54 protein-coding genes (2 of these 54 running past the window's edge) are annotated in these 56,217 nt (G+C 72.0%); 26 read left to right on the forward strand and 28 right to left on the reverse strand.

All coding sequences use genetic code 11. From position 1 onward, the window contains the following. Both IEY98_RS00990 and IEY98_RS00995 read left to right on the forward strand, forming a co-directional pair. Positions 1-929: the 3' portion of a S8 family serine peptidase gene (locus IEY98_RS00990; RefSeq protein ID WP_229786424.1), read on the forward strand. It extends 2,203 nt beyond the left edge of the window; the window shows 929 of its 3,132 coding nt (coding positions 2,204-3,132); its start codon lies off the left edge, out of view; it ends in the stop codon at positions 927-929. 95 nt (positions 930-1,024) lie between these two features. Beyond that, positions 1,025-2,497 (forward strand): AlkA N-terminal domain-containing protein, encoded by a 1,473-nt coding sequence (locus IEY98_RS00995; RefSeq protein ID WP_308425810.1) that lies wholly within the window; start codon positions 1,025-1,027, stop codon positions 2,495-2,497. Here IEY98_RS00995 and IEY98_RS01000 read toward each other — a convergent pair. After that, on the reverse strand, positions 2,480-3,985 hold the full coding sequence (locus tag IEY98_RS01000) for an ATP-dependent DNA ligase (RefSeq protein WP_189208380.1): 1,506 nt from the start codon (positions 3,983-3,985) through the stop codon (positions 2,480-2,482). The two genes, IEY98_RS00995 and IEY98_RS01000, sit on opposite strands and share 18 nt — an antisense overlap. Before the next feature lie 96 nt (positions 3,986-4,081). On the opposite strand from IEY98_RS01000, the gene IEY98_RS01005 reads away from it, so the two are divergent. Beyond that, entirely contained in the window at positions 4,082-4,774 is a 693-nt protein-coding gene (locus IEY98_RS01005) for a hypothetical protein (protein WP_189208381.1), read from the forward strand. On the opposite strand, the gene pdxR is transcribed toward IEY98_RS01005, so the two are convergent. Beyond that, the gene (pdxR, locus tag IEY98_RS01010) at positions 4,771-6,132 is read right to left on the reverse strand and encodes a MocR-like pyridoxine biosynthesis transcription factor PdxR (protein WP_189208382.1); all 1,362 of its coding nucleotides are present in this window, start codon (positions 6,130-6,132) and stop codon (positions 4,771-4,773) included. The two genes, IEY98_RS01005 and pdxR, sit on opposite strands and share 4 nt — an antisense overlap. Before the next feature lie 47 nt (positions 6,133-6,179). On the opposite strand from pdxR, the gene IEY98_RS01015 reads away from it, so the two are divergent. After that, positions 6,180-7,091, forward strand: a complete 912-nt coding sequence (locus tag IEY98_RS01015; RefSeq protein WP_229786428.1) for an EamA family transporter — start codon at positions 6,180-6,182, stop codon at positions 7,089-7,091. Here the strand turns inward: IEY98_RS01015 and IEY98_RS01020 are convergent. Further along, entirely contained in the window at positions 7,030-8,421 is a 1,392-nt protein-coding gene (locus IEY98_RS01020) for a class II fumarate hydratase (RefSeq protein ID WP_189208384.1), read from the reverse strand. The genes IEY98_RS01015 and IEY98_RS01020 overlap by 62 nt on opposite strands. Before the next feature lie 96 nt (positions 8,422-8,517). Here IEY98_RS01020 and IEY98_RS01025 point away from each other — a divergent pair, with 96 nt between their 5' ends. After that, entirely contained in the window at positions 8,518-9,495 is a 978-nt protein-coding gene (locus tag IEY98_RS01025; RefSeq protein WP_189208385.1) for an NAD(P)/FAD-dependent oxidoreductase, read from the forward strand. On the opposite strand, the gene IEY98_RS33010 is transcribed toward IEY98_RS01025, so the two are convergent. The 3 genes from IEY98_RS33010 to glpX all read right to left on the reverse strand — a co-directional run bounded on the left by IEY98_RS33010 (position 9,492) and on the right by glpX (position 11,735). Further along, a complete protein-coding gene (locus IEY98_RS33010; RefSeq protein ID WP_189208386.1) occupies positions 9,492-10,127 on the reverse strand; it encodes a L,D-transpeptidase in 636 nt (211 codons plus the stop codon). The genes IEY98_RS01025 and IEY98_RS33010 overlap by 4 nt on opposite strands. A gap of 93 nt (positions 10,128-10,220) precedes the next feature. Continuing rightward, on the reverse strand, positions 10,221-10,583 hold the full coding sequence (locus IEY98_RS01035; protein ID WP_189208387.1) for a hypothetical protein: 363 nt from the start codon (positions 10,581-10,583) through the stop codon (positions 10,221-10,223). Between the two features lie 102 nt (positions 10,584-10,685). Next, on the reverse strand, positions 10,686-11,735 hold the full coding sequence (gene glpX / locus IEY98_RS01040) for a class II fructose-bisphosphatase (protein ID WP_189208388.1): 1,050 nt from the start codon (positions 11,733-11,735) through the stop codon (positions 10,686-10,688). A gap of 527 nt (positions 11,736-12,262) precedes the next feature. Here glpX and IEY98_RS01045 point away from each other — a divergent pair. Beyond that, on the forward strand, positions 12,263-12,880 hold the full coding sequence (locus IEY98_RS01045; RefSeq protein WP_189208389.1) for a DUF4245 domain-containing protein: 618 nt from the start codon (positions 12,263-12,265) through the stop codon (positions 12,878-12,880). A gap of 57 nt (positions 12,881-12,937) precedes the next feature. On the opposite strand, the gene IEY98_RS01050 is transcribed toward IEY98_RS01045, so the two are convergent. Genes IEY98_RS01050 through IEY98_RS01065 form a run of 4 tightly spaced genes read right to left on the reverse strand, consistent with a single transcriptional unit; the run spans position 12,938 to position 15,313 of the window. Continuing rightward, positions 12,938-13,144 carry an exodeoxyribonuclease VII small subunit gene (locus IEY98_RS01050; protein ID WP_189208390.1) on the reverse strand — a complete coding sequence of 69 codons (207 nt, stop codon included), beginning with the start codon at positions 13,142-13,144 and terminating at the stop codon, positions 12,938-12,940. Then, positions 13,141-13,545 carry a sugar ABC transporter substrate-binding protein gene (locus IEY98_RS01055; RefSeq protein WP_189208391.1) on the reverse strand — a complete coding sequence of 135 codons (405 nt, stop codon included), beginning with the start codon at positions 13,543-13,545 and terminating at the stop codon, positions 13,141-13,143. The genes IEY98_RS01050 and IEY98_RS01055 overlap by 4 nt, the downstream gene beginning before the upstream one ends. Positions 13,546-13,550: 5 nt before the next feature. After that, a complete protein-coding gene (xseA, locus tag IEY98_RS01060) occupies positions 13,551-14,792 on the reverse strand; it encodes an exodeoxyribonuclease VII large subunit (protein WP_189208392.1) in 1,242 nt (413 codons plus the stop codon). Next, entirely contained in the window at positions 14,789-15,313 is a 525-nt protein-coding gene (locus tag IEY98_RS01065; RefSeq protein ID WP_189208393.1) for a lipid droplet-associated protein, read from the reverse strand. Before IEY98_RS01065 ends, xseA begins: the two co-directional genes overlap by 4 nt. A 64-nt stretch (positions 15,314-15,377) precedes the next feature. On the opposite strand from IEY98_RS01065, the gene IEY98_RS01070 reads away from it, so the two are divergent. Next, on the forward strand, positions 15,378-16,346 hold the full coding sequence (locus IEY98_RS01070; RefSeq protein ID WP_229786429.1) for a 4-hydroxy-3-methylbut-2-enyl diphosphate reductase: 969 nt from the start codon (positions 15,378-15,380) through the stop codon (positions 16,344-16,346). On the opposite strand, the gene IEY98_RS01075 is transcribed toward IEY98_RS01070, so the two are convergent. Next, positions 16,347-16,958 (reverse strand): DUF6542 domain-containing protein, encoded by a 612-nt coding sequence (locus IEY98_RS01075; protein WP_189208395.1) that lies wholly within the window; start codon positions 16,956-16,958, stop codon positions 16,347-16,349. Positions 16,959-17,044: 86 nt separating this feature from the next. Beyond that, entirely contained in the window at positions 17,045-18,010 is a 966-nt protein-coding gene (gene rmuC, locus IEY98_RS01080; RefSeq protein ID WP_189208396.1) for a DNA recombination protein RmuC, read from the reverse strand. A gap of 90 nt (positions 18,011-18,100) precedes the next feature. Between rmuC and IEY98_RS01085 the strand changes: the two genes are divergently transcribed. From IEY98_RS01085 to guaB1, 4 genes are all read left to right on the forward strand, one after another. Continuing rightward, positions 18,101-19,249: an exonuclease SbcCD subunit D gene (locus IEY98_RS01085; RefSeq protein WP_189208397.1), complete on the forward strand. Its 1,149-nt coding sequence runs from the start codon at positions 18,101-18,103 to the stop codon at positions 19,247-19,249. Further along, positions 19,246-22,161 carry an AAA family ATPase gene (locus IEY98_RS01090; protein ID WP_189208398.1) on the forward strand — a complete coding sequence of 972 codons (2,916 nt, stop codon included), beginning with the start codon at positions 19,246-19,248 and terminating at the stop codon, positions 22,159-22,161. The genes IEY98_RS01085 and IEY98_RS01090 overlap by 4 nt, the downstream gene beginning before the upstream one ends. A gap of 318 nt (positions 22,162-22,479) precedes the next feature. Next, positions 22,480-23,388, forward strand: a complete 909-nt coding sequence (locus tag IEY98_RS01095) for a hypothetical protein (RefSeq protein ID WP_189208399.1) — start codon at positions 22,480-22,482, stop codon at positions 23,386-23,388. Positions 23,389-23,404: 16 nt separating this feature from the next. Next, the gene (gene guaB1, locus IEY98_RS01100) at positions 23,405-24,838 is read left to right on the forward strand and encodes a GMP reductase (protein ID WP_189208400.1); all 1,434 of its coding nucleotides are present in this window, start codon (positions 23,405-23,407) and stop codon (positions 24,836-24,838) included. A 21-nt stretch (positions 24,839-24,859) separates the two neighbouring features. Here the strand turns inward: guaB1 and phoH2 are convergent, their stop codons facing one another. After that, a complete protein-coding gene (gene phoH2 / locus IEY98_RS01105) occupies positions 24,860-26,140 on the reverse strand; it encodes an RNA 5'-3' helicase PhoH2 (RefSeq protein ID WP_229786726.1) in 1,281 nt (426 codons plus the stop codon). Between the two features lie 397 nt (positions 26,141-26,537). Beyond that, complete coding sequence (locus IEY98_RS01110) at positions 26,538-27,320, reverse strand: isoprenyl transferase (protein ID WP_189208402.1); 783 nt, start codon at positions 27,318-27,320, stop codon at positions 26,538-26,540. A gap of 40 nt (positions 27,321-27,360) precedes the next feature. Between IEY98_RS01110 and IEY98_RS01115 the strand changes: the two genes are divergently transcribed. Next, positions 27,361-27,774 (forward strand): CoA-binding protein, encoded by a 414-nt coding sequence (locus IEY98_RS01115; RefSeq protein ID WP_229786431.1) that lies wholly within the window; start codon positions 27,361-27,363, stop codon positions 27,772-27,774. A gap of 46 nt (positions 27,775-27,820) precedes the next feature. Beyond that, positions 27,821-28,489 (forward strand): PAQR family membrane homeostasis protein TrhA, encoded by a 669-nt coding sequence (gene trhA / locus IEY98_RS01120; RefSeq protein WP_189208403.1) that lies wholly within the window; start codon positions 27,821-27,823, stop codon positions 28,487-28,489. A gap of 59 nt (positions 28,490-28,548) precedes the next feature. Here trhA and IEY98_RS01125 read toward each other — a convergent pair whose 3' ends face one another. From IEY98_RS01125 to IEY98_RS01140, 4 genes are all read right to left on the reverse strand, one after another. Next, a complete protein-coding gene (locus tag IEY98_RS01125) occupies positions 28,549-29,283 on the reverse strand; it encodes a class I SAM-dependent methyltransferase (protein ID WP_189208404.1) in 735 nt (244 codons plus the stop codon). Continuing rightward, positions 29,280-29,810, reverse strand: a complete 531-nt coding sequence (locus IEY98_RS01130) for a GNAT family N-acetyltransferase (protein ID WP_229786432.1) — start codon at positions 29,808-29,810, stop codon at positions 29,280-29,282. Before IEY98_RS01130 ends, IEY98_RS01125 begins: the two co-directional genes overlap by 4 nt. Positions 29,811-29,821: 11 nt before the next feature. Continuing rightward, entirely contained in the window at positions 29,822-30,358 is a 537-nt protein-coding gene (gene abmR, locus IEY98_RS01135; protein WP_189208405.1) for an ATP-binding transcription factor AbmR, read from the reverse strand. A 75-nt stretch (positions 30,359-30,433) separates the two neighbouring features. Next, the gene (locus tag IEY98_RS01140; RefSeq protein WP_189208406.1) at positions 30,434-32,410 is read right to left on the reverse strand and encodes a thioredoxin domain-containing protein; all 1,977 of its coding nucleotides are present in this window, start codon (positions 32,408-32,410) and stop codon (positions 30,434-30,436) included. Positions 32,411-32,787: 377 nt separating this feature from the next. Between IEY98_RS01140 and IEY98_RS01145 the strand changes: the two genes are divergently transcribed. Genes IEY98_RS01145 through IEY98_RS01155 form a run of 3 tightly spaced genes read left to right on the forward strand, consistent with a single transcriptional unit; the run spans position 32,788 to position 35,887 of the window. Beyond that, on the forward strand, positions 32,788-33,507 hold the full coding sequence (locus IEY98_RS01145; protein ID WP_189208407.1) for a hypothetical protein: 720 nt from the start codon (positions 32,788-32,790) through the stop codon (positions 33,505-33,507). After that, the gene (locus tag IEY98_RS01150; protein WP_189208408.1) at positions 33,495-34,475 is read left to right on the forward strand and encodes an McrB family protein; all 981 of its coding nucleotides are present in this window, start codon (positions 33,495-33,497) and stop codon (positions 34,473-34,475) included. Before IEY98_RS01145 ends, IEY98_RS01150 begins: the two co-directional genes overlap by 13 nt. After that, on the forward strand, positions 34,472-35,887 hold the full coding sequence (locus IEY98_RS01155; protein ID WP_189208409.1) for a 5-methylcytosine restriction system specificity protein McrC: 1,416 nt from the start codon (positions 34,472-34,474) through the stop codon (positions 35,885-35,887). Before IEY98_RS01150 ends, IEY98_RS01155 begins: the two co-directional genes overlap by 4 nt. Here IEY98_RS01155 and IEY98_RS01160 read toward each other — a convergent pair. Continuing rightward, positions 35,817-36,983: a DNA-methyltransferase gene (locus IEY98_RS01160; RefSeq protein ID WP_189208410.1), complete on the reverse strand. Its 1,167-nt coding sequence runs from the start codon at positions 36,981-36,983 to the stop codon at positions 35,817-35,819. The two genes, IEY98_RS01155 and IEY98_RS01160, sit on opposite strands and share 71 nt — an antisense overlap. Before the next feature lie 324 nt (positions 36,984-37,307). Here IEY98_RS01160 and IEY98_RS01165 point away from each other — a divergent pair, with 324 nt between their 5' ends. Genes IEY98_RS01165 through IEY98_RS01180 form a run of 4 tightly spaced genes read left to right on the forward strand, consistent with a single transcriptional unit; the run spans position 37,308 to position 42,283 of the window. After that, positions 37,308-38,663, forward strand: a complete 1,356-nt coding sequence (locus IEY98_RS01165) for a 3' terminal RNA ribose 2'-O-methyltransferase Hen1 (RefSeq protein WP_189208411.1) — start codon at positions 37,308-37,310, stop codon at positions 38,661-38,663. Beyond that, positions 38,663-40,897 carry a polynucleotide kinase-phosphatase gene (locus IEY98_RS01170; RefSeq protein WP_189208412.1) on the forward strand — a complete coding sequence of 745 codons (2,235 nt, stop codon included), beginning with the start codon at positions 38,663-38,665 and terminating at the stop codon, positions 40,895-40,897. Before IEY98_RS01165 ends, IEY98_RS01170 begins: the two co-directional genes overlap by 1 nt. Then, positions 40,894-41,550: a nucleotidyltransferase domain-containing protein gene (locus IEY98_RS01175; protein WP_189208413.1), complete on the forward strand. Its 657-nt coding sequence runs from the start codon at positions 40,894-40,896 to the stop codon at positions 41,548-41,550. The genes IEY98_RS01170 and IEY98_RS01175 overlap by 4 nt, the downstream gene beginning before the upstream one ends. Beyond that, on the forward strand, positions 41,531-42,283 hold the full coding sequence (locus tag IEY98_RS01180) for a nucleotidyltransferase domain-containing protein (protein WP_189208414.1): 753 nt from the start codon (positions 41,531-41,533) through the stop codon (positions 42,281-42,283). The genes IEY98_RS01175 and IEY98_RS01180 overlap by 20 nt, the downstream gene beginning before the upstream one ends. On the opposite strand, the gene IEY98_RS01185 is transcribed toward IEY98_RS01180, so the two are convergent. Further along, positions 42,273-42,500, reverse strand: a complete 228-nt coding sequence (locus tag IEY98_RS01185) for a hypothetical protein (protein WP_189209965.1) — start codon at positions 42,498-42,500, stop codon at positions 42,273-42,275. The two genes, IEY98_RS01180 and IEY98_RS01185, sit on opposite strands and share 11 nt — an antisense overlap. A 70-nt stretch (positions 42,501-42,570) precedes the next feature. Then, positions 42,571-43,452 (reverse strand): mycothiol conjugate amidase Mca, encoded by an 882-nt coding sequence (gene mca, locus IEY98_RS01190; protein WP_189208415.1) that lies wholly within the window; start codon positions 43,450-43,452, stop codon positions 42,571-42,573. Positions 43,453-43,633: 181 nt separating this feature from the next. Between mca and IEY98_RS01195 the strand changes: the two genes are divergently transcribed. Both IEY98_RS01195 and greA read left to right on the forward strand, forming a co-directional pair. Further along, positions 43,634-44,008 carry a DUF4307 domain-containing protein gene (locus IEY98_RS01195; RefSeq protein WP_229786434.1) on the forward strand — a complete coding sequence of 125 codons (375 nt, stop codon included), beginning with the start codon at positions 43,634-43,636 and terminating at the stop codon, positions 44,006-44,008. Between the two features lie 174 nt (positions 44,009-44,182). Next, on the forward strand, positions 44,183-44,683 hold the full coding sequence (gene greA / locus IEY98_RS01200) for a transcription elongation factor GreA (RefSeq protein WP_189208417.1): 501 nt from the start codon (positions 44,183-44,185) through the stop codon (positions 44,681-44,683). A 78-nt stretch (positions 44,684-44,761) separates the two neighbouring features. Here greA and IEY98_RS01205 read toward each other — a convergent pair whose 3' ends face one another. Then, positions 44,762-45,232: an Lrp/AsnC family transcriptional regulator gene (locus tag IEY98_RS01205; protein WP_189208418.1), complete on the reverse strand. Its 471-nt coding sequence runs from the start codon at positions 45,230-45,232 to the stop codon at positions 44,762-44,764. Between the two features lie 154 nt (positions 45,233-45,386). On the opposite strand from IEY98_RS01205, the gene hppD reads away from it, so the two are divergent. Together hppD and IEY98_RS01215 are read left to right on the forward strand one after the other, a co-directional pair. Continuing rightward, positions 45,387-46,580: a 4-hydroxyphenylpyruvate dioxygenase gene (gene hppD, locus IEY98_RS01210; RefSeq protein ID WP_189208419.1), complete on the forward strand. Its 1,194-nt coding sequence runs from the start codon at positions 45,387-45,389 to the stop codon at positions 46,578-46,580. Positions 46,581-46,669: 89 nt separating this feature from the next. Beyond that, on the forward strand, positions 46,670-46,930 hold the full coding sequence (locus IEY98_RS01215; RefSeq protein WP_189208420.1) for a hypothetical protein: 261 nt from the start codon (positions 46,670-46,672) through the stop codon (positions 46,928-46,930). 153 nt (positions 46,931-47,083) lie between these two features. Here the strand turns inward: IEY98_RS01215 and IEY98_RS01220 are convergent, their stop codons facing one another. From IEY98_RS01220 to IEY98_RS01245, 6 genes are all read right to left on the reverse strand, one after another. Then, entirely contained in the window at positions 47,084-48,397 is a 1,314-nt protein-coding gene (locus tag IEY98_RS01220) for a hypothetical protein (RefSeq protein WP_189208421.1), read from the reverse strand. An 11-nt stretch (positions 48,398-48,408) separates the two neighbouring features. Continuing rightward, a complete protein-coding gene (locus IEY98_RS01225) occupies positions 48,409-50,382 on the reverse strand; it encodes an SDR family oxidoreductase (RefSeq protein ID WP_189208422.1) in 1,974 nt (657 codons plus the stop codon). A 15-nt stretch (positions 50,383-50,397) separates the two neighbouring features. Continuing rightward, positions 50,398-51,354, reverse strand: coding sequence for an ATP-binding protein (locus IEY98_RS01230; RefSeq protein ID WP_189208423.1), 957 nt, complete (start codon positions 51,352-51,354; stop codon positions 50,398-50,400). Between the two features lie 81 nt (positions 51,355-51,435). Then, positions 51,436-52,569: a polysaccharide deacetylase family protein gene (locus IEY98_RS01235; RefSeq protein WP_189208424.1), complete on the reverse strand. Its 1,134-nt coding sequence runs from the start codon at positions 52,567-52,569 to the stop codon at positions 51,436-51,438. Between the two features lie 166 nt (positions 52,570-52,735). Next, positions 52,736-53,428, reverse strand: coding sequence for a class F sortase (locus tag IEY98_RS01240; protein WP_229786436.1), 693 nt, complete (start codon positions 53,426-53,428; stop codon positions 52,736-52,738). Between the two features lie 5 nt (positions 53,429-53,433). Further along, the gene (locus tag IEY98_RS01245) at positions 53,434-54,894 is read right to left on the reverse strand and encodes an MSCRAMM family protein (RefSeq protein WP_189208425.1); all 1,461 of its coding nucleotides are present in this window, start codon (positions 54,892-54,894) and stop codon (positions 53,434-53,436) included. A 252-nt stretch (positions 54,895-55,146) separates the two neighbouring features. On the opposite strand from IEY98_RS01245, the gene IEY98_RS01250 reads away from it, so the two are divergent. Together IEY98_RS01250 and IEY98_RS01255 are read left to right on the forward strand one after the other, a co-directional pair. Next, entirely contained in the window at positions 55,147-55,956 is an 810-nt protein-coding gene (locus IEY98_RS01250; RefSeq protein ID WP_189208426.1) for a Bax inhibitor-1/YccA family protein, read from the forward strand. Between the two features lie 79 nt (positions 55,957-56,035). Further along, positions 56,036-56,217, forward strand: partial view of a cystathionine gamma-synthase gene (locus IEY98_RS01255; protein ID WP_189208427.1) — the beginning only. It continues 973 nt past the right edge of the window; 182 of the gene's 1,155 nt are visible here — the first part of the coding sequence; the start codon lies at positions 56,036-56,038; its stop codon lies beyond the right edge, outside the window.

Here is a 56,217-nt window from a genome sequence, read left to right on the forward strand (position 1 = left end):
ACTTCTTCCGGGTCCCCGCGGGCGCTCCGGCGTTCAAGGTGGACATGGTGGGCGGCGGCACGGCGCCGGGCGCGGGCCAGATCCGCTTCCTGCGCTTCCACCCCTACGGCGTGGGCGTGGACAGCAACAGCTCGCTGAACTGCTACAACCCGCCGGTCGCTGGTGGGTCCTGTGGCGGCAGCCCGACCAGCCGCACGGTGAGCAACCCGCAGCCGGGCGTCTGGGAGGTCGTGGTCGAGGCCCGGCGGACCTCCGACGCGCAGCGCGCGCCGTACACGGTCACCGCGTCGGTGCTGGGCGCGTCCGTCTCCCCGAACCCCGACGTGATCGAGTCGGCGCAGACGGGTGTCGCGGTCGAGCGCTCCTACACGCTGAAGAACCTGTTCGGCCCGTTCACCGGCCGCGCGACCGGCACCCCGCTGGGCAGCGCGCTGCGTGAGCAGAAGACCATCGCCGACCAGGAGAACCAGCAGTTCCTCGTCAACGTCGGCGCGGGCTCCACCGTGCTGCGCGCGAAGATCGGCAACACCGCGGACGCGGCGGCCGACCTCGACCTCGCGGTGTTCGACTGCACCTCGGGCAGCTGCGTGCTGGCCGGTCAGACCGCGGACGGCGACTCCGAGGAAGAGGTCATCATCGCCAACCCGGGCGCGGGCGCGTGGGTCGTGCTGGTGCAGGGCTACGCGGTCCCCGCGGGCACCACCACCTACGACTACCTCGACGTCTACACCAACCCGGCCCTCGGCTCGGTGACGGTGGACGACGCCGACGCCCCGCGCGCCGCTGGCGCGGAGTGGACCGTCTCGGCCCAGGTCGTGGCGAACGCCGGTCCGGGCGCCGGTCGCGTGCTCCTCGGCGGTGTCCAGGTCCGCACGGACGAGAACGTCCTGGTCGGCTCGGGCGACGTGGTCGTGAAGGCCGTGTCGTAACCGACTGATCGCACGAGAGGGGCCGGTCCCGGTGGGACCGGCCCCTCTTGTCTGTGTCCGATTCCCGCCAGCCGGGGGTGGCGGGGTTTGCGAGCATGGACAGCGTGCTGACCGACCCCGACCAGCGCTACCGCGCTGTCACCGCCCGAGACGCCCGCTTCGACGGGCAGTTCATCACGGCCGTGCGCACGACCGGCATCTACTGCAGGCCCTCCTGCCCGGCCACGACCCCCAAGCGGCACAACGTCGAGTTCTTCCCGACGGCCGCGGCCGCGCAGCAGGCGGGCTACCGGGCGTGCAAGCGCTGCCTGCCGGACGCGGTGCCCGGCTCGCCGGAGTGGAACCTGCGCGCGGACCTCGCGGGCCGGGCGATGCGGCTGATCGCCGACGGCGCCGTGGAGCGCGAGGGCGTGCCCGGGCTGGCCGCCCGGCTGGGCTACTCCGTGCGGCACCTGACCCGGGTGCTCACCGCCGAGCTGGGCGCTGGCCCGCTGGCGCTGGCCCGCGCGCACCGGGCGCACCAGGCGCGCGTGCTCATCGAGACGACGGCGCTGTCGGTCTCCGACGTGGCCTTCGCCGCGGGCTTCTCCAGCGTCCGGCAGTTCAACGACACCATCCGCGAGGTCTTCGCCACCACGCCGACCGCCCTGCGCGCCGCGCGGCGCGGCGACCGCCCCACCTCCCCCGGCAGGGTCGTCCTGCGGCTGCCCGTGCGGGAGCCGTTCGACGCCGAGGGCGTGCTGGCGTTCCTGGCCGCGCGGGCCGTCCCCGGGGTCGAGGAGGCCACGGCCGAGGGGTACGCCCGCACGCTGCGCCTCCCGCACGGCACCGCCACCGCCCGGCTGCGGCCGATGGACGGCCACGTCGAGTGCGCCCTGGCGTTGACCGACATGCGCGACATGGGCACCGCGGTCGCCCGGCTGCGGCGGCTGTTCGACCTCGACGCCGACCCGGTCGCGGTGGACGAGGTGCTGGCCGCCGACCCGGTGCTGGCCCCGTCGGTGGCGGCCACGCCCGGCATCCGCGTCCCCGGCTCGGTCGACGGCGCGGAGACGCTGGTCCGCGCGCTGCTGGGGCAGCAGGTGACCGTCGCCGCGGCGCGCACGGCCGCCCGCCGCCTCACCACGGCGCTGGGCGAGCGCCTGCCCACCGCGGACGGCAACCTGACGACGCTGTTCCCGACGGCGGCGGCGATCGCCGAGCACGGGGCGTCGGTGCTGACCGGGCCCGCGCGCCGCATCGAGACCATCGTGACGGTGTGCGCCGCGGTCGCGTCGGGCGAACTCGACCTGCACGTGGGCGCGGAGAGCATGGACCTGTGCGTGCGGCTGCGGTCGTTCCCCGGCATCGGGCCGTGGACGGCAGGGTACGTCGTGATGCGCCTGCTGGGCGTGTCGGACACCCTGCTGCTGCAGGACGTCGCGCTGCGCAAGGGCGCGGCCGTGCTCGGCCTCCCGTCCACTCCGGACGGACTCGACCAGTACAGCCAGCGGTGGCAGCCGTGGCGCTCCTACGCCGGGATGCACCTGTGGCAGGCGAGCGCGCGGCCGCTAGAGAAGGCCTCGTAGCGTGTCGATGGTGTCGGCCTCCTCGGGCGTCTTGTCGGGCCGGTAGCGCACCACGCGGGCGAACCGCAGCGCGATGCCGCCGGGATACCGGGTGCTGACCTGCACGCCGTCGAGCGCGATCTCCACGACCAGGTGCGGTCGCAAGTAGACGGTCCAGTCGTCGCGGTGGGACTCGAACTCCGGGAAGGTCCTGGTCTGCCAGGCCAGCAGCTCGTCGGTGAGGCCCTTGAACGTCTTGCCGACCATGACCGGCGGCCCGCCGTCCGGGTCGCGCGCGCCGAGGTGCAGGTTCGACAGGGTGCCCGTGCGCCTGCCGTGGCCCCACTCGGCGGCCAGGACGACGAGGTCGAAGGTGTGCACCGGCTTGACCTTCTGCCACGCCTTGCCGCGCCTGCCCGCCTGGTAGGTGGAGTCGAGGTCCTTGACCATGACGCCCTCGTGGCCCGCGTCGAGGGCCGCCGAGGTCAGCTCCTCGGCCTGCTCCAGGGTGGGCTCGGCGACCCCGGGGATGACGTGGTCGCCGACCGCGCGGCGCAGCGCCGCCGTGCGCACGCGCAGCGGCTCGTCGATGAGGTCCTCGCCGTCGAGGTGCAGGCAGTCGAAGAAGTACGGCCGCAGCAGCAGGGCGCGGACCTGCTCCTCCACCGTGCTGCCGAAGCGGCTCATGGTCTCCTGGAACGGGCGCGGGCGGCCGTCGTCGGTGAGCGCCAGCGTCTCGCCGTCGAGCACGGCGGCCGCGCAGGGCAGGCCGCGCACCAGCTCGACCAGCTCGGGCACGCTGCCGGTGATCTCGCGCAGCGTGCGGGTCCAGACGCGCACGTCCGCGCCGCGCTTGTGCACCTGGATGCGCGCACCGTCCATCTTGTACTCGACCAGGCAGGGCGACAGGTCGGCGACGGCGTCGGCGAGGGTGGCGCCGGGCGAGGCGAGCATGGGCCGCACCGGGCGGCCGAGTTCGAGCCGGACGTCGTCGAGGGTGCCCGCGAGCGCGGCGGCGGCGGTCTCCGGGAGCCTGCCGGAGAGCATGAACGCGCGGCGGACGGCGGGCCCCGGCTGCCCGGACGCCCTGGCGATCGCGTCGAGCATGACGCCCTCCAGCGCGCCCTGCCGCAGCTCGCCGGTCAGCAGGGCGCGGAGGAACCGCTGCTCGTCGGCGGTGGCGGCGGTCAGCAGCCCGCCGAGCAGGTCGGCGCGGCGGGCCGTCGAGCCGGAGCCGGAGACCGCGGCGACCTCGCCGAGCGCCGCGTCGACCGCGCGCACGGTCAGCGTCGGGCTGTCGGCGGGCTGGCCAGCGACGGCGGCCAGCGTGCGCCACCCCGCGCCGATGCGGCCCTGGCGCGGCGCGCCCGCCAGGAACGCGACGACGGCGGGCACCTCGTCGGGATCGGCCGCCGTCAGCACCCCGGCGAGCGCGTCGACCTTCGCCAGCCGGGAGCGGGTCGCGCTCACCGTCGACGACACCGCGACCACGTCGGCGAACCTGAGCATGCGTCCATCATGCACGCGGACACCGACAGCGCGACCGGAACCACGGGCGGGGAAGGCCGTCTATGACTGCGAGACCCGTACACAGTGGAGCAGCCCATGTCGCGCGTGCGCACCGCCATCGTCCTTGCCGCCGGTCTGATCGCCGTCACCGCCTGCGGGGCCAAGCCATCGGGAAGCGCTGTCGCGGTCCCGTCCAGCGTCCCGTCGCCGACGCCCGCGGAGTCGACGACCACGGGGTCGACAGCCACGGGGTCGACGACCACGGCGCCGGTGCAGAAGGTCACCAAGAGGTCGACCGCGAGACCGACGACCAAGAAGCCCGCGCCCACCACGACGAAGACGCGCAAGCCCAGTGGCGGCGGGGACTCCAACGCGGTCATCGGCCCGTTCGGCTGGCAGACGCTCACGCTCGACATGACCCCGGACGAGGCGGAGGCGCTCGGCATGGCCACGCCGACCCCGGAGGGCGACGACCTCTGCCAGGTCTGGCCTGCCCTGGACATCACCGCGCTGGAGCGGATCGTCGTGCACCCGGTGCACGGCGTGTTCGCGGTGCACCCCAAGGAGGAGAGCTGGATCCACACGCCGGAGGGCATGCGCGTGGGCTGGACGGCGGCCCAGGTCGCCGCGGTCTACCCCGACTTCGACCCGGCCCACTTCGACTACCCGCACGGTCCCACCGTGGCCGTGCCCGGGAACGCCGACGCGGTCTACCGCATGCAGTTCAGCGAGTCCGGCGTCCTGGTCCGCTTCCTGCTGGAGCGCGACAGCGACATCTGCTCGGTCTAGCAGTCCGCGATCTCGTGGACCGCGGCCCGCAGCCGGTCCGGGCTCGTCGCGGCGTAGCCGACGACCAGGCCGGGGAACGGCGCGGCCCGCAGGGCGTAGCCGGACAGCGCGGGCGCGTGGATGCCCCGCTCGGCGAGCGCCCGCTCCAGCCCCGCGTCGTCGGACCCGGCGGGCATCCTGAGGACGACGTGCAGACCGGCGGCGACGCCGTGCGGGCGCCATCCCGGCAGGCGGGCGGCGACGGCGTCGAGCAGCGCGTCCCGCCGGTGCCGGTAGAGCTGGCGGGTGCGGCGCAGGTGGCGGTCGTACCCGCCGGTGCGGAGCAGGTGCGCGAGCGCGGCCTGCGGTAGCGGCGAGCACCCGAGGTCCGACAGGCGTTTGCGCTCCACGACCCGCTCGCGCAGCGACGGCGGCGTCACCAGCCAGCCCAGCCGCAGCGCGGGCGCGAGCACCTTGCTGACGCTGCCCAGGTAGACGACCCGGTCGCGGTCGAGCGTGTGCACCGGGCCGACGGCGGGCCGGTCGTACCGGTGCTCGGCGTCGTAGTCGTCCTCCAGGATCAGCCCGTCGCGCTCGCGCGCCCACGCCACGAGCGCCCGGCGCCGGGCGGGGCCGAGCACCACGCCGAGCGGGAACTGGTGGGCCGCGGTGACCAGCACGACCCGGCAGTCCGTGCGGGCCAGGTGGTCGACGCGGATGCCGTCGGCGTCCACCGGGATCGGCACCGGGCGCAGGCCGTGCGCGGCGAACAGCTCGGCCGAGCCCGGGTGGGTCGGGTCCTCGACGGCGATGGCGCGGTGCCCGTCGGCGCGCAGCAGGTAGGCCAGCAGGGCCTGGCTCTCGGCCACCCCGTGGGTGATCACCACGTCGGCGGCGGGCAGGGACCGCACCCGGCCCAGGTAGGCGGCGAGTTCGGCGCGCAGGGCGGGCAGGCCCTGCGGGTCGGGGTAGCCGAGCTGGTCGTCGGACAGCTCCGCCAGCCCGGCCCGCGTCGCCGCCTGCCACTCCGCGCGCGGGAAGGCGCTCAGCGCGGGCAGGCCGGGCCGCAGGTCGTAGCGCCACCGCCGCTCGTCCTGGGTGGACAGCGCGGCGGGCTCGCCCGAGGGGACCTGCGCCACCGTCGTCCCCGACCCGCGCCTCGCCGTCAGGTACCCCTCGGCGACGAGCTGGGCGTACGCCGCGGTGACCGTGCCCCGGGCGACGCCGAGCTGGCCCGCGAGGTCCCGACTGGACGGCAGGCGGGTGTGCGCGGGCAGCGTGCCGTCCCGGATGGCCGCGCGCAGCGCCGCCTCCACCGCGCGGCCCCGCGTGCCGTGCGGGAGGAGCAAGGTGCGAAAAGTGGACCAGTTCGCAGACATCGAAGTGGAGCTTATCCATGGTCCACTCCACCCTGGATGCTGATCGCGTGAAATATCCTCAACTGGCGGGGCTGACCGCCGCCGCCCTCGTCGGCGGGACCGTCCCGGTGTCCGGGCTGCTTGTGGACTATCCGCTGCTGACCGGTCAGGCGGGCCGCTTCCTGCTCGGCGCAGGCGTCCTCGCCGCCTACATGCGCGTGCGCCGGATCCCGCTCGGCCGTCTTCGATTAACCGACCTGCCCGCGCTCGCCGCCGTGGTCGGGATCGGCATGCTGGGCTTCAACGCGACGCTGATCGCCGCCCAGGAGCACGCCGATCCCGGCCTGGTCGCCGCCGTCCTCGGCGGCAGCCCGCTGCTGCTGGCGCTGGCCGGACCGCTGCTCGCCCGCCAGCGCCCCGCCGTGGCCGCGGTCGCGGGCGCCGCGGTCGTCGTGGCCGGGGTGGCCGTCCTCTCCGGCGGCGGCTCGTGGTCGGGCCCCGGTCTCCTGCTCGCCGTCCTGACGATGCTGGGCGAGGTGGGCTTCACCCTGTTCGCCGTCGGCCTGATCCGCCGCCACGGCGGCTACGCTGCCTCGTTCTGGACCCACCTCGGCGCGGGCGTCGGCGGCGCGGCGATCGCGGCCGTCGTGGACACCCCGAGGCTGCCGACCGCCACCGAGGCCGCCGCCCTGGCCACCGTCGCCGTCCTCGCGGTGTTCGCCGCGTGCCTGTGGTTCAGCTGCGTCAGCACCCTCGGCGCGGGCCGCGCGGGCGTGCTGATCGGCGCGATGCCGGTGGCGGGCCTGCTGGTGTCCGTCCTGATCGGCGCCGAGCCGCTGCGCCCCGCGGGCGTCGTCGGCACCCTCCTGGTCGCCACCGGCTGCGTGATCGGCCTGCGCCCGCCGAGAGCCGAGGGCGCTAGTGGCCGCCGCGGGCCATTCGGAGGACGTCCAAGGCTTCGTCCAGTTGGGACTCGCTGAGCGCGCCGGAGGCGAGGTGGCCGCGGGCGACGACGACCTCCCGGATGGTGCGGCGCTCGGCCAGCGCCTGCTTGGCGATGGCGGCGGCCTCCTCGTACCCCAGGTAGCGGTTGAGCGGCGTCACGATCGACGGCGAGGACTCGGCGTACTCGCGCATCCGGTCGACGTCGGCGGTCACGCCCACGATCACCTTGGTGGCCAGCAGCCGGGAGACGGCGGCGAGGAGCCGGGTGGACTCCAGCACGTTGCGGGCGATCACCGGCAGCATGACGTTGAGCTGGAAGTTGCCCTGCGTGCCCGCGAAGGCGACCGCGGCGTCGTTGCCGATCACCTGGGCGACGACCATCATCGTCGCCTCGGGGATCACCGGGTTGACCTTGCCCGGCATGATCGACGACCCGGGCTGCAGGTCGGGCAGGGCCAGCTCGGCCAGCCCGGCGCGCGGGCCGGAGCCCAGCCAGCGCAGGTCGTTGGCGATCTTGTAGAGGGCCACGGCCGCGGCCCGCAGCTGGCCGGACAGCTCGACCACCGAGTCCTGGCTGGCCTGCGCCTCGAAGTGGTCGGGCGCCTCGGTCAGCGGGAGCCTGGTCACCGCGGCCAGCTCGGCGGCGACCGCGGCGCCGAAGCCGGGCGGGGCGTTGAGCCCGCTGCCGACGGCGGTGCCGCCGATCGGCAGCTCGCCCACCCTGGGCAGCGTCGTGGTCAGCCGGGTGCTCGCCGCGCGGACCTGGGTCGCCCACGCGCCCGCCTCCTGGCCGAGGGTCACCGGCACGGCGTCCATGAGGTGGGTGCGGCCGGACTTGACCACGTCCGCCCACTCCTGCGCCCGCGTCTCGATCGCCAGGGCCAGCTGGTCGAGTGCGGGCAGCAGGTCGGTGACGACGGCGTCCACCGCGGCGACGCGCAGCGTGGTGGGGAAGGTGTCGTTGGACGACTGCGAGGCGTTGACGTGGTCGTTCGGGTGCACGTCGCGCCCGAGGGCGCGGGTGGCGAGGGTCGCGATCACCTCGTTGGCGTTCATGTTCGACGACGTGCCCGAGCCGGTCTGGAACACGTCGATCGGGAAGTGCGCGTCGTGCTCGCCAGCGGCGACCGCGTCGGCGGCGGCGGCGATGGCCCCGGCGAGGTCGTCGGGGAGGACGCCGAGGCGCGCGTTCACCCGCGCGGCGGCGGCCTTCAGCAGGCCGAGGGCGCGGATCTGGGCGCGTTCGAGGCCCCGGCCGGAGATGGGGAAGTTGTCGACGGCGCGCTGGGTCTGCGCCCGCCACAGGGCGTCGGCGGGGACCTGGACCTCGCCCATGGTGTCGTGTTCGGTGCGGAACTCGGGCATACCCCCAGTCTCGCCGCATCCGGGGCGGTGGGCAGTGTCAGCAACCGCACATAGGGTGGTGTGAGGACGCCCACCACGCGCGAGAGCAGGGAGCACATGACCGCTCCGATCGAAGCCGACCTCCTGATCGTCGGCGCAGGTCCCACCGGACTGTTCGCCGCCTACTACGCCGGATTCCGCGAGCTGAGCACCGTCGTGGTCGACTCGCTGCCGGAGCCGGGCGGGCAGGTCACCGCGATGTACCCGGAGAAGATGATCTACGACGTCGCCGGGTTCCCCGCCGTGCGCGGCCGGGACCTGGTCGCCGCGCTGGTCGAGCAGGCCGACCAGTGGAAGCCGACCTACCTGCTGGGCAGGCGGGCGGCGGCGCTGACCGAGGTGGACGGCGGCTTCTCGGTCGACCTCGACGGCGGCGTCACCGTGCGGGCCAAGGCCGTGCTGGTGACGGCGGGCATCGGCGAGTTCACCCCTCGGCCGCTGCCCGCGGGCGCGGACTGGCTGGGCCGGGGCATGGTGCACTTCGTGCCGTCGTTCGAGGCCCACCGCGGCCACCACGTGATCATCGTCGGCGGCGGCGACTCGGCGTTCGACTGGGCGCTGGCGCTGCACCCGGTGGCCGCGAGCGTGACCATGGTGCACCGCCGCGCCAAGTTCCGGGCCATGCCCGCGACCGTGCGCCAGGTCGAGGAACTGGGCGTGCCGATCATCACCGACGCCGAGGTGGTCGCCCTGCGCGGCGACGGCTCCGGGCTGGCCGAGGTGGAGCTGGCGGTCAAGGGCGTGGACGTCAACCCGGTGCTGCCCGCGAACACCGTCGTCGCGGCCCTGGGCTTCACCGCGGACCTCGGCCCGATCGAGTCCTGGGGCCTGGAGATCCACCAGCGCTCGATCAAGGTCGACTCGACCATGCGCACCGCCCGCGACCGGGTCTACGCGGCCGGGGACGTGGCGGCGTACCCGGGGAAGGTGAAGCTCATCGCGACCGGCTTCGGCGAGGCGGCCACGGCGGTGAACAACATCGCCGTGGCCATCGACCCGGACGCGCACCTGTTCCCCGGGCACTCCAGCGGCTAGCGGACCACCTGGACGACGTCGCCGACCTGCAGGGCGGCGAAGTACTTGGCGGCCGCGGTCCGCGAGAGGTGGATGCAGCCGTGCGACTGCTCCTGCAGGCTGCCCTCGTGGAAGGCGATGCCGCCGTTGAAGAACACCGAGTACGGCATCGGGGCGTTGTTGAAGATGCTGCTGCGGTGGTGCCGGTTCTTCCAGCCGACCTGGAAGGTGCCCGGCGGCGTCTCCCACCCGGGACGGCCGTGCGTGATCGGCACCGGCCCGTAGACGGCGACGCCGTCCTCGATCAGCCACGACTTGTTGGCCGACAGGTCGATGCACGCGTCGGCGGTCGCCTTGCACGGCGTGCCCTTGGCCAGTCCGACCGGCTTCGGCTTGGTGGTCGTCGGCTTGGTGGTCGTGGCGGGCGGGCGCTTCGTGGTGGTGGTCGGCCTAGTGGTGGTTGACTTGGTGGTGGTCGGCCGGGCCGTGGTGGTCGTGGTCGTCGGCTTGGTGGTCGTGGTGGGGACGACCGTGGTGGTGGTCGTCGGCGGGGCTGTGGTGGGGGCGGCGTCCTGCGGGGATGCCGTGCTCGTGCCGCAGGCGGCGAGCACGGCGACCGTCGCCGCCCCCAGCAAAGCGTGTCGGATGCGCATGTCCGCTCCTCGGCTGCCCGGCGAAATGGTCTCGTCCACTAAGACGGCGCCGTGGCAGGCCGAGTTGTCGGCCGCGATCAATCCGTTATGGGACTACCGGTTCGCGGGCCTGCTCGCGGTGGGCGAGACGGCCGGGGTCCACGCCGGGGGCGACGTCGTCAGCGGGGTGACCGACGGGGCCTCGGTCCGCATGGGCGTCGGCAGCACCGTCGTGGGCGGCGCCGTGACCGTGGAGCGGGGGGACGGCGACAGCGACGTGCTCGGCGGCGGGGTGGGCGCGACGGTGGTGCCGGGCGGGCTGGAGGAGGGCGGGGTGGGGAGGGGCTGGGTGGTGGCGGGCGGAGTGGAGGGCGGGGTCGTGCCGGGGACGGCGTCCTGGCTCTCGGAGCCGCTCGTGCCGCAGGCGGTCAGTGCCGCGACCACCGCCGTCCCCAGCACAACGTGTCGGACGCGCATTGGGCAACTCCCTTGGCTCGGTGACAGGGTCTCGCCCACCTGGTACGAGACCCGGCGCCCGCCGGGTTGCCGATCATGCGCGTTCTGTTGCCCCCGTTACAGCTACGGCAGGGGCGGCAACTCGTCGTGATCGCGGTCGAAGTCCACCGACGCGTACTCGCGCAGCTTCGTGAGCCGGTGGAAACCGTCGATCATGCGCACGGTCCCCGACTTCGAGCGCATGACGATGGACTGCGTGGTGCAGCCGCCGGAGCGGTAGTGCACGCCGCGCAGCAGATCGCCGTCGGTGACGCCGGTCGCGCAGAAGAACACGTTGTCGCCGCGCACGAGGTCGTCGGTCATCAGGACGCGGTCGAGGTCGTGCCCGGCGTCGCGCGCCTTGCCCCGCTCGGCCTCGTCCTGCGGCCACAGCCTGCCCTGGATGGCCCCGCCCATGCACTTGAGCGCGCACGCGGCGATGATCCCCTCGGGGGTGCCGCCGATGCCGATGAGCATGTCGACGCCGGTGTTCGGCCGCGCTGCCGAGATCGCGCCCGCGACGTCGCCGTCGGAGATGAAGTGGATGCGCGCGCCCGCCGCCCGCACCTCCTCCACCAGGTGCTCGTGCCGCGGCCGGTCCAGGATGCAGACCGTCACGTCGGAGACCTCGGTGTGCTTGGCCTTGGCCACCCGCCGGATGTTCTCCGCCACCGGCGCGGTGATGTCGATGACGTCGGCCGCCTCCGGCCCCACGGCGAGCTTCTCCATGTAGAAGACGGCGGAGGGGTCGAACATGGCCCCGCGCTCGGCCACCGCCAACACGGCGATCGCGTTCGGCATGCCCTTGGACATCAGCGTCGTGCCGTCGATCGGGTCGACCGCGACATCGCAGTCCGGGCCGTCCCCGTTCCCCACCTCCTCACCGTTGTAGAGCATGGGCGCCTCGTCCTTCTCGCCCTCGCCGATCACCACGACCCCGCGCATCGACACGGTGCCCACCAGCTTCCGCATGGCGTCCACCGCCGCGCCGTCGCCGCCGTTCTTGTCGCCGCGGCCGACCCACCGGCCCGCCGCCATCGCCGCCGCCTCGGTCACCCGAACCAGTTCCAGTGCCAGGTTCCGATCGGGCGCCTCCCGACGGCGGGGCGTGCTGGACGTGGTCGAGGTGCTCATGCTGCCTCCCGGATCGACGCGTGACCCGCGAATCCTCCCAGACCCAATCGGTCCAGTGCCCAACGACGACCCGGTGCCCCTCGTCACCCCCGAACGGCCCAAACCCACCGTGACCTGCACCAACACGATCCCCGCCCGCCTCACGAATCCCCGCCTGCGACGATGACGCCGTGCCCGACAACACCGACCCCGCCCAGCCCCAGGACACCCCCGCGCCTCCCGGCGACCCGTCGCCCCTTGACCGCCCCCACGGCGAGACGACCGAGGCGGCGGGGTCAGGTGGCGGCCGGGCCGGTGACGCGACCGGACCGGGCGCCAGCCCTGCGGGCAAGGCAACCGGACCGAGTGGCGGCCGTGCAGGCAACGCAACCGGGCCCCGTCATGGCCAGGAGGGCGACGCGGGCGGACCCAATGGTCAGCCAGGCGGCGCGGCCGGACCAGGTGGTGGACAGGCAGGCGGCGAGACCGGGCCGGGTCGTGATCAGGTGGACGAGGCGGGTGGTGGCGCTGCTGCCGAAGGTGGCGGCGTGGGTGAGCCTAGAGGTGCTTCCCCCGTGGGTCGCGGCGGGCAGCCGGGGCCTACGGAGAAGCGGCTGGGGCAGTCCCTGCGGGACATGGTGTGGTCGCTGGTCGCCCTGTTGCTGATCATCGCCGCGCTGTTGGTGTTCAATCGGGGGTGCTCGTTCAGTCCTGGTGGGCCCACTATCGAGCCGGACAGCGCGCAGACTGTGGATCTCGGGGTCGCGTTGCCCGCCAGTGCGCGGACGGCGGGGTTCCCGGTGCGGTTGCCGGTGGTTCCCGAGGGGTGGCGGGCCAACTCGTCCAGCACCGGGGCCGTTCCGCCGGTCTCCGTGGTGGTGCGGGCCGGGTGGTTGACGCCGGGGCGGTTCGTCCAGTTGAGCCAGTCGGGAGCGGCTGTGGTGGACCTGGTTCGCGTCGAGACCGAAAGGGACGATCCGGCGCCCACCGGGACCGTCCTGGTCGGGAGTACGGAGTGGACGGTCTACCCGGGACGCCGGGACGAGGTCGCGTGGGTGGCCGATCTCGGGGACGTCCGGCTGCTCATCACCGGCACGGGGACGGCGGAGGAGTTCCGCGCGCTGGCGGAGGCGACGCAGCAGGCAGCGCCACTGCCCAAGGAATGAGGTCATGACCCCAGGGTGCCCAGTCGAACTCCCGTTCGACAGGACACGATCGGGTGATCACTCCGTCGCGGACTCCGCGGCGGCCAGGGCGTTCTCGACCCGCTCGCGCGCGCCCGCCAGGTGTTTGTCGCAGATCCTCGCCAGGACCTCGCCGCGCTCCCAGAGCGCGAGGGAGTCCTCCAGGGACAGCCCGCCCGCCTCCAGGGTGGCCACGACCGTGGCCAGCTCGTCGCGGGCCTGCTCGTAGCCCAGTTCCTCCGTCACCGCGTGGCTCTCCTCGACTGGCTGTAGACGCGGACCAGGGCGGTCGCCACCGCCTGGTCGTAGCCGACGAACGCCTCGGCGAACTCCGCGCCGTCGCGGTCGGCCACGGCCTCGACGATACGGCCAGCGGCGCGCTCGACGCGGCCCCGGTCGCCGGGGGCGAGGCCGCCCGCGTAGGCCGACGTCGACAGCGCCAGCTCCCGCAGCCGGGTGGGCAGCAGCCGCCGTCCCGGCGCGTCGCACCCGGCCAGCAGGGCCGCCCAGCACTCGGCTGCGGCGGCGTCGGCGCGGCAGGCGCAGCCGTGCACGGCGCGCACCGCCGGATCGGCGGACGGGTCGCGGGCGAGGGTGGCCGCGGTGGAGATGGTCAGGGGCAGGAATGTCGAGTCGGCCCTGGCCACCGCTGTCACCGTCCTTCGCCTGCCGGTTCCCGGTCGCCGGTGACGACCGCGTGGAGGGCCCCGTCGGCGACCCGTACGCGCAGAAGCGTGCCTTCCGGAGCGTCCTCGAGTGAGCGGAGAACCCGGGCGGTGCCGTCGGCATCGGTGAACTGGACCACCGCATACCCCCGGTCAAGAGTGGCGGCTGGCCCCAAGGTCGTCAAGCGCGCCCGGGTCGCGCACAGCGCGGTCGTCTCCGCGCTCACCCGACCGAGGACGGCGCGGCGGGCCCGTCCGACCAGTGCCTGGACGGCGTCGGCGTGCCGGTCGAGCGGGGTCAGCGGGTCGGCCAGCACCGGCCTGCTGCGCAGCGAGTCCAGCAGCCGCCGTTCGCGGTCGACCCAGCCGTGCAGCGCGCGTCGAGCACGATCGCGTAACTGGCGGACCCGGGCGGTCTCCTCGGCGACGTCGGGGACGACCCGCTTGCCCGCGTCCGTGGGCGTCGAGCAGCGGACGTCGGCGACGTGGTCGAGCAGCGGGGTGTCCGGCTCGTGCCCGATCGCGCTCAGCACCGGCGTGCGGCAGGCGGAGACGGCCCGGCACAGCGCCTCGTCGGAGAACGGCAGCAGGTCCTCGACGCTGCCCCCGCCGCGCGCGATCACGATCACGTCGACGGCCGGGTCGCGGTCGAGCGCCGACAGCGCGTCGACGATCTGCGGCACCGCCAGCGCCCCCTGCACGGCGACGTTCTCGATCCGGAACCGCACCGCGGGCCACCGCGCCCGCGCGTTCGCCAGCACGTCCCGCTCGGCGGCCGACGCCCGGCCGGTGATCAGCCCGACGCAGTTGGGCAGGAACGGCGGACGCCGCTTGCGCTCGCGCGCAAACAACCCCTCCGCCGCCAGCAACCGCCGCAGCCGCTCGATACGCGCCAGCAGCTCGCCGATGCCGACTGCGCGGATCTCTTCCGCGCGCAGGCTGATGGTGCCGCGGTTCATGAAGAACGTCGGCTTGGCGTTGACCACGACCCGCGCGCCCTCGGCGAGCGTGGGCTGCGCGCGCATCAGCGCCATGGAACACGTGACGGTCATGGACACGTCGGCGGCCGGGTCGCGCAGGGTCAGGAACGCCGTCCCGGTGCCCGGGCGCGCGGAGATCTGCGTCACCTGGCCCTCGACCCACACCGTGCCCAGCCGGTTGATCCACTCGGCGATCTTGCGGGCGACCGTGCGGACCGGCCACGGCTCCTCGGCGGTGGGCCCGGTCACGTCTGGTCGCGGACCGTCGCGATGCGACGGGTGAGCATGCCCACGAAGGACGGCCGGTTCTCGGTCCCGCGCTCGTAGGCCAGCAGCTCCTCCAGCTCGGCGACGCTGAACGACCGCAGCCGCGCGCGCAGCTGCGGCAGGGACAGCTCGTCGTAGTTCTCCACCGAGGCGGGCGGGCCCGTCGGGGTGTCCGCGATGGCGTGCTCCTCGGCGCTCCACGGGTCCTCGACCCGGTCGAACGCGGTGCGCGGCGCGTCGTCTTCGTCGTCGATGTCGTCGATGTCCTCGTCGAAGGTCGCCCACTCCGGGGTCTCCTCGGCCGGGCGCAGCGCGGCCAGCGCCTCGTCGCCCTTGATCGCCAGCTCGGTGACCTGCTGCTGCAGCCGCATGGACACCTGCAGCGCCTGGCTGACCACGGTGACCGGCAGCCCGGCCAGCGTCGTGGGCAGGTCGCGGGCGCGCTCCACGGCCGTCATGGCCAGCCCGGCCGCGACGCGCAAGGGCAGGGGGAGGCTCTTCATGCTCCTAGCCTGCCTGAGCCGGGCGCGCCTGCCCAGACCGGGGCGGGCCTCTACCCTGGATGACATGACTGCTGTGAACCCGACGTCGGGCAAGCGCGTGCTTCTGGCGAAGCCGCGCGGCTACTGCGCGGGTGTGGACCGGGCCGTGGAGACCGTCGAGAAGGCGCTGGAGACCTACGGACCGCCGGTCTACGTGCGCAAGGAGATCGTGCACAACAAGCACGTGGTGGAGACGCTGCGCGAGCGCGGCGCGATCTTCGTCGACCAGACCGACGAGGTGCCCGAGGGCGCGCTGGTCGTCTTCTCCGCGCACGGGGTCTCCCCCGCGGTCCACCAGGAGGCCGCCGAGCGCAACCTGCGCACGATCGACGCGACGTGCCCGCTGGTGACGAAGGTCCACAACGAGGCCCGCCGCTACGCCAAACAGGACTACGACATCCTCCTCATCGGCCACGAGGGCCACGAGGAGGTCGAGGGCACGGCGGGCGAGGCGCCCGAGCACGTGCAGCTCGTGGACACCGCCGAGGACGTGGACAAGGTCGTCGTGCGCGACCCGTCCAAGGTGATCTGGCTGTCGCAGACGACGCTCTCGGTGGACGAGACCATGGAGCGGGTCGACCAGCTCAAGGCGCGGTTCCCGAACCTGCTGGCCCCGCCGAGCGACGACATCTGCTACGCCACCCAGAACCGCCAGGTCGCGGTGAAGACGATGGCCCCGGAGTGCGACCTCGTGCTGGTCGTCGGCTCGACGAACTCGTCGAACTCCAAGCGCCTGGTCGAGGTGGCGCTGCAGGCGGGGGCGAAGGCGTCCTACCTGATCGACTTCGCGCACGAGGCGCAGGAGTCGTGGCTGGACGGGGTGGAGACCGTCGGCGTCACCAGCGGCGCGTCGGTGCCGGACAACCTCGTGATGGACCTGCTGGCCTGGCTGGCCGAGCGCGGGTACGCCGACGTGCACGAGGTGACGACGGCCAACGAGAAGATCATGTTCTCGCTGCCGCCCGAGCTGCGGCGCAGCCTCAAGACCGGCTGATCAGCGCTCCGGCCGGGGCTTGCGCGGCTTGCGCTCCGCGTCGCGGGCGCGCTCCTCGCGCGACCCGGCCGGGCGCGACCGCGCGGGCGCGTCCTCGCGCGGGCGGCGCGGCTTGTCCTCGGTCCGCTTCGGCCGCTTCTCGACGGCCTTGGCCTCGGGATCGCGCTGCAGGAAGAACCGGCCGATCCCGATCGCCAGCACGACCCCGGTGGTGATGCCCATCGTGGGGAAGTTGCTGGTCAGCGGCAGCGCCACGTTGAACAGCATGCCCTTGAGCCCGCCACCGCCGCCGGGGCCGAACAGGGCGAGCGCGGGCACCGAGACCACCGCGAACACCAGCGGCGGCTGCACGATGGGCCCGAAGAGGTTGCGCCTGCGCACCAGGCAGATCGCGGCCACGCAGCCGCCGACGTAGGCGCCCTGGAAGATCTGCCCCAGACTGCCCTTGACCTGCATGTCGATGACGGCGGCGACCGCCGTCAGCCCGACGGCCAGCAGCACAGCGCCCCACCACGGCAGTCCTCGCGAGCGGCCCAGGATCGGCCGTTCGTCCCACCCGGGCTCGGCGCGGTCTTCGTCAAGATCGCCGCGGCGATCGCGAGTGGCTGTCACGGCCGTACACGTTAGCCGTTCGGCGGACCCGCCCGGCGGCCGTTCTCCAAACCCGGCACCCATGCTCACCAGGCGTGTGAGTGCGGTCACCCGTCATGGTGTACAGGTGTGCCCTGGACGGGCGAGTCCCCGTTGACGGCGATCTCGTCGGCCTGCCGGAGCGCGGGCAGCGGGGTGGGGTTCGCGGTGGACTCGCTCAGCGGCAGCACGGCAGCGCGGAACTGCTCCAGCGCCTCCAGCTCGCGCCGACGGGCGGAGACGAAGCGCTGCAGGTGCGTGCTGGACAGGTTGAGCGCGTCGATGGCGCCCCCGGCCGCCCGGTGCGCGGCGGCGGCCCCGGCCCGCACGGCGGCGACGTCCTCGACGATGACGCGCTCGGTGGCCGCGAACAGCGCGGCCGCGGCGACCACGCCGAACCCGGTCGGCCCGCACAGGAACACCCTGCGGTCGAGGAGCCAGCGCAGCAGCTCCGGGTCGGTGTCGAGGGCGGCGACGACGGCGGCGTCGGACGGCACGAACATCACCGTGCCGTAGATCGCGTCGGCCCAGCGCTGGTAGTTCTTGCCCGCCAGCTCCGCGGCGCGGGAGCGGATGTGGCGCACGTGGACGCGCAGGGCGTCCAGCCGCTCCTCGGCGTCGTCGGTCTCCACCGCCTCGGCCCAGCAGGCCAGGCTCGCCTTCGCGTCGACCGGCACGCGCCTGCCGTCGCCGACGAGCAGCAGCAGGTCGGGCCGGGCCGCGCCGCCGCCCGCCACGTCGGTCTGGACCTCGAAGTGCAGGCCCTCGCGCAGGCCGAGCGCGCGGGCCGTCTCGACCAGCACCCGCTCGCCCAGCTCGCCGCGGCCGCTGATGGAGGCGAACGCCACCTCGTAGCGGCGCAGGGCTGCCTGGTGGGCGTCCGAGCGGGCGCGCTCGGACGCGACCTCGGCGCGCGCGGCGTCGACGCGGCGGTTGCTGTCGGCGTAGAGCCGCAGGAACAGCGCCACGGCGGCGGCGAGCAGGAGCGCGAGGACGGCGGTCAGGGTGCCCAGGACGGCGGTCACGGCGATCATTGTCCCCGACCGGGCCCGGGAATCCGGCGAACGCGCGTTCGACGGCGTGCCTCCCCCGATCGGGCGGTCGATCGCCCTACCGTGTCGACCATGCGGCTCCTGCACACCTCCGACTGGCACGTGGGCCGCACCTTCCACGGTCGCGACCTGCTCGCCGAGCAGGAGTCGGTGCTGGGCGGGCTGGCCGACCTGGTCGTCGACGAGCGCGTGGACGCCGTGGTCGTCTCCGGCGACCTGTACGACCGCGCGGTCCCCTCGGCCGAGGCGGTGGCGGTGTGCGGGCGGGTCCTGCGGCGGATCGCCGACGCGGGCGCGCGCATCGTGATCACCCCGGGCAACCACGACTCCGCGCCCCGGCTGGGCGCCTTCGCCGCGTTCACCCCGGCGGGCGGGCTGCACCTGCTCACGTCGATGACCGACCTGCACCGGCCGGTGGTCATGGCCGACCGGCACGGCCCGGTCGCGCTGTACGGCATCCCGTACCTGGAGCCCGACCCGGCCAGGGCCGTGTTCGGCGACCCGGAGCTGAAGGGCCACTCCGGCGTGCTGGGCGAGGCGATGCGCCGGATCAGGGCGGACCTGGCCGATCAGCCGGAGGGCACCCGCTCGGTGGTGCTGGCGCACGCGTTCGTCGTCGGCGGCGAGGCCTGCGACTCCGAGCGCACGATCGCCGTCGGCGGCGTGCCGCACGTGCCCGGGAAGCTGTTCGACGGCGTCGACTACGCCGCACTCGGCCACCTGCACGGCCCGCAGACGCTCGCCGAGCACCTGCGCTACTCCGGCAGCCCGCTGGCGTACTCGTTCTCCGAGGCGCGGCACCGCAAGTCGGTGTGGCTGGTCGAGCTGGACCAGGGCGGACTGGCCGGGGTGGAGCGGCGCGAGCTGCCCGTGCCGCGCCCGCTGGCCACGCTGCGCGGCGAGCTGGCCGAGCTGCTGGACGACCCCGCGCACGAAGCCGTGGTCAACCACTTCCTGTCCGTCGAGCTGACCGATCCCGCCCGCCCGCTGGACGCCATGCGGCGGCTGCAGAAGCGGTTCCCGCACGCGGTGCACATGGAGTGGCGCCCGGTCGGCCGGATCGAGGCGCCCCGCAAGTACAGCGAGGCCGTGCGCGGGCGCGACGACGAGGCCGTGTCGTGCTGCTTCGTCGAGGCCGTCCGGGGCACCGAGGCCACGCCGTCCGAGCGGGCGCTGCTGCGCTCGGCGCTGGCGGAGGTGGCCGGGAAGGAGCGCGAGTGAGGCTGCACCGGCTGGAGCTGGCGGCGTTCGGGCCGTACCCGGGCCGCGAGGTCGTCGACTTCGACGTGCTCGCCGCCGAGGGCCTGTTCCTGCTGCACGGCGACACCGGCGCGGGCAAGACGTCGCTGCTGGACGCGGTGTCGTTCGCCCTGTTCGGCAGCGTGCCGGGGGTGCGCGACCAGGCCAAGCAGCTGCGCTGCGACAACGCGCCCGAGACCGTGCACACCGAGGTGTCGCTGGAGCTGACCGTGCGCGGCAGGCGCTTCCGCGTCGCGCACAGCCCGGAGTACGCGCGGCCCAAGCGGCGCGGAACCGGCTTCACCAAGCAGCAGGCGACGGCCTCGCTGACCTGGCTCGACGGCACGGGCGAGCCGCTGACCCGCATCGATGAGGTAGGGCGGACCGTCCAGCACCTGCTGGGGATGACCAAGGAGCAGTTCTTCCAGGTCGTGCTGCTGCCGCAGGGCGAGTTCGCGCGGTTCCTGCGGTCGGACACCGCCGAGCGCGAGAAGCTGCTGGAGCGGCTGTTCGGCACCGAGCACTTCAAGCGGGTCGAGGACTGGTTCTCCGCCAAGCGCAAGGAGTCGCGGGCCAGGGTCGAGCGGGCGCGCGTGCTGGCCGACCAGCTCGCGGGCCGGGTCGCCCAGGTCGTGGCCGCCGAGCCGCCAGCGGAACCGGACGAGGCGTGGCTGGCCGCCGTGGTGTCCACTGTGGAGTCCGAAGCCGCGGCGACGGCGGCCGGGCAGGCCGCCGCGGCGCGGGAGCGGGCCAGGGCCGAGGCCGCGCTGGCCGACGGCCGCGCGCTGGCCGACCGGGTGCGCCGGGTGCGGCGGGCCCAGCAGGAACTGGCCGAGGTGGCCGCGCAGGCCGACGACCGGGCGGCGTGGGCCGACGAGCTGGGCGCGGCCCGGCGCGCGGCGGGCGTGGTCGCCGCGGTGGACACCCTGCGGGCCGTGGAGCGCCAGGCGGAGGCCGCCGCCGAGTCCGAGCGCCACCGTGTGCGGGAGGCGGTCGCGCTGGGCTGGACGGAGGCCGACCCGCCCCGCGCCGCGGCCAACGCGCTGCGCGAGGAGGCGGGCGAGCTGGCCGGTCTGGTCGCCGAGGCCGAGCGCCAGCGCGACGACGAGGCCCGCCTCGCCGAACTGGACACCCGACTGTCCCGGACCGACTGGGACGCCCTGGGCGCCGAGGCCGACACGCTGACCGTCGCCGTCGCCGAGGCCCGCGACGCCGTGGCGGACGCCGCCCGCGCCGCGGCCACTGTGGACGGCCTGCGGGCCGCAGCCGAGTCCGCGGCGACCGCCGTGCGCCACGCCGCCGAGCTGCCCGCCGCCGAACGCGCGCTCGCCGAGGCCGTCGAGGCGCACGCCGCCGCGGTGGACGCTCACCAGGACGCGCGCGACCGCCTGCTGGACGTGCGCCAGCGGCGGCTGGCCGGGATGGCCGCCGAGCTGGCCGCGATGCTGGACGGCCCGTGCCCGGTCTGCGGCTCGCTCGACCACCCCGCGCCCGCGGCCGCCGCGGACGCCGTCTCCGCCGCCGACGAGGAACGCGCGCAGGAGGCCGAGCAGCGCGCGCTGCGGCTGCGCGACCGCGCGGCGGACGCGCTGCGCCAGGCCCGCGGCGCGGTGGAGACCCTGCGCGACCGGCTCGCCGGGTGGGACGATCCCGTCACCGCCCATCAGAGCGCGAAGCAGGCGTGTGAGGCGGCCGAGCGGCTGGCCCGGCTGCACCCGGCCCGGGTCGCCGAGCTGGCGGCGCTGGAGCGCAAGGTCGAGGACGTGGGCAGGCGGCAGGCCCGGCTGGCCAAGGACGTGGCGTCGTGGCAGGCCGAGCGCGCCGAGGTCGCCGCCCGGGTCGCCGAGCGGGCGGTCCGGCTGGCGGCGGCCCGGGGCGCGTTCGCCTCGGTCGCCGAGCGGCGGACCCGGCTGCTGGAGCTGGGCGCGGCGCTCGACGCCGTCGCCGACGCCCGGGCGTTCACCGCGACGGTCGCCGAGCGGGTCGACGAGCAGCGGGCGGCGGTGGCCGACGCCGTGCTCCTGGCCGGGTTCGCCGACCTGCCCTCGGCCCTCGGCGCTGCCCGCGAGGACGAGATCATGGCCAAGCTGGACACCCAGCTCGCGGACGCGCGGCTGCGCGAGTCCACCAACCAGGAGATCCTCGCCGACCCCGACCTGTGGGGCGTGGACGCCGACACGGTGGTCGACCTGCCGCCGCTGGTCGCCGCTGCGGACGCGGCGCGGGAGCGCGCCGAGGAGGCCGTGGCGGACGCGCGGGCCGCCGCGGCGCGGGCCGAGGCGCTGGCGGGCCTGACCGACCGGCTGCAGAAGGCCTGGCGCGACCTCGCGCCGCTCACCGCCGAGTTCGCCGAGCTGGACGCGCTGACCGACGTGGTGAACGGCCGGGGCCAGAACACCGCGCGCATGTCGCTGCGCGCGTACGTGCTGGCGGCCCGGCTGGAGGAGGTGGCCGTCGCCGCCACCGACCGGCTGCGCCGGATGACCCAGGGCCGCTACGCCTTCGTGCACTCCGACGAGGCGGGCGCCCGGGGCACGCGCGGCGGCCTCGGCCTGGACGTGCTGGACGACTTCACCGGGCGCGTGCGCTCGTCGAAGACGCTCTCCGGCGGCGAGTCGTTCGTCGCGTCGCTGGCGCTGGCCCTCGGCCTGGCCGACGTGGTGGCCGCCGAGACCGGCGGCGCCGTGCTGGACACGCTGTTCGTCGACGAGGGTTTCGGCGCGCTCGACGCGGACACCCTGGACGACGTGATGTCCATCCTGGACGAGCTGCGCGCGGGCGGGCGGGTCGTCGGCGTGGTGTCGCATGTGGAGGAGCTGCGCCAGCGCATTCCGGTCCGGCTGCGGGTGCGCAAGGCGCGCACCGGCCCGACGCTGGAGCTGGTCAGCGGCTGAGGCTCCGGCGGTCCCGGGCAGGGCGTCTTGAGGCCCGGGACCGCCGGGTGTTCAGGAGGTGTCGGCCGCGCGTGCCGTGTCGCGGCCGTCGGAGACGTCCACCGCGAACGGCGCCAGTGCGACCACTGGAGCAGCGAACAGGTGGTGCGGGGTCATCGGGCCTCCAACCCGGGGTGGGACGCACGAAGCGTGCTGCGCCAACGGTTCCGGTCACAAGTGCCGCCGCGCGCCAAGCGGAGCGTTCAAGCCGCTTTACTGACGATGACCGCCCGCCTACTGTGAACATTCACACCCGTTCACAGCAGGAGGAACACCGTCGTGGACCCGCTGGCCGAAGCCCTGCGCCGCGGCCCGTTCCACGTCGCGCTGCGCACGGCGATCGAGACCCGCGGGCTGTCCCTGGCCCGGCTGCGCGCCCACCTGTCCCGGCTCGACGTGCGGGTGGCCGAGTCGACCCTGAGCTACTGGCAGCGCGGCCTGCGCCACCCCGACCCCCAGCACGCCCTCGGCGCGGTCCGGGCGCTGGAGACGGTGCTCGGGCTGCCCGCCGACTCGCTGGTCGTGCTGGTCGGGCCGCCCCAGCGCGGGCGCGCGCGCAAGCCCGCGACCTCCTACGCCGAGCTCGTCGTCGCCGGGACGACGACCAGGGACCTGCTGAGCGAGCTGGGCGTGCACCCGGAGCTGGTGAACGCCGACCTGGAGGTCCGGATGATCACCGAGCGGGTGACCCTGCGGTCGGACCGCTCGCAGGGCCGGGTCGAGACCCTGAACGTCTCCCGGGCGCACGCCGAGGGCATCGACCGCTACGTGGCCGTCTACCACGGCGAGTTCGGCGCGGACGGGTCGAAGGTGCGCATCACCGCCGGTGACGGGTGCAGGCTCGGCCGCGTCCGGCGCAAGGACCACGTCGTGGTGTTCGAGCTGGTCTTCGACCGCGTGCTCGCCAAGGACGAGATCGTGGTGCTGAGCTTCGCCGTCGACGACGAGACCGGCGAGCCCTGCCCCGGCTACTACCGGCTGTTCCGGGCGTCGAGCGGCCCGTACCTGCTGCAGTACGAGCTGCCCCCGGACAACCTGCCCGCGCGGCTGGTCCAGGAGGTCCGCAGCAACGACGCGCGCCCGCCGTCGCTGGCCCGCGAGCTGTACTGCGACCGCAACTGCGTGGTCAGCGCGTACTACCCGAGCATGGAGCCCGGGCTGGCGGGAATCGCCGTGGAGTGGGAGTGAGCGCTAGGTTGGCCCTGTGCGCTACCTACACGGCGAGCCCGGCCACGACCTGACCTACGACGACGTCTTCCTGGTGCCCGGCCGGTCCCCGGTCGAGAGCCGCTTCGACGTCGACCTGTCCACATCGGACGGCACCGGCGGGACGATCCCCATCGTGGTGGCCAACATGACCGCGGTCGCGGGCAGGCGGATGGCCGAGACGGTGGCCCGCCGCGGCGGCCTGGTCGTGCTGCCGCAGGACGTGGCCCCCGAAGCGGTCGCCGACATCGTGGCGTGGGTGAAGTCCCGGCACACCGTGTGGGACACCCCGCTGGTGCTCACCGCGGGCGACGCCGTGGCCGACGCGCTCAACCTGCTGCCCAAGCGCGCCCACGGCGCCCTGGTGGTGGTCGACGACCGCGGCGCGCCGATCGGCGTGGTGGACGAGGCCGCCTGCCACGGGGTGGACCGGTTCACCCGCTTGGGGGAGATCGCCGACCCCGTGCACGCCCTGCCCCTGGACACCGCCCCGCGCGCGGTGTTCGAGCACCTGGTCGAGCACGCCGCGCGCATCGCGGTCGCGGTGACCGACGACGGCACGCTGGCGGGCGTGCTCACCGAGAAGGGCGCGCTGCGGGCGGAGATCTACAAGCCCGCCGTCGACGACGCGGGCCGGTTGCGGATCGCGGCGGCCGTCGGCGTGAACGGGGACGTGGCCGCGAAGGCGTCCGCCCTGCTCAGCGCGGGTGTGGACACGCTCGTGGTGGACACCGCGCACGGGCACCAGGAGAAGATGCTGACCGCGCTGAAGGCCGTGCGCGCCCTCGGCCCGACCGTCCCGGTCGTGGCGGGCAACGTCGTCACCGCCGAAGGCGTGCGCGACCTGGTCGACGCGGGCGCCGACGTCATCAAGGTCGGCGTCGGGCCGGGCGCGATGTGCACGACGCGCATGATGACCGGCGTCGGGCGGCCGCAGTTCTCCGCCGTCGCCGAGTGCGCGGCCGCGGCGCGGGCGCTGGGCAAGCACGTGTGGGCCGACGGCGGCGTCCGGCACCCCAGGGACGTGGCGCTCGCGCTGGCGGCGGGCGCGGCCACCGTGATGATCGGCTCGTGGTTCGCTGGCACCTACGAATCCCCCGGCGACCTGCAGCGCGACGAGGCCGGACGGGCCTACAAGGAGTCCTTCGGCATGGCGTCGAAGCGGGCCGTCTCGGCGCGCACGCGCGCGGACAGCGGCTACGACCGGGCGCGCAAGGCGCTGTTCGAGGAGGGCATCTCCACCTCGCGGATGCGGCTGGACCCGGCAGCGCCCGGCGTGGAGGACCTGATCGACGGCATCTGCTCCGGCGTGCGGTCCGCCTGCACCTACGCGGGCGCGCGGACGATGGAGGAGTTCCACGAGCGCGCCGTCGTGGGCGTGCAGTCGGCGGCGGGCTTCGCCGAGGGCAGGCCGCTTCCCTCCGGCTGGTAGGCGGCCTGCCCCCGCGGTCGGCTACAGCGCGTGGTCCTCCAGCATCTCCGTGACCAGCGCCGCGATCGGCGAGCGCTCGCTGCGGGTCAGGGTGACGTGGGCGAACAGCGGGTGGCCCTTGAGCTTCTCGATCACCGCGGCGACCCCGTCGTGGCGGCCGACGCGCAGGTTGTCGCGCTGGGCGACGTCATGGGTGAGCACGACGCGGGAGTTCGTGCCCAGCCGCGAGAGGACGGTCAGCAGGACGTTGCGCTCCAGCGACTGCGCCTCGTCGACGATCACGAAGGAGTCGTGCAGCGAGCGGCCGCGGATGTGGGTCAGCGGCAGCACCTCCAGCATCTCCCGGCCGAGCACCTCCTCGATCACCGGCTTGCTGACCAGCGCGCCGAGCGTGTCGAAGACGGCCTGCGCCCAGGGCTGCATCTTCTCGGTCTCGGAGCCGGGCAGGTAGCCGAGGTCCTGGCCGCCCACGGCGTACATCGGGCGGAAGACCACCACCTTGCGGTGCAGGTTGCGCTCCAGGACCGCCTCCAGCCCCGCGCACAGCGCCAGCGCCGACTTGCCGGTGCCCGCGCGTCCGCCGAGGGAGACGATGCCGATCTCCTGGTCGAGCAGCAGGTCGAGCGCGACGCGCTGCTCGGCGGAGCGCCCGTGCAGGCCGAAGGCCTCCCGGTCGCCGCGGACCAGCCGGACGCGCTTGTCGGCGGTGACCCGGCCCAGCGCGCTCTGGCCGCCCGCGTGCAGGCGCAGCCCGGTGTTGCACGGCAGGTCGGTCTCCACGCCGAAGTCGACCGGGTCGACGGTGTCCTCGGCGAAGAGGGTGTTGATGAAGTCCTGCGGGACGGTGAGGTCGGCCATGCCGGACCAGCCGGAGGTGACGACCTCGCCCGCGCGGTACTCGTCGGCGGCCAGGCCGACCGCGGCCGCCTTCACCCGCAGCGGGACGTCCTTGGTGACCAGCGTGACCTCGGGCGTCTCCGCGGCGAGGTTGAGCGCGCAGGCCAGGATGCGGGTGTCGTTGGCGTCGGTGCGGAAGCCCGCGGGCAGCACCGACGGGTCGGTGTGGTTGAGCTCGACGCGCAGCGTGCCGCCGGAGTCGCCGACCGGGACGGGGATGTCGAGGCGGCCGTGCTTGAGCCGCAGGTCGTCCAGGAGACGCAGGGTCTCCCGGGCGAACCAGCCGAGTTCGGGATGGTGCCGCTTGCCCTCCAGTTCGCTGACGACCACGAGCGGGATGACCACCGAGTGCTCGGCGAACCGGGTCAGCGCCCAGGGGTCGGCGAGCAGGACCGACGTGTCGATGACATAGGTGCGGGGTGTTCCGCACTCCTCGTCGGCCTTCGGGGTGCGGGACGAGCCTGAGGACTGGCTGGCGGTGCGCCTGGACGATGCGGTCACGGCAACTCCCTCGCGAACGCGGCACCGCGTCCGCTCCTCGACGGGCCGGGCACCTGCCCCGGCGGGACCTTCTAGCGCGGTCCGCGGGGGCCGGGTGCCTGCCCCCTCGCCAGCTCGCTCACGACCAGGGCCTCCCGGGTCGGGCCGCAATGGACACGACCCGACACTTCGGACGCTACCCGCGGGCGCCGACAATCGGCAGGCCGCCGCCCAGGTGATTTCCCGATTCGTCATCGAGGGGTCACATCTACGCCACGTGATCAGCGCGGGGGCGCGCAATCCGGCCAGGGATTGTACCAGGCTAGGAGCCGAAACGGCGGTGGCGAATTCCGTAGGCGCGCAGTGCGCGCAGAAAGTCGGTGCGCCGGAAATCGGGCCAGTACGCCTCGCAGAAGTGGAACTCCGAATGCGCGGACTGCCACAGCAGGAATCCGGAGAGGCGCTGCTCGCCGGAGGTGCGGATCACCAGGTCGGGGTCCGGCTGGCCGGAGGTGTAGAGGTGCTCGGCGATGTGGTCGACGGTCAGCACCTCGGCCAGCTCCTCGATGCTGGTGCCCTCCTCGGCGTGCTGCTGCAGCAGCTTGCGCACGGCGTCGGCGATCTCCCGGCGGCCGCCGTAGCCGACGGCGATGTTGACCTCCATGCCGGTGCGCCCCTCGGCCCTGGTCCGCCCGGCCGCGGCGACGAGCCGGTCCGCCGTCTCCTTGGGCAGGATGTCGAGCGCGCCGATGAGCCGCAGCCGCCAGGGCAGGCCCGGCTCGGCCAGCTCGTCGACGACGTCGCCGATGATCTCCAGCAGCGGCGCCAGCTCGCTGGCCGGGCGGGTGAGGTTGTCGGTGGAGAGCAGCCACAGGGTCACGACCTCGACCCCGGCCTCGTCGCACCAGCCGAGCAGGTCGGCGATGCGCTGCGCGCCCACCCGGTGGCCGTCGTTGACGTCGGTGAACCCGGCCTCCCGCGCCCACCTGCGGTTGCCGTCCAGCATGACCCCGACGTGCCGGGGGATCTTGCCGCCCGCCTGCTGGAAGAGGCGTTTCTCGTAGAGGCCGTACACGACATCGGCAACGCGCCTGCGAAGACTCACGGCCTGCCAGGGTACCCGTGCCGGGTGCACACTGGGTGGCGTGCATTCGGACCTCACCGTTGTCGAACGACTTCTTCACGAATCCCGCACAGTCGCCGTGGTCGGGCTGAGCACCGATCCCCGGCGGCCCAGCCACGGGGTGGCCAGGTACCTGGTTTCCGCGGGCCTGACGGTGTATCCGGTCAATCCCGGCATCACGTCGTGGGAGGGCCTGCCCGCCTACGCCACGCTCGCCGACGTGCCGGGCCACATCGACATCGTGGACGTCTTCCGCCGCCCCGAGCACGCCCCCGAGGTCGCCCGCGACGCGGTGGCCGTCGGCGCGGGCGCGCTGTGGCTGCAACTGGGCGTGATCAGCGAGGAGGCCGCGTCGATCGCCGCGGAGGGCGGGCTGGACGTGGTGATGGACCGCTGCCTGGCGGTGGAGCACCGGGAGGTCGTGGGGTGGTCGTGACCGCACCCACAGGCCACGGCGCCTACCGTGCCGTAACCTCGACCGCGTGACCGCTGCCCAGACGGACCGGCCTCGCCCGACCAAGCCCCGCCTGCGCGGGGTGATCCACTTCTGGTCCTTCTTCGTGTCGCTGGCCACCGGCGCCGCGCTGATCGCGCTGGCCGCCACGGTGTCCCCCATCGCCGTCCTGGCCACGTCGGTCTATGGAGCGACCGTGCTGGGCCTGTTCGGCGTGAGCGCCCTGTACCACCGCCGTTGGTGGGTGTCGGAGACAGCGCGCACGTGGATGAAGCGGCTGGACCACTCGATGATCTTCCTCTTCATCGCGGGCACCTACACCCCGTTCTCCCTGCTGGCGATGTCCAAGCCCACGGGATATGTCGTGCTGGGCATCGTCTGGGGAGGCGCGATCCTCGGCGTGGCCCTGAAACTCCTCTGGCCCCACGCCCCCCGCTGGCTGGGCACCCCGATCTACATCGCCCTGGGCTGGGTGGCGGTCTTCGTCCTCCCGGAACTGCTCCAGAACGCAGGAGTGGCCGCCCTGGTCCTCCTCCTGGTAGGCGGCCTGTTCTACACGGTCGGCGCGATCTTCTACGCCACGAAGTGGCCCAACCCCTGGCCCACAGTCTTCGGCCACCACGAGTTCTTCCACGCCGCCACGGTATTGGCCGCCCTCTGCCACTACATCGCGATCTGGTTCGCCCTGTTCCCCTAGCGGCGGATTGCTGGTTTGGAACATGTCGTAGGCCGTGGTGAGGCCGTGCGTCATTCGGGTTATTGAGGCTTCCGGGCCTCCACCAGCACTCGGCGGCTGTGGGAGAGGAAGCTGCCGGTTGCCGTTATGTGGTCATGCATGTCGCGTAGGCGGTCGCGGTAGCGGGGGATGGTGAAGTCGGGGACCGTCCAGATGACCTTGCGGAGGAAGTGGGCCACGGCGGCCACGTCGAAGAACTCGACGCGGAGGGTGGCTTCCCGCAGGGTGATCACGTCGAGTGGCGCTAGGGCTCGGCGTAGGTGGTCGGTGGTTGACGGTGGAGGGGGCAACGAACCCAGGAAGAACTCGGACAGCTCGCGGTTCGTGCCCGCGCCGATCTGTTGGGTGAGGACGGTGCCGCCGGGGCGGAGGACGCGGATGACCTCCGGCCACGAGGTGTGGGTCGGGTGGGGGCTGGTGACGAGGTCCAGCGACTCCCCGCGGAAGGGCAGGCATGCTCCTTCCGCCACCTGGATCACCACCGCGTCCGGGAGGTTGCGGCGGGCCACGCGCACGTTCGGCGGCCAGGTCTCGGTGGCGAACAGCAGCCTCGGGCGCCGACGGGCCTCGGAGACGACCTCGCCGCCGCCGGTCTGGAGGTCGGCGGCGGCGGTCGCCCGCGAGAGCCGGTCGGCCAGCAGCGCCGAGTAGCGCCACGGGGGGCGTTCCTCCGTCGCCCTGCCGTCGAACCAGGAGAAGTCCCAGCCCTCGGTGGGGACGGCGGCCGCCTCCGCCAGGAGGGCCTCGAAGCTCACTCGATCAGTTCGCCTTCCAGCATGCTCATCACGTACACGTCGTGCCACTTGCCGTTGCGGCGGAAGGCCTCGCGGAGCTTGCCCTCCTCCACGAACCCGATCTTGCGGTACACGTGCCGCGCGCGCTCGTTCTCGTCGACGACCGACAGCTCGATGGCGTGCAGGCGCATGAACTCGAAGCCGAAGCGGCACATCAGGCGCAGGGCCTCGGTGCCGTAGCCGCCGTCCCAGCAGTCCTTCTCGCCGATGTAGACGTCCAGTTCGGCGCGCGCGGTCTCCGGGGTGGCGTCGCGCAGGACGATGACGCCGATGAGCCTGCCCTCCGCGATCGTCTCGATGCCGAAGACCGTGCGCTCGAAGGAGTTCGCGGGGCGGTCGGCCCAGCGCTTGCGGATGGCGGCCAGCGGCTCCGGGTAGATGCCCGTCAGCCAGGTCACCACCTCGGGGTCGTTGTGCCAGCGCCAGACGGTGTCGGCGTCCTCGGGCTCCATGGCGCGCAGACGCACGAGTCTGCCGGTCAGCGACACAACGGTCTCCTCTACAGGTCGGGGCCCTTCGCCCGCAGATCATCGACCTTCGCCATGGCCGAGCGCAGCTCATTTAGCCACTCGTCGGCGTGGTCGCCGACCAGGCGCACGGCCCAGGCCAGCGCGTCCGAGCGCGACCGCGCCACGCCCGCGGCGACCAGGGTGTCCAGCACCTGCCGCTCCGGCTGCCGCAGCCGGGTCATGACCGGGACGGCCAGGACCGTGAACAGCTCCCGCGTGCCGCCCAGCCGTGCGCCCCAGGCGACCTTGCGGCCGTAGCGGTGCTCGGCCTGGCGGGCGATCTCGATGCGCTCCTCCCGCGTCTCCTCGCGCCAGCGGCTGATCCGGCCCGACTCGGCGGCCGCGCGGGCAGCGTCGTCGCGGTACTCGCCGTCCAGCGGCGCCAGCTCGCCGACCACGGTGATCTCCTCGCGGTCGATCACCACCTCCGGCTCGCCGACGAACCAGGCGTCGGGGAGGCGTCCGGAGAACCAGGCCGGGGCGTCGTCCGCGGCGGGCAGGTCGGCCTGCTGCCAGTGTCCACGCATGTCTGCTCTCCTTGATTACATGATTACGTCCTTACCTAAGTTACGCCGATACCCCGACCGAGCGGCCGGGTTCGCTCAGAGCAGAGCGCGCAGTTCCTCCGCCGTCGTCACTGGTCGGTCGCAGACGTAGCCGCGGCAGACGTACGCCGCCGGGCCGCCGTCGACCAGCGGCCGGTCGGCCAGCAGCGGGGCGGAGTCGGGCTCGCCCGCCAGGACCACCGCGCCCCCGGGCGCGTGCCGGACGGCCGTGTCCACCAGCTCGCCCGATCCGACGACCGCGACCTGGACCGGGCCCCCGACCAGCGCCTCAGCGACGGTCAGCCAGTGGCCCGCGAACCGGGGAGCGCGCGCGGCCAGCAGGCCCGAGCGGTGCACGGCGGCCTCGGCCGCGCTCCGGTACCGCTCCGGCGACCCGGTCAGGGCCGACGCGGTGAGCAGGGCGCCTGCCAGGGCGGACGCGCCCGCTGGCGAGGCGTTGTCGCCGGGGTCGCCGGGCCGCCAGACCAGGGCGTCGGCGTCGTCGGCGGTGTCGTGGTACGCGCCGGGCGCGGTGGGGTCGGCGAAGTGGTCCAGCGCGGTGTCGAGCAGCGAGCAGGCCGCGGTGAGCCACCGTTCGTCGGCCGTGGCCTGGTACAGCGCCAGCAGGCCGTCCGCGAGGCACCCGTAGTCCTCCAGCACCCCGGAGGCCGTGCCGACGACGCCGTCCCGCGACGTCCGCCGCAGCCTGCCGTCCACCAGGTGCAGGTCGAGCAGGAGGTCGGCGGCGCGCGCGGCCGCCTCCACCCACTCGGGCTGGCCCAATGCCCGCCCGGCCTCGGCGAGCGCGCCGATGGCGAGCCCGTTCCACGCGGTGACCACCTTGTCGTCGCGTCCCGGCTGCGGCCGCGAGGACCGCGCCGCGAGCAGCGCCGCCCGGACGCGGGACCAGCGCTCGGGGTCGTCCACCTCGCCCAACTGCAGCGTCGACGCGCCGTGCTCGAAGGTCCCCTCGTCGGTCACCTTCAGCAGGGACGCTGCCCACGCGCCGTCGGATTCCCCCAGCACCTCCGCCAACTGCGCGGGCGTCCAGACGTAGGTCAGCCCCTCGACGCCGTCGGTGTCCGCGTCCAGCGACGAGGCGAAGCCGCCCTGCGCGGTCAGCAGGTCCGTGAGCAGGAACCGGGCCGTGTCCTCGGCGACCTCCCGGTACCGCGCGGTCCCGGTGCGCCGGGCGAGGTGGGCGTAGACGCGCAGCAGCAGCGCGTTGTCGTACAGCATCTTCTCGAAGTGGGGCACCACCCATCCCGCGTCGACGCTGTAGCGGGCGAAGCCGCCCGCGAGCTGGTCGTTGAGGCCGCCGTCGGCCATCGCGCGCGCCGTGCCCTCCACGATGGACAGCGCCTCGAGCGAGCCCGTGCGCTCGTGGTGGCGCAGCAGGAACTCCAGCACCATCGACGGCGGGAACTTGGGCGCGGTCCCGAACCCGCCGTTGCGCCGGTCGTAGTCGCCGAGCAGGGACGCCGCGGCCCCGGCCAGCACCTCGGCGTCGACCGGCTCCGGGGTCAGCGGCGCGGACTGCGCCCGCAGGGACTCCACCACCTTCGCCCCGGCCTCCCGCACCTCCGCGCCGCGCGCGGTCCAGGCCTCGTGCACGGCCTCCAGGAGCTGGGTGAACGACGGCATGCCGTGGCGGGGCGACGGCGGGAAGTAGGTGCCGCAGTGGAACGGCTCGCCGGACGGGGTCAGGAAGCAGGTCATCGGCCAGCCGCCGTGCCCGGTCATCGCCTGGGTGGCGGTCATGTAGACCGCGTCGATGTCGGGGCGCTCCTCGCGGTCGACCTTGACGTTGACGAACCACTCGTTCATCAGCGCCGCCGTGGCCTCGTCCTCGAACGACTCGTGCGCCATCACGTGGCACCAGTGGCAGGCGGCGTAGCCGACCGACAGCAGCACCGGCACGTCGCGGCGGCGGGCCTCGGCGAACGCCTCCGGCGACCACTCCCACCAGTCCACCGGGTTGTCCGCGTGCTGGTTTAGGTATGGAGAGGTGCTCTGACGCAGGCGGTTGGACACACCTCAAGCGTGCCACACCTCGGACGACGACGGATGAGACACCGTGATTCTGGCGAGGTCGCACGTTTCTGGGGAGACAATCCCTCGGTACGGCCCGCGCTCTCTAAAGGCTCCCGTAGCTCTACTTGTCGACATCCCCCTACGGTCATATACGATCACGATTGCATTGCCCATCGAACGTGGAGAGGATCGTTGCATCATCGTCATGGTATTCAGCATCAACCCCAGCTTCGGGCATCGTCAGAAGTGGTGGCCAGCGCGTTACGGTCGGCCTCGTGCGCTATGGCCCTCGCCGAGCAATCCACGGGGGTCAGCTTGCAAGAGCAACCAAGTGCCGCCTCCTCCCGCAGGCCGTTGCGCTCGGTACGTTGCCAGCGGTGAGGAAGTTGAATGAGGGTGCCAACGACAACGGTGACCTTCGGGATCAGGCGCGCCAACGTGAATCTGAAGGGAGGAACATGAACGTACTCACAGTAGGAGCGGTAAAGGCCGCGATCAGCGCATTGAAGGCTCAGCGTATCCACGAGCACTTCCCGGCGTACCTCCAACTCCGCAAGTTAGCCGTCACTTCGGGTTCGTTGGTAAACCTCGCTCCGGAATGGAGGGACGTGGGGGACCTACTCAAGATGCCAGGCGGTCCGCCGACCAAGCCGCATTATCGGCCGTTTTCCTCCCGCAAACGGAAGGACGAGTCGACGTTCTGGTACAACAAGAACCTTGCCGGTAGTTACGCACCAAAATCGATGCGGGCCACTTCGCGCTTCATGCTAAACGCGGACGGCGACGGCTACGAACTACCGACCAACCACGCCCAACAGGCACTGACAGCGCTATTGCAAAGCACTAGAGTTCCCGCGTGGGCATTCGCCGCATATTGCATGCGGAATTACGGCTTCACTTTCGATGGCACGGGAGGCTACGAGGAGCTGCTGGCGGGATTCAAAAGCGAGTTTGCGTTTGAAAGCGGATCGGACTTCGAAGTTCTATTTGAAGACAGCGAGCCATCTGGTACTGATTACGACTGGTTCGAATCCCTGAGCACTCTACAGCTCTCCATATTGAAGGGAAACAAGGAAGGTATTCGATGGTCGAAGTAGCCCTAACGAAAGATGTTCGGACATTGACCGCAGATGATCTGGATATCGGATACGCCCACCAAGCGCAGGTGTCGCACGGGTCAAGCGCTCCTGATGCGCCAATGCTGCAGTCCGATGACCCCAGACTGCGCGATATCCTCAGGCTACTCAAGCGCTTCGGAGGCGTGATCTTGTCTGGTCCCCCGGGAACCAGCAAATCGTGGCTCGCGGGACAAGTCGCGGACAAAATTACGCAGGGTCATGACGACCGTCGCGCCGACATCCAGTTCCACGCCTCGTATCAGTTTGAAGACTTCATGGAGGGATACAGGCCCAAAAATGACGCCAGCGGGTTCGAACGGCGCGATGGTGTCTTCCTCCGCCTCGTCCGAGAGGCTAAAAAGCACCCGGAAAATGACTACGTGATTGTCATTGACGAGTTGAGCCGTGCAGATGTGGGCCGAGTTTTTGGAGAGGCACTTACCTATATCGAGCGCTCGAAGCGAGAGCAATCATTTGCGCTGCCCTCAGGCGAACTGTGTTCAATCCCATCTAATCTGTACTTGATCGCCACCATGAACCCGTTGGACCGCGGTGTTGACGAAGTCGATGCGGCGTTCGAACGCCGGTTCGCAAAGGTGGACATGCCCCCGAGCCGAGACCTACTGGAAGGGATTCTTAACCGAAACGGATTCGCAGACGAAATCGTCCGACGGCGACTGTTGGCCTGGTTCAGTAGGATCAATGCTCGAGCATTCCAGATCCCAGCAGCAGCGGTAGGTCACGCCTACTTCGTAGACGTAGTCGACCCAGAAACCCTTCAGGACGTCTGGGATTACCAACTGAAGTACCACGTCGACAGGGCGTTCAAGTACGACCCTTCCACTCGCACGGAGATGATGAATGGTTGGGCGGAAATCTTCGCTATGGACAAAACCAGTGTATCCACCTCAGGCGATGACGACGATCGCGGCGACGACGCGGTATGAACCCTGTGCTCCCTAGTCGACTTCTTAAGCCCGAATGGACTATTATCCCCTGCCGGGAGTACGGCCCAATCGACATCGCACCCGAGGAGATCGTACAACCCGATGGCCGTTTGGCGTTAGTTCCTGGCGTATTGAACCGCTACGTTGATGCCAAGTTTATCGACAATCACCTCCGCCTGTCTGCAAAGGGAGTTTCAGGCCTAATTCCTCTTACCAATCGTATAGCTATTCAGGTGCGGCCACGCTTCCCTTTGCGCAGTCTCACACAAATGGTGTCGGTATGTGGGTACGTTCCAACAATGCTTCCCGCGCTCCGCGACTACCAGCCCACAGATCAATGGGAGGATTGGCTCCTTGACGTGATGACGGATGGACTTCTCGTCGCACTAGATACCATCATCCTTAAAGGACTTTTCCGCACCTACCACCGTCGCACCGAGACAGGATCTTACCCCCACGGGCGGATCAACTCCACCACTACATTGCTGCGGTCGGCTGCCCGCGGAATCAACCACCGCGCTCAGTATTCATGGTTTGAACGTACGGCGGACAACGCACCAAACAGATGCTTGAAGGCCGCAATTGCATTTCTACATAACCGGTACGTCAACGCGCCGGTACTAAAGGGGTCGCGGGAGCGAGTTGCTCGACTTGCGGAAGGAATGCGCGTCCTGCAGAACGTCACTCTTGAAACTCCGCTGGTAAGCTTGCATGACCCACAAGTCCGCGGAATCTCTCCGTTGCCAACGAGTCGCTCATACTACCGCCCTGCACTCGACTTGGCCGTCGCGATTCTGACGGGTCGTGGCATCAATCTCGACGCCAGGGAAGGCGCGCTTAGTATGCCCACCTTGTTGGTAAGAACCGAGGACCTTTTCGAGGATTTCGTCAGAATTAGTCTGCAAAAGGCCTTTGTCAATCACCAGTATCTGTCTGTTCTTGACGGGAACCAGGAGCCAGGAAAGGTGCGCCTTTACGAGCCACTGGATGGCACCGAGAAAGCTTTCTTCCCTAAATATGAACAAGTAGCCGCCTCTACAAAAGAGCCGGATGCTAATCCGGACATCGTTTTCAGGCTAGGCGACGGAACACACCCCCTAATTGTCGATGTTAAGTACTCCAACGTCAAGCAGTACACCGATCGTTCAGAGGTCGAACAGATTGTCCTCTACGGGCACCGCTATCGGAGCCCGATCGCTATGACCATTCATCCGCGCCGCGCTGATTCAAAGGATGGTCTTCACGTGGCTGGACGAATCGGCTCAATCATCGTAGCGCAATACCGAATTGATCTCGGAGCCGAGGACTTAACCGCCAAGATGGAGGAGATGGCCACGAAGATTAACCATTTGATTGCGTCACAGACCTCTTCGGCATTCCCTGCTCTCCAGGTACCTCCGGCTCCTGCATGAGGGGCACGAGGTCAACGCCGATCGCGTCACGACCCATTTTAGTTGCAGTCTTAAGTGTGGTCCCGGTTCCCATGAACGGGTCGAGGACGACGCCTCTTGTCGGCGTGCCGTGGCCACAGTCGGTCCAGCCCGTAGTGATCTTTTTAGCAAAGGTAAACTCTCGAAAGTAGCCACCAAGAGCGGCCTTCGCCTCCGCCGCAAGGCGTTGCACTTCAGGAGAGTTTCGTCCGGTACCGTTCTGAAATTTGGTGGCCTTCCCGACATCGGAGACGCCGGTCGCTTGGATAGCGCGGATATGATCAGGCGTTAGCTGATGCTCCTTGGCCAACTCCATAGCCCGTCGTGCCTGTGGGCGTTCCGGGTCAAGTTGATCAGTGCGTTCGAAGACCCGAGCCCGTGGTTTCTGGCAAGTCTCGCAGACCTGCGGCGGACACCCAAGCATAACGGCACGGCGCACCAGCTCCTGCGGATACGGGGCGAGGTGTGACCCCATGTTTCGCTCAGGATTGATGTTCCATACGTCGCCGGGATTGGCCCCATTGCCCATGTATTCAGAGTAGCCCACCAAGTCGTAATAGTACGACGACTTAAAGGCTAGATGGATGATATATTCATGACGGTTTGCAAGTCGATTCTTGGCGGGCTCAGGCATGCCGCTATCCTTGGTCCAAATAATTCGGTTGCGAATCAACCAGCCACGCTGCACGGCACCGAATTCCAGCAATCCCGGAATCCCCATCAACGATCGGTTGTAATAGGTATCCCCGACATTGAGGAATATTGAGCCGGTCGATCGGAGTACCCGCCTCCACTCGTCCAAGCACTCCATCATCGACTCGACATAGGCCTGCGGGGTCGGTTCTTGACCAATTTGATCGTCGTGACCATAGTCTCGCTTCTGCCAGTATGGCGGCGAAGTGACGATCAAATCGACCGAATTGTCGGCCAAACCGGTCGATCGGGCGTCTCCGACCACTACCTGCGCGGCAGCCGGAGCGAGACGTTCTTCCCAGTCTTCCAGGCTGCCGACACCAACTGTCGACAAGCTCCGGGTCGTGACCGGCTTCACATCATCAGCTTCAGCGGCCAGGGACACTCGCTTCTCCTTCTACCGGGACTAGTTGCCCTTCAATAGGTGCTTCTGGGACCGAAACTACGTAGGCACGGCGAGTGCCGCACCAACAAGTCCACCGTGGGGCGACACTAGACGGTCCCACCGACAACCTCCTCACTGAGGTCATCCCCACGCAGTGACAAGCGCTCACATGGCCTCGATTCGCCACGTCCGCAATCGACGCACCTCGTACGTGAGGGATCCGAGGCTCGCCTGGATAGCGCCCTCCGGTGTTGCTGCGTCGAAGGATCGTCCAGCCTCTCAAATCCCGTGCCCGCGAGCCCGACGGTGCGCGACACTCGCCCGGTGCTGCTCACCCTGACCACGACCCGCGCGCCTGCCACCGACCTGGGCTACCTGCTGTTCAAGCATCCGGACAAGGCCCAGCGGTTCGACACGGCCGCCGGTCCGGCGTTCGTGTTCTACCCGCGCGCGGACGAGCAGGAGTGCACCGCCGCCCTGCTGCTGGAGGTCGACCCGGTCGCGCTGTCGCGGGCGCACCGCGGTCAGGACACCGGTCTCGGCCACTACGTCAACGACGGCCCGTACGCGGCCGGGTCGCTGCTGGCCGTGGCGCTGTCGCGGGTGTTCAAGACCGCGATGAACGGCCGCTGCGAGGCCCGCCCCGAGCTGGCAGCGAGCCCGATCCCGCTGCGCGTCCACGTGCCGTCCGCGCCCTGCAAGGGGAAGGACCTCCCGGAGCGGCTGTTCGGCCCGCTCGGCTGGCAGGTGGACGCCCGGACGATCCCGCTGGACCCGGCGTTCCCCGAGTGGGGCGACGCGCCCTACGTCGACCTGCGGCTGACCGGCGAGATCCGGCTGGCCGACGCGCTGCGCCAGCTCTATGTGCTGCTGCCCGTCCTGGACGACGCCAAGCACTACTGGGTCGGCGCCGACGAGGTCGACAAGCTGCTGCGCGCGGGCGGCGACTGGCTGGCAGCCCACCCCGAACGCGACCTGATCAGCGCCCGCTACCTCAAGCACCGCGGTGCGTACGTGCGCACGGCGCTGGAGCGGCTGACGGAGCTCGAAGGCGGCGAGGTCCGCGAGGAGCCCGCCGAGAACCGGCCGCTCGCGGCCGTCCGGCGCGAGACCGTGCTCGGCGTCCTGCGCGAGCTGGGCGCGCGACGGGTGCTGGACCTCGGCTGCGGCGGCGGCGCGCTGCTGCGCGAGCTGGTCGCCGAGCCGACGGTCACCGAGATCGTGGGGACGGACGTCTCGCCGCGCGCGCTGGCGGGGGTGGCGCGGTGGCTGGAGCGGCTGCCGGAGCGGACGCGGGAGCGGATCGCGGTCCGGCAGTCGTCGCTGACCTACGGCGACCCGTCGCTGGCCGGGTTCGACGCCGCGGTGCTGATGGAGGTCGTCGAGCACGTCGACCCGCCGCGGCTGCCCGCCCTCGAACGGGTCGTGTTCGACGTGGCCCGGCCTGCGCACGTCCTGGTGACGACCCCGAACATCGAGCACAACGTGCGCTTCCCCGGTCTGACCGGCCTGCGCCACCCCGACCACCGCTTCGAGTGGACGCGGGCGCAGTTCCGCGCGTGGGCCGATGCCGTCGCCGACCACCGCGGCTACACCGTCGCGTTCCGGCCGGTCGGCCCGGACGACCCGGAGGTCGGGCCGCCGACGCAGCTCGCGGTGTTCAGCCGGAAGGAGGCGTGATGGACCTGGCGATCCCCGACATGGCGCTGGTGGTGCTGATCGGCGCGTCCGGCTCCGGCAAGTCCACCTTCGCGCGCAAGCACTTCGCGCCCACCCAGGTGCTCTCCAGCGACTTCTTCCGCGGCCTCGTGGCCGACGACGAGAACGACCAGACCGCGTCCGCCGACGCCTTCGACGCGCTGCACTACGTCGCGGGCAAGCGCTTGCGCGCAGGCCGGGTCACGGTGGTCGACGCGACGAACGTGCAGCGCGAGGTGCGCGCGCAGCTGGTGAAGCTGGCCCGCGAACACCACGTGCTGCCGGTGGCGATCGTGCTGGACCTGCCGGAGTCGGTGTGCGTGGAGCGCAACGCGGCGCGGCCGGACCGCGACTTCGGCGCGCACGTCGTGCGCCGCCACCGCACGCTGCTGCGCAAGTCCCTGTCCGGCCTGGCGCGCGAGGGCTTCCGACGCCTGCACGTCCTGCGCGGCCAGTCCGAAGTGGATGAGGCCAGGATCGTGATCGAGCCGCTGCGCACGGACCTGCGCGGGGAGACCGGGCCGTTCGACGTGATCGGCGACGTCCACGGCTGCCGCGACGGGCGCAAGGTGACCGTCGCCCACGGGCTGGGCGAGTCGCTGGCGCAGCTGGAGGCCGAGACGCCGGAGTTCCGCGCCGCCGTCCGCGACTTCTGCGACGGCCTGCTCGCCCACTACGTGCTCGACGGCGGCAGGCTGGTGGTCGCCCACGCGGGCCTGCCCGAGCGCTACCACGGGCGCGCGTCCGGCGCGGTGCGGTCGTTCGCGCTGTACGGCGACACGACCGGCGAGACGGACGAGTACGGGCTGCCGGTGCGCTACCCGTGGGCGACCGAGTACCGCGGCGCCGCGATGGTCCTGTATGGACACACTCCGACGCCGGAGGCCGAGTGGGTCAACAACACCATGTGCCTGGACACGGGCGTGGTGTTCGGCGGGAAGCTGACGGCGCTGCGGTATCCCGAGCGGGCCGTGGTGTCGGTCCCCGCGCGGAAGGTCTGGTACGAGCCCGCCCGGCCGCTGGGCGCCTTCACCCGCGAGCCGGACTCCCTGGAGCTGACCGACGTGCTCGGCCGCCGCGTGGTGGAGACCGGGTACGGCGAGGTGTCGGTGCGCGCCGAGCAGGCCGCCGCCGCGCTGGAGGTGATGAGCCGCTACGCGGTGGACCCGCGCTCGCTGTGGTACCTGCCGCCGACGATGACGCCGCCGCCCACGCACCGCGACGGCGACCTGCTGGAGCACCCGGCCGAGGCGTTCGCCGACTACCTGGACCAGGGCGTGCGGGAGGTGCTGTGCGAGGAGAAGCACATGGGCTCGCGCGCGGTCGTCCTGGCGCGGCGGGACGGCACGGGCGTGGTGCACACGCGCACCGGGCGCGCGTTCTTCCCCTCGGACGACCTGCTGCCGAGGATCGCGGACGCGGTGACCGCCGCCGGGCTGTGGTCGGAGCTGGACACCGACTGGCTGCTGCTGGACACCGAGATCATGCCGTGGAACGTCAAGGCTGCCGAGCTGATCAAGGACCAGTACGCCGCGGTCGGGGCGGCGGCGGGGTCGGTGCTGCCCGCGGCGGTGTCGGCGCTGTCCGCGGCCTCCGCGCGCGGTGTGGACGTGTCGGATCTGCTGGAGCGGACCCGCGGGCGCGCGGACAACGCCGTGGCGTTCCGCGCGGCGTACCGCGGCTACTGCGGCGGGCCGGTGCGGATCGCGCCGTTCCAGGTGCTGGCCAGCGCCGCGGCGACGTACCACACGACACCGCACCTGTGGCACCTGTCGGTGGCCGACCGGCTGGTCGAGGCCGACCCCGACCTGTTCGCGCCCACCCGTCGGCTCGCCGTGGACACCGCGGACGCGGACTCGGTGGCTGCCGGGGTCGCGTGGTGGACGGAGCTGACCTCGGCGGGCGGCGAGGGGATGGTCGTCAAGCCCGCCGCGAACCTGCTGATGCGCGGGAAGCGGCCGGTGCAGCCGGGGATCAAGGTGCGCGGGCCGGAGTACCTGCGGATCATCTACGGCCCCGACTACCGCGACGAGGCGAACCTGGCGCGCCTGCGGGAGCGGCAGCTGGGGCACAAGCGGTCGCTCGCGCAGCGCGAGTACGTCCTGGGCCTGGCCGGGCTGGACCGGCTGGTGCGCGGCGAGCCGCTGTGGCGGGTGCACGAGTGCGTCTTCGCCGTCCTGGCGCTGGAGTCGGACCCCGTGGACCCGCGGCTGTGACCACGATCCTGCTCACCGTGATCGGGTCGCGGGCCTACGGCCTGGTGGGCCCGGAGTCCGATGTGGACCTGCGCGGCGTCTTCGTCGCGCCGACGACGGCGTTCTGGCGCTTCGCCAAGCCGCCGACGAGCGTGGAGGGCCCGGAGCCGGAGCGGCTGGACTGGGAGGTCGAGCACTTCTGCGCGCTGGCGCTGAAGTCGAACCCGACCGTGCTCGAGGTGCTCGCCAGCCCGCTCATCCGGGTCTGCACGCCGGTCGGGGCCGAGCTGCGGGCGCTGCTGCCCGCGTTCCTGTGCAGGCAGGCGGCGGCGACGTTCACGCACACGTGCAGGCGGCAGCTGGACCGGGCGCTGGCGCCGGAGCGGCCCAAGCACAAGCAGATCATGCACGTGATCAGGCTCGGGCAGACGGCGCTGCGGCTGCTGCGGACCGGCGAGCTGTCGATCGCGGCGCAGGACCGCGCGGCGCTGCTGGCCGTGCGCGACGGCGAGACGCCGCTGGCGGAGTCGGTGGCGTGGGCGGAGCGGGTGCTCGCCGACCTGGCGGCCGCCGTGCCCGACAGCCCGCTGCCGGAGACCCCGGACACCGCGCGGGTGCAGGACTGGTTGATCTCGGTGCGACGGAGGTTCCTCGATGACGCTGACCCTGCCTGACCTCACCGGCGTGGTGGCGGGCCTCGACCGGCCGCCGCTGTTCGCCACGGTGTCCGGCGCCCACCTCTACGGGTTCCCGTCCGCGGACTCCGACGTCGACCTGCGCGGGGTGCACCTGCTGCCGGTCGCGGAGGTCGTCGGCCTGCGCACGGGCCCGGAGACGGTCGACCACACCTGGCACGACGGCGGCATCGAGATCGACCTGGTCACCCACGACCTGCGCAAGTTCGCCCGGCTCCTGCTCAAGCCGAACGGCTACGTGCTCGAACAGCTGCTGTCCCCGCTGGTCGTCACCACCAGCGACACGCACGCCGCGCTCGTCGCGCTCGCGCCGCGCCTGGTGACCAGCGGCCACGTCCGGCACTACCTGGGGTTCGCGCAGAACCAGCGGCGGCTGCTCGACCGCTCCGGCGAGCTGAAGCCCCTGCTGTACGCGTTCCGCGTGCTGCTGACCGGCATCCACTTGATGCGGACCGGCGAGGTCCAGGCCGACCTGCGGGAACTGGCGGGCCCGGCGTACCTCGGCGAGCTGATCGATGCCAAGCGCGACGGCGAGCACCGCGCGCTGGCCGAGGTGCCCGGCGCGCCCGGCCGGGACCGGCTGGACGCCGACCTCGACGCGCTCACCGCGGAACTGGGCGAGGCGGCCGAGGCGAGCAGGCTCCCCGAGGCGCCCACGGCCTTCGCCGAGCTGGACGACCTGGTGATCCAGGCCCGGCTGGCTACGCGCTAGCGGGCGGCGGGCTGTCCGGGGTGTCGGCCGGGGTCGGCTCGAAGGACTGCGGGACGCGCTTGAGGTGCTTGGTCATCGAGCGGATCAGGAACGCGACCGCGATGAAGAACAGGATCAGGATGAGGAAGCCCAGCGGGGAGGACTTGCCGAAGTCCTCGCCCTGACCGCCGGGGTCGGCCGGGCCGGGCGGCACGGTGGGCGCTGGCTGGGCGACCACGGCGACCGCGCCCGCCGACGCGGGGTCGGCGGGCAGGTCGATGAAGAACGAGGTGGTCACGCCGTGCAGTTTAGACCGTGGCCTTCTCGGTGATTCCGGAGAACAGGTCGTCCTCGGGGACGGTGCTGTCGACCAGGGAGCGCACCAGCTCGTACTCCTCGTACGGCCAGACCTCGCGCTGGACGTCCAGCGGGACGGCGAACCAGCGGCTGTTCGGGTCGATCTGGGTAGCGTGCGCCAGCAGCGCGGCGTCGCGGACCTCGAAGTACTCCGCGCACTCGACGCGGGTGGTCACGCGGTGAGAGATGTCACCGCGCTCGGGGTCCCAGTTCGCCAGCCACTCCTCGTACGGCGACTCCAGGCCGCGGGCCAGCAGCGCCTCGTGCATGGCCACCAGGCGGGCGCGGGAGAAGCCGTGCGAGTAGTACAGCTTCAGCGGCGTCCAGGGCTCGCCCTCCGCCGGGTAGAGGTCCGGGTCGCCCGCTGCGTCGAACGCGGCAACCGAGACCTCGTGGCAGCGGATGTGGTCGGGGTGCGGGTAGCCGCCGTTCTCGTCGTAGGTGACGATCACGTGCGGCTTGAACTCGCGGATCGCGCGGACCAGCGGCGGCACGGACTCCTCCAGCGGCACGAGCGCGAAGCAGCCCTCGGGCAGCGGCGGCTTCGGGTCGCCCTCGGGCAGGCCGGAGTCGACGAAGCCCAGCCAGCGGTGCTGGATGCCGAGGATCTCCGCGGCGCGCGCCATCTCCTGGCGGCGCACGGCGGGGATGTCGGCGGTGATCTCCGGGCGGTCCATCGCCGGGTTGAGGATGTCGCCGCGCTCGCCGCCGGTGCAGGTGACGACCATGACCTCGTGGCCGTCGGCGACGTACTTGGCCATCGTGGCCGCGCCCTTGCTCGACTCGTCGTCCGGGTGCGCGTGTACCGCCATCAGCCGCAGTGTGTCTGCCATGCCTCTTTCGGACCCCTCCTGATAGGCATCCGCCCCCAAAGCGGATACTCGTCCCGAGTAGTACGAACGCGCCGTCGCCGCTCCATTGTTCCCCGGCGGGGCGCGGATCGGTGCGGGAGGGCGTGGTTTGGGCACGTTGCCGGAAGGACGCTACGGGAAGCGGCCGTCCCGTCGCTCTCCGGTGGCCAAGGCGGTCCTGGTCGCCGCCGCGCTGCTGCTGGGCGCGGGCGTGGCGTTCGTCGCCTACAAGAACCTGGGGGCCGCGCCCATCTCGGCCGAGCGCGCCACCTACGAGAACCTCCCGGAGAACCGGATGCGGTTCGCCTTCGACGTCAGCCGCGCCGAGCCCGAGCGGGCCGCGGTGTGCGTGGTCCGGGTCCGGTCGATCCAGGGCGCCGAGACCGGCCGCCGCGAGGTGTACGTGCCGCCGGGACGATCACCGCTCCGGGTGGAAACCGTCATCACCGCGTCGGCGGAACCGGTGACCGCCGAGGTCTTCGGCTGCTCGTACCAGGTGCCGGAGTACCTGTCCACCGGGGAGCGGCCATCGGAGTGAACTCCACGGTGAATACCCGCTAATCGGACATTTCGGACGAGCTGGCACGGTGGATCGTGCTACGCTCTGTCGACGCACGGCCCCTAGGAGGGCCGTGTTTTTTCCATTCCGGGTGGGCGCTAGGGACCCGGAGCTGCCCGGCCCGCGACCGCGGGCCCGGAGTACGACGAGGAGTTGGTGACCGTGAGCGACACCAAGGTGACCTGGTTGACCCAGGAGGCCTACAACCGGCTCAAGCACGAGCTCGACGAGCTCATCGAGAACCGGGCGGTCATCGCCGAGAAGATCAACACCAGCCGCGAGGAAGGCGACCTCAAGGAGAACGGCGGCTACCACGCCGCGCGCGAGGAGCAGGGCCAGCAGGAGGCCCGGATCCGCCACCTCCAGGAGCTGCTGCGCGGGGCCAAGGTGGGCGAGGCGCCCGCCGACGACGGCACCGCGCGCCCCGGCATGGTCCTCACCGTCCGCTACGACGGCGACGACGACGAGGAGCGCTTCCTGCTCGCCACGCGCGAGGAGGGCGGCAGCGAGGGCGAGCTCGAGGTGTACTCCCCGGAGTCGCCGCTGGGCAAGGCGCTGCTGGGCGCCAAGGAAGGCGAGACCCGCGAGTACGAGCTGCCCAACGGGCGCAACCAGAAGGTCGTCCTGGTGAAGGCCGTGCCCTACACCGGCTGACGGTCCCGACTCGGCGAGGCGGCACCCGGGCGGGGTGCCGCCTCGCTGGCGTTTCCGGGTCGCCCGCGAGGTGCGCGGTCAGGGCTGCCGCAGCACGCGCTCCAGCAGCGGACGCACGCGCAGGGGCACCGGGGTCGACAGGGCGATGGCCGTCGAGGTGCGGCGCACCCACTCCACGTCCACCACGCGGTCGATGACGCGCTGGAGGTCGTCGTTGTCGCGGGCGACCATGCGGACCAGCAGGTCGCCCTGGCCGGTCGTGGCGTGCACCTCGCAGACCTCGTCGATGGCCATGAGCAGCGACGCCACCTCGCCGCGCTTGCCCTGGGCGATCTCCAGGACGGCGAAGGCGGTCAGGCCGTAGCCCATCGCGGCGAGGTCGATCGCGGGCGGGAAGCCGGTCAGCACGCTGCGGCGCTCCAGGCGGTCCAGCCGGGCCTGGACCGTGCCGCGCGCCACGCCCAGCCGCCGCGAGCACTCCAGGACGCCCAGCCTCGGCTCGTCGGTGAGCAGTAGGAGCAGGCGCGCGTCCAGCTCGTCCAGGTCCATTCCCGTACTCCTGTTCAGAGTGTCCACTTTGCCGAGCAGACTCGCCAGTTGGCTGGTCAGGTTGTCCTGTTGAAAAGCAGAGTGTTGCACAGGATGCCCGGTCAATCCCATGCTCAGAGGTACCGCGCGTTAAGTCAGCAAGCAGGAGGTTGCGATGACGGGGACCCTCGGCACGGGCATGGACGAGGTCAGCTACGACCAGCTGCGCCAACTCGTCGGCCTGGTCGACTACGACGAGTCCCGGGACCCGTTCCCGGTCAAGTCGATGGACGCCGTCGTGTTCGTCTGCGGCAACGCCACGCAGACCGCGCTGTTCTACCAGTCGGCGTTCGGCATGGAGCTGGTCGCCTACTCCGGGCCGGAGACCGGCAACCGCGACCACAAGGCGTTCGTCCTGAAGTCCGGGTCGGCCCGGTTCGTCGTCAAGGGCGGCGTGACGCCGGAGAGCCCGCTGCTCGACCACCACCGCGCGCACGGCGACGGCGTCGTCGACCTGGCGCTCGAGGTGGTCGACGTCGACAAGTGCGTCGAGCACGCCCGCTCGCAGGGCGCCACCGTCCTCGACGAGCCGCACGACGTGTTCGACGAGCACGGCACTGTGCGGATGGCCGCGATCGCCGCGTACGGGCAGACCCGCCACACCCTGGTCGACCGGTCCCGCTACAACGGCCCCTACCTGCCGGGCTACGTCGCCAAGACCGGCTCGTACGTCAAGCGGCCGGGCGCGCCGAAGCGGCTGTTCCAGGCGGTCGACCACTGCGTGGGCAACGTCGAGCTGGGCAAGATGGACTACTGGGTCCAGTGGTACAACCGCGTGATGGGCTTCGTGAACATGGCGGAGTTCGTCGGCGACGACATCGCCACCGACTACTCGGCGCTGATGAGCAAGGTCGTGGCCAACGGCAACCACCGGGTCAAGTTCCCGCTCAACGAGCCCGCGATCGCCAAGAAGAAGTCGCAGATCGACGAGTACCTTGAGTTCTACGGCGGCCCCGGCTGCCAGCACATCGCGCTGGCGACCAACGACATCATCGCCACCGTCACGGGCATGCGCGAGGCGGGCGTGGAGTTCCTGGACACCCCGGACTCCTACTACGAGGACCCCGAGCTGCGCGCCCGCATCGGCGAGGTCCGGGTGCCGATCGAGGTGCTCAAGGAGCACCGCATCCTGGTCGACCGCGACGAGGACGGCTACCTGCTGCAGATCTTCACCAAGCCGGTCGGCGACCGCCCGACGGTGTTCTTCGAGATGATCGAGCGCCACGGCTCGCTGGGCTTCGGCAAGGGCAACTTCAAGGCCCTGTTCGAGGCCATCGAGCGCGAGCAGGAGCGCCGCGGCAACCTCTGAGCCGTACTCAGGCGGCTATCAGGTACACCCGCCACCGGGCCGGTACGCTCGGTGGCGGGTTTCTGTCGTTCTCACGTTAGGCGCACACGATGGCTGTCGGCACCCGCTTCGCAGGCGCGGCCTCCCTGGCAGGCGCCGCCCTGGCAGCCATGGCCCTCACCGGCGTCGCGGTGTTCACCGTCCAGGCCGCAACCTGCGAGGACGCGGGCCACTACGTCGAGGTCGACGGCCAGACGACGTTGGTGGGCGGCTGCCTCGAACCGGAGGACCTGCCCGCCGCCCCCACGACCAGGGACACCGAGCCCCAAACCCCGGACCAGGGCGTCGACCGCCTCCGCCAGAGCCCGTAGGCAGGCAGGGCGGAGATGATGCGACCATCTGAACAATTGTTCAGATGCTCTGATCATTCCGATGGTGAGATCATATGATCCGAACATCTGAGTGGGCAGCTCCATGTCCGGCCCGTGGCGGCCCAGGTGGCGGCTGAGTTCGCCGCCCGCCGGTCAGTTCGCGCCCGGCTTCCTGCCTGCGGGTGACTTCCTGGCCTGCTTCGCCTTGGCAGCGGGGGGCGCGGGGTGCGGGGTGCCTGCCGGTGCGGGGGCGGGTTTCTCCTCGACACGCGCGTCCTCAGCTGGCTCACCGCGTGCAGGCGTGCTCGCGGCGGGCGCATCCCCTGCAGACGCGCTCGCGCCAGCCGCATCCCCTGTAGGCGCGCTCGCGACTGATCCAGCTCCTGCGGGCGTGTTCGCGGCGGGCGCATCCCCTGCGGGCGTGCTCGTGGCTGATCCAGCTCCTGCGGGCGTGCTCGTGGCTGATCCAGCTCCTGCGGGCGTGTTCGTGGCAGCCGCATCCCCTGCAGGCGCGATCGCGGCTGACCCAGCTCCTGCGGGCGTGCTCGCGGCGGGCGCATCCCCTGCAGGCAGGCTCGCGGCTGGCGTACCCCCTGCAGCAGCCGACGAGTCCCCCGCAGGTGTGGCCGCGGCAGGCTCCTCCACCGCCGAGGCGACCGGCTCCACCGTGGTCGGTGACTCCGCCTCCGCCTCCAACGGCTCCAGCAGCTCCGCGCTGCGGTCGAGGAGGTCTCCGGCGCCGCGGAGGCGTTTGACGAGTTCGCCCCGCAGGCTCGTCAGGCGCTCGACCTCGTTCGTCGCGTGGGTGATGCGGCGTTCGGCCTCGGCGGTGGCGTCGGCGATGATGCGGCGGGACTCGTCGGCCACGCGGGCGCGTTCGGCCTCCAGCTCGCGGGTCAGGTCGGCGCGCTTGGCGGCCATGTCGTCGTCGAACTGGCGTTGGATGCGTTTGCGTTCCTGCTCGGCCTGGTCGTCGAGGGCCTGGCGGCGGCGGTCGGCGGTGAGGGTCAGGTCGACGGACTTCTTGCGGACGTCGTCCATGACCTTCTGGTGGTCCGCGTGCAGCTCCTGGTGCTGGCGGTCCAGCTCGGCGAGCAGGCGGCGGTAGCGGTCGCGCAGTGCGGTGCTGGCCTCCTCCGCCCCGGCCCACGCCGTCTCGGCCGCGGCCTTCGCGCGGGCGGTGATCTCCGCGGCCTGGGTGCGGGCGACCTGCAGGATCCGCTCGGCGTCCGGGCCCGCCGTCGCGGCCAGCTGGTCCATGCGGGCGGTCAGGGCGGTGATCTCCCGGCGGGCGATCTCCAGTTCGCCGGAGAGCTCGGCGACGCGGGACAGGGCCTCGTCGCGCTCGGCTGCCGAGCGCAGGGCGTCGTCCTCCACGCGGCGCAGGTACTGCTTGACCTGGTTGCGGTCGAAGCCGTGGCGCACCACGGAGAAGCCCGCCGGATCGCCATCGTGCTGGTTGACCATGCTTTCGCACGTTACCAGTGGAAACCCCGGGTCAGCCGCGCCAACGCGCGGGCGGCGGCGGTCAGGTTCCGTTCCCCCTTGCCGAGCCGCAGCCCGCCGCCCCCGCCCGCGGCAGCCGAGTCGGGGAAGATCCGGTAGCCCTGGTAGGCCACCGCGTCGACCAGACCGGGCGCGAGCGTGTACGCGGCCTGGATCAGGTACCCCGTCGGCGTGCCGATGTGCTTGGGCCGCTCCACCAACGCGCGCACCACCATGTCCGCGGCCTGGTCGGGCGACTTGGCCGGGAACGCGTCGTAGATCTTGGTCGGCCGGATCATCGGCGTGCGGACCAGTGGCATGTGGACGGTGGTGAAGGTGACCCCGGCGCCGTGGGTCTCGGTGGCGACGATCTTGCTGAAGTGGTCGAGCGCGGCCTTCGACGCCACGTACGCGCTGAACCGCGGCGCGATCCCCTGCACCCCGATCGACGAGACGTTGACGATGTGCCCGAACCGGCGTTCGGTCATGTGCGGCAGCAGCGCGAGGATGAGCCGGACGGGCGCGAAGTAGTTGATCGCCATCGCCCGCTCGTAGTCGTGGAACCGGTCGTAGGACAGCCGCACCGACCGGCGGATCGACCGTCCGGCGTTGTTGACCAGCATGTCCACCGCTGGCTGCTCGGCCAGCATCGCCGCGACCGCCTTGGCGACGGAGTCCTCGTCGGTCAGGTCGCACGGGTACACGTGCGCCTCCCCGCCCGCCGCGGCGATCTCCGCCCGGACCTCCTCCAGCTCGGCCTCGCGGCGGGCCACCAGCAGCGGGACGCCGCCCGCCGCGGCCACCTTGAGCGCCGTCGCCCGCCCGATGCCCGACGACGCCCCGGTGATCACGACCCGCCGCCCGGCCAGCGAGTCGCCGGAGACCCGGGCGCGGAACGGGTCGAGGTGCTCTGCCCAGTACCGCCACAGGACGTCGGCGTAGTCCGCCAGCCGGGGAACCTCGACGTCGGGCAGCAGGGCGCGCGTCCTCGCCGAGTCGAAGCGCGGCGCGAACGTCAGCGTCCGCAGCAGCACCGCGGGGATGCCCAGCCGGTCGAGACCCGCGTCGACCGCCAGCGACACCCCGGGCACGTTCTCCGCCGCCCGCACGAGCCCCAGCAGCGGCTGCGCCAGCGCGCGCGGCACCTCGGCGGCCACCCGGGGCGCGCCCGCGGCGGCGGCGAACGCGTCGTACACCTCGCGCACCGGCTGCGGACGCGGGTTGACCAGGTGGAACGTGCGCCCGTCCAGCCCGGGCGACGGCACCAGCGCCGCCATGGCCTTGGCGACGTAGTCCACCGGCACGATGTTGGTGTCGCCGATGTCGGGGAACACCAGCGGCAGCGCGCGCAGCGACTCCAGCCGGGCCAGGGCCGGGAAGAGGTAGTACGGGCCGTCGACCTTGTCCATCTCGCCGGTCTCGGAGTGCCCGACGACGATCGCGGGCCGGTACACCCGCCACGGCACGTCCTTCTGCGTGCGCACCAGCCGCTCGGACTCGAACTTCGTGCGGTGGTACGCGGTGATCAGGCGCTGACCCGAGTCGAACATGTCCTCGGTGAAGCGGCCCCGGTAGTCGCCCGCGACGGCGACGGACGACACGTGGTGCAGGCGCCCCGCGCCGATCCCCGCGGCGAGATCGATGACGTTGCGGGTGCCGTCCACGTTGGCCGCGATGCTGGTCTCGTCGTCGGCGGTCACGTCGTACAGCGCCGCGAGGTGCACGACGTGGTCCACGCCGCGCAGCTCGTCGGTGTCGGCGAGGCCGAGGCCGGGCAGCGACACGTCGCCGATCACCGTGGCGACGCGGTCGGCGGCGGGCCAGTCCCGGGCCGCGCGGTCGAGCCGGTCCCGGGACTGCTCCCGCACGAGCAGCCACACCCGGTCGGTGTCCGGCCGGGCCAGCAGCTCGCGGACGAAGTGCCTGCCGATGAGCCCGGTGGCCCCGGTGACCAGGTATGTCGCCATGGGACAGAGCATGGCCTACCCGATCAGAACCGGTCCAGGGACGTAGTCCGGGTCGACCTGCTCGGCGAGGTCGCGGCCCGCCCGGTCGCTGGCCCACGCTGCCGCGTTGCGCAGGTGGAACTCCACGGCCTGGCGCTGGTAGCGCGGCCAGTCCTTGTCCACACCGTCCACGAGGGACCGCATCGCGCGCAGCGCGTCGCGGTTGCGCGGCTCGAGGTCGTCGATCGGGCGGACCTCGCCGCGTTCGGTCGCGCGCACGTGGGCGGAGCGGCCGACCCAGGTGAGCAGGTCGTCGCCGACGCGCTCGCGCAGGAAGGCCAGGTCCTCGTCGTCGCTGATCTTGTTGCCGACCACCGCGACCCGCACGCCGAAGTCGCGGGCGTAGTCGAGGTACTGCCGGTAGACGCCGACGCTGCGCACGGTCGGCTCGCACACCAGGAAGGTGACGTCGAACCGGGTGAACAGGCCCGACGCGAAGGAGTCCGCGCCCGCGGTCATGTCGACCACGCAGTACTCCCCCGGCCCGTCGACCATGTGGTTGAGCAGCAGCTCGACCGCGCCGACCTTGGAGTGGTAGCAGGCCACGCCCAGGTCGGACTCGGCGAACGGGCCGGTCACCGCGAGCCGGACGCCCTCGACGACGCGCACGCACGCGTCGTAGACCGGGTTGTCCTCATCGACGCGGACCAGCCGCGACCCGCGACCCGGCGGGGTGGTCTTGACCATGTCGGCCGCGGACAGCACGCGCGGGTTGTCGCCGCGCAGGTAGTCCTTTATCAGCGCCAGGTGGGCGCCCAGGGTCGGGAGCGGCAGGCCGTCCGGGGCGCCGAGCGCGGCGGCCAGGTGCTGGTTGATGTCGGCGTCCAGCGCCAGCAGGGCGGGGGCGGGGGACTCGGCGGCCAGGTGGCGCAGGAACAGCGAGGCGAGGGTGGTCTTCCCGCTGCCCCCCTTGCCGACGAACGCGATCTTCACTACGGGCAACTCTCGTGCGGGGACGGATGACCCCCGTAGTGATAGCGGTTTTCATTATCTCCGGCAAGCCCCACGATCGGGTTACGGCAGCGGCACCTGCGCGTGCGGCATCGCGCGGAAGGCCTCCAGCACCGCCGGGTCCTGCAGCGCCATCCAGTCGATGACCTCCGAGTATGTCGCGCAGACCGTCTCCGGGCGAGCGCAGACGCCCGCCATGAAGCGCTCGGTCGCCCGGGTGAAGCCGCCGCCGGACCACTCGTTGAAGTGGTTGCCGACGACCAGCGGCGCGCGGTTGCCGTCGAACGCGGCCGCGTAGGCGGCCTCATAGGTCTCCAGCGTCACCTCGGCGAACTCCTCGGCGCGCTGCGGCTCGTTGCGCGCTTTGTTCTGCACGTACCAGAGGTTGTAGTCCATCATGATCGTCTTCTTGTGGCCGACGCCCGGCACGCGCACGCTCGGCATGGGGAACTGCCAGATCCCGTGCTCGCGGTACGGCCAGGCGATGCCGTCGGAGACCGCGCTGGTGTCGTAGCTCATGCCGCGCTCGGCCAGCACCGGGCCGAGGATCGAGCGGTCGCCCTCCAGGCACGGCGTCCGTCCACCTTGGATCGACGCGGGGTCCACCTTGAGCCCGTCGGCGCGGGCCTGCTCGACGAAGGCGAAGAACTGGTCCAGTTCGGAGTTCCACTGCGCGGTGTTCCACTCGCCGACGCCCAGCGCGGAGCCCTGGCAGAAGTGTCCGTTGTAGTGGGTGCCGATCTCGTGGCCGCGCTCGACCGCGGTGTTCAGGTCGGCGATGAGCGTGGCGACGTCGGCCTCCGAGCCGCCGAAGCCGATGGACGCCCGCCCCGGCCGGTGGCCCGGCCCGGTGTACTCGCCGCGCCGGGAGTCGGGCAGCAGGTAGATGCCGGACAGGAAGCCGGAGAACCGCCCGCCGGACTCCTCGGCGATGGCCATGAACCGCTGCCAGTGCTCGTGCGACCCGCCGCCGTCGAAGGAGAACAGCACGAACTGCGGCGGCCTCTCCCCCGGCTCCAGCCTGCGCATCCACGGCGCCGGGACCGATTCCGGCTCGTCGGCGGCCTGCGGCACCGGCGGCCCGGCCACCGGCGTGCCCGCGACCTCCGGTCGGACGGTCCCCAGCACCAGCAGGACGACGAAGGTCAGGATCAGCGCGATCCCGAACCCGATCTTGTCCCAACGCCTGCGGCTCATGGGCGCCCCTTCCGATCCGTCCTCCCCGACTTGCCTGTGAAGACGTGTGCGATCCGCGTCAGTTGCCCCCCACGGTAAAACGAGAGGAACGCTCATGCGGTGATCGCCACTCGTCCGGAATCACCGGATCGAGCGATAGCGCGAAGCGGCGGACCGCGCGGGCCGGTCAGGCGGGCACGGCGACGACGATGCGGTTGGACTCGTAGCCGTCCGCGCCGCCGACCCAGCGCCCGCCGCAGGTCACCAGCACCAGCCGGTGCGGGCCGGTCTGGCCGAACAGCTCCTCGGCGCGGGCCGGGAGATCGTCCTTGGGCAGCGTCACGACCTCGCTGACCCGGTACTCCCAGACCCGCCCGTCCAGGGCGACCACGGAGACCGGATCACCCGCGCGGGCGTCCCACAGTTCGGCGAACGGGCCGGTGCGGCCCTGCCAGTTGACGTGCCCGGCCAGGACGGTCGCGCCCTCGGCCGCGGCCAGGTCCGCGCCCCACCAGGTGGCCTCGCGCAGGTTCTCCGGCACGGGCAGCGTGGCGTCCGGGCCGAGCTCGGCGCGCACGAGCCGGGCCTCGCCGCCGCCGCGCAGCCGGACCGTCCCCGGCGACTGCGCGCGCGGCTGCGGCTTCGGCTGGGCGGTCGGCGGCGCGGCGGGCGGCGACGGGGTGCTGGTCGGGGCCGCGCTCGTCGACGGGTCGGGCGGCGGCACGGGCAGCGCCGCGCCGATGACGCCCGCGGCGGGCGCGGGCGGGGCCGGGGCGGCCACTGCGGCCCCGGGCGTCGTCACGTCGCCGCCGACGAGCACGGCGACCAGCGCGAGCGCGGCGATCCCCGCCGCGCCCGCGACCAGCGGACGGCCGACCACGGCGGTCAGTAGCCCCAGTCCTCGCGCATGGCCCGGCCGACGACCTCGCGCCTGCGCCGCGACTGGGCCAGCAGCAGCCCGACGGCGGCGACCACGATGGCGGCCAGCGCGCCGATGCCGACCAGCAGCCCGGTCGACGGGCCGTCCCCGCCCGCGGACATCGCGGCCGCCGCGGGCTCGTCACCGGCCGGGATCGTGCGCGGCACCGTCGGCTTGTCGGGGACGTTCTCCAGCTTCAACGCCAGCGTGTCCCCCGGCTCCACGGTCCCGCAGACGCTCGGCGGGGCGTTCGGGTCGAAGGCGTCGTCGTAGCCCGGGGGCGCGGCGACCTCGACCAGGCAGATCTCCTGCGGGGTGCGCAGGTTCGCCAGCTTCGCGGTGCCGTCGTCGCCGGTGACCACGACGACCGGCGCGCCGTCCGCGCCGACCAGCGGCTTGCCGTCCTGGCCGACGGCGGGGGACTCCTTGTCCGCGCCGGTGACCCGCAGCGAGACGTCGGCGACGGCCTTGCCGGTCGTGGCGTCGACCTTGGCCACGGCCACCGAGCCGGGCGCGGTCACGGCCTTCACCGCCTTGGCCGCGGTCAGCTCCTTCTCCCCGCCCGTGCTCACCACGCGCTGGGTGTCGACCTGGACCGCCTTGCGCACGACCGGCCGGTCGGCCGGGCTGAGCAGCGAGATCGCGACCTTCGGGTCGGGCCCGGTCGGGGTGACCTTGACCGTGGCGGGCGTGCCGTCCGCTCCGGTCGAGACGGTCAGGGTGCTCTTCCCGCCCACGGTGGCGTCGGTCAGGGTCAGCGTGATGTCGACATCGGCCACCCCCGCGTCGCGGGCGTTGCGGACGTCGATCGTCCACTCGTCCGGCGTGCCGATCACCTGCCCGTCGGTCGGAGCGGTGATCGTGGCCTTCCACGGGCCGCGGTTCGCGGTGGCGTCGGCCTTGAGCCGGTTCACCGCCGCCCGCGCGCCCTGGGGCAGCTTGGCCAGGTGGAAGGGGGCGTCGTAGGCGATCGTGCGGTAGTCGTTGGACGGGTCGAGCTGCCGGGGGTTCTGCGGACCCGCGGTCCACCAGTGCAGCAGGTGGGCCAGCGCGGCGGCCTCGTCGGCGTTCGTGGTCTTGGTGTAGCGCAGCAGCAGGTAGGAGATGTCCGCGGCGACGTCGGCGGGCAGCGCGGTGCCCCACTTGGTCTTCAGCGGCTCGCCTGGTTTGTACTGCTCGTTGGTGTCCGGGGCCTTGTGGGCGTATTGCACGCACCACACCTGCTTGCCGTCGACCATGTAGGAGCCGAGCCAGTCGTAGGAGTCCGGGTTGCCCCGGTACGGCTGGGCGGGGGTGGTCCGGTGGCCGAGCCCCTCGTCGACGGCGGCGGCGGCCGTGGGGGCGGTGGCGACCGTGGTCAGGCAGGCGACGACGGCGGCGCTGGTCAGGCCCGCGGCCATCCGGGCGGCGAGCGGGGTTCGGGCCATGGCGGGAGCGGCTCCTAATCACCGTGGGGATACGCCGTGTGCGAGCCTGGTTTCTGAACGTGATCAGCGCAATCCGCCAGCCGGGGCGACTTTGCGCACGGCCGAGTGGGCGCGGCTAGGCTGCGGGCGGGGTAATCCCGACGACAGGAACCGCCGCCAAGTGGGTAAAGTGGCTTTTACCCAGCGGGAACCAACGGGCTTGCCCGAGCGTTGAATCCCGTGAAGGCGCCATTAAAGGCCCAGGAGGATCAGGTGCGTTCTACCAGCAACCCCGCGTTCCGCAACCTGCCGGTGGGCGGGGGCTACGCGGGTTTCCAGCCCCAGGCCCAGGGCTACCAGCAGCCCGGCCAGCCGGGCTACGGCGGCTACCCGGCGCCGCCCACCACCGGCGACCGTCCGATGACCGTGGACGACGTCGTCACGAAGACGGCGGCGACCCTGGGCACGGCCCTGGTCACCGGCGTCATCACCGCGATCGCGGTGCTCGGCGGGGCCATCCAGCCGTGGCCGCCGATGATCGGCGGTCTGATCGTCGGCCTCGTGCTGTCGCTCGTCATCATCTTCAAGAAGACCCCGAACCCCGCCCTGGTGCTGGCCTACTCGGCCGCGGAGGGCGTGTTCCTCGGTGCGATCACCGGCGTGTTCGAGGCGTTCGTCCCGGGCATCGCCCTGCAGGCGATCCTCGGCACCGCGCTGGTGTTCATCACCATGCTCGTGGTCTACCGCACGGGCGCGGTCAAGGTCACCCCGCGCCTGACCAAGTGGATCATCGGCGCCACCATCGGCGCCGCCGGTCTGATGCTGATCAACCTGCTGCTGTCGTTCGTCGGCGTCGACCTCGGCATCCGCGACGCGGGCCCGCTCGGCATCGGCATCAGCCTGCTGTTCATCGGCATCGCGGCGTTCAACTTCCTGCTCGACTTCGACATGGCCGACACGATGATCCGGTCGGGCACCCCGTCGAAGTGGGCCTGGTACGTCGCTTTCGGCCTGATGACCACGCTGGTCTGGCTGTACCTGGAGATCCTGCGACTGCTCTACATGCTGCAGAGCAGCGACTGATCATCCCGCACCACCCGAGGACGCCCGCCCCCGCCCGGGGGCGGGCGTCCTCGTCTTCCGCGGCCGTACGCTAGGCCGTATGGCTGAGGACACCGCGCGCTGGGGGTTTGAGACCAGGGCGATTCACGCTGGGCAGGATCCGGACCCGCGAACCGGGGCGGTGATCGTGCCGATCTACCAGACCTCGACGTTCGCCCAGGACGGCGTGGGCGGGCTCCGCGAGGGCTACGAGTACTCCCGCACCGCCAACCCGACCCGGAC

This window comes from Actinokineospora fastidiosa (genome assembly GCF_014648415.1).
Classification (GTDB): Bacteria; Actinomycetota; Actinomycetes; order Mycobacteriales; family Pseudonocardiaceae; genus Actinokineospora; species Actinokineospora fastidiosa.

What these genes read in the sequence shown, in the direction of transcription:
- IEY98_RS01070 (WP_229786429.1), top strand. Translation starts at nt 15,378, where the DNA reads ATGACTGCTGTGAACCCGACGTCGGGCAAGCGCGTGCTTCTGGCGAAG.
- hppD (WP_189208419.1), top strand. Translation starts at nt 45,387, where the DNA reads ATGACGGGGACCCTCGGCACGGGCATGGACGAGGTCAGCTACGACCAG.
- glpX (WP_189208388.1), bottom strand. Translation starts at nt 11,735, where the DNA reads ATGAGCACCTCGACCACGTCCAGCACGCCCCGCCGTCGGGAGGCGCCC.
- IEY98_RS01220 (WP_189208421.1), bottom strand. Translation starts at nt 48,397, where the DNA reads ATGGTCAACCAGCACGATGGCGATCCGGCGGGCTTCTCCGTGGTGCGC.
- rmuC (WP_189208396.1), bottom strand. Translation starts at nt 18,010, where the DNA reads ATGATCGCCGTGACCGCCGTCCTGGGCACCCTGACCGCCGTCCTCGCG.
- IEY98_RS01065 (WP_189208393.1), bottom strand. Translation starts at nt 15,313, where the DNA reads ATGAAGAGCCTCCCCCTGCCCTTGCGCGTCGCGGCCGGGCTGGCCATG.
- IEY98_RS00995 (WP_308425810.1), top strand. Translation starts at nt 1,025, where the DNA reads ATGGACAGCGTGCTGACCGACCCCGACCAGCGCTACCGCGCTGTCACC.
- mca (WP_189208415.1), bottom strand. Translation starts at nt 43,452, where the DNA reads ATGGCAGACACACTGCGGCTGATGGCGGTACACGCGCACCCGGACGAC.
- IEY98_RS01180 (WP_189208414.1), top strand. Translation starts at nt 41,531, where the DNA reads ATGACGCTGACCCTGCCTGACCTCACCGGCGTGGTGGCGGGCCTCGAC.
- IEY98_RS01225 (WP_189208422.1), bottom strand. Translation starts at nt 50,382, where the DNA reads ATGGCGACATACCTGGTCACCGGGGCCACCGGGCTCATCGGCAGGCAC.
- pdxR (WP_189208382.1), bottom strand. Translation starts at nt 6,132, where the DNA reads ATGTCTGCGAACTGGTCCACTTTTCGCACCTTGCTCCTCCCGCACGGC.
- IEY98_RS01235 (WP_189208424.1), bottom strand. Translation starts at nt 52,569, where the DNA reads ATGAGCCGCAGGCGTTGGGACAAGATCGGGTTCGGGATCGCGCTGATC.
- IEY98_RS01205 (WP_189208418.1), bottom strand. Translation starts at nt 45,232, where the DNA reads ATGGACCTGGACGAGCTGGACGCGCGCCTGCTCCTACTGCTCACCGAC.
- IEY98_RS01025 (WP_189208385.1), top strand. Translation starts at nt 8,518, where the DNA reads ATGACCGCTCCGATCGAAGCCGACCTCCTGATCGTCGGCGCAGGTCCC.
- IEY98_RS01005 (WP_189208381.1), top strand. Translation starts at nt 4,082, where the DNA reads ATGTCGCGCGTGCGCACCGCCATCGTCCTTGCCGCCGGTCTGATCGCC.
- IEY98_RS33010 (WP_189208386.1), bottom strand. Translation starts at nt 10,127, where the DNA reads ATGCGCATCCGACACGCTTTGCTGGGGGCGGCGACGGTCGCCGTGCTC.
- IEY98_RS01150 (WP_189208408.1), top strand. Translation starts at nt 33,495, where the DNA reads ATGGTCGAAGTAGCCCTAACGAAAGATGTTCGGACATTGACCGCAGAT.
- IEY98_RS01085 (WP_189208397.1), top strand. Translation starts at nt 18,101, where the DNA reads ATGCGGCTCCTGCACACCTCCGACTGGCACGTGGGCCGCACCTTCCAC.
- IEY98_RS01215 (WP_189208420.1), top strand. Translation starts at nt 46,670, where the DNA reads ATGGCTGTCGGCACCCGCTTCGCAGGCGCGGCCTCCCTGGCAGGCGCC.
- IEY98_RS01000 (WP_189208380.1), bottom strand. Translation starts at nt 3,985, where the DNA reads ATGCTCAGGTTCGCCGACGTGGTCGCGGTGTCGTCGACGGTGAGCGCG.
- IEY98_RS01155 (WP_189208409.1), top strand. Translation starts at nt 34,472, where the DNA reads ATGAACCCTGTGCTCCCTAGTCGACTTCTTAAGCCCGAATGGACTATT.
- IEY98_RS01020 (WP_189208384.1), bottom strand. Translation starts at nt 8,421, where the DNA reads ATGCCCGAGTTCCGCACCGAACACGACACCATGGGCGAGGTCCAGGTC.
- IEY98_RS01245 (WP_189208425.1), bottom strand. Translation starts at nt 54,894, where the DNA reads ATGGCCCGAACCCCGCTCGCCGCCCGGATGGCCGCGGGCCTGACCAGC.
- abmR (WP_189208405.1), bottom strand. Translation starts at nt 30,358, where the DNA reads ATGCGTGGACACTGGCAGCAGGCCGACCTGCCCGCCGCGGACGACGCC.
- IEY98_RS01035 (WP_189208387.1), bottom strand. Translation starts at nt 10,583, where the DNA reads ATGCGCGTCCGACACGTTGTGCTGGGGACGGCGGTGGTCGCGGCACTG.
- IEY98_RS01170 (WP_189208412.1), top strand. Translation starts at nt 38,663, where the DNA reads ATGGACCTGGCGATCCCCGACATGGCGCTGGTGGTGCTGATCGGCGCG.